Source organism: Paenibacillus sp. JNUCC32, assembly GCF_014863545.1.
Classification (GTDB): Bacteria; Bacillota; Bacilli; order Paenibacillales; family Paenibacillaceae; genus Paenibacillus_AQ; species Paenibacillus_AQ lautus_A.
Genome location: NZ_CP062260.1, coordinates 5,417,230 through 5,474,900, shown reverse-complemented (window position 1 = coordinate 5,474,900; position 57,671 = coordinate 5,417,230). Strand labels below are relative to the sequence as shown.

At 53.4% G+C, this 57,671-nt stretch carries 44 protein-coding genes and 1 tRNA gene (2 of these 45 only partly in view); 32 read left to right on the top strand and 13 right to left on the bottom strand.

Annotation, left to right across the window (positions count from 1 at the left end; translation table 11 throughout):
- Nucleotides 1-415, top strand: the end of a protein-coding gene (locus JNUCC32_RS24090; RefSeq protein WP_192570093.1) for a PdaC/SigV domain-containing protein. It extends 659 nt beyond the left edge of the window; 415 of the gene's 1,074 nt are visible here — the last part of the coding sequence; the start codon falls outside the window, past its left edge; the stop codon is at nucleotides 413-415.
- Nucleotides 416-899: 484 nt separating this feature from the next.
- Here JNUCC32_RS24090 and clpP read toward each other — a convergent pair whose 3' ends face one another.
- Together clpP and JNUCC32_RS24080 are read right to left on the bottom strand one after the other, a co-directional pair.
- Entirely contained in the window at nucleotides 900-1,496 is a 597-nt protein-coding gene (gene clpP / locus JNUCC32_RS24085) for an ATP-dependent Clp endopeptidase proteolytic subunit ClpP (RefSeq protein WP_009593635.1), read from the bottom strand.
- A 162-nt stretch (nucleotides 1,497-1,658) separates the two neighbouring features.
- Nucleotides 1,659-1,733 (bottom strand) — tRNA-Arg (locus JNUCC32_RS24080).
- 257 nt (nucleotides 1,734-1,990) lie between these two features.
- Between JNUCC32_RS24080 and JNUCC32_RS24075 the strand changes: the two genes are divergently transcribed.
- The 13 genes from JNUCC32_RS24075 to JNUCC32_RS24015 all read left to right on the top strand — a co-directional run bounded on the left by JNUCC32_RS24075 (nucleotide 1,991) and on the right by JNUCC32_RS24015 (nucleotide 20,402).
- The gene (locus JNUCC32_RS24075; protein ID WP_009593661.1) at nucleotides 1,991-3,034 is read left to right on the top strand and encodes a sugar-binding transcriptional regulator; all 1,044 of its coding nucleotides are present in this window, start codon (nucleotides 1,991-1,993) and stop codon (nucleotides 3,032-3,034) included.
- A gap of 100 nt (nucleotides 3,035-3,134) precedes the next feature.
- Complete coding sequence (gap, locus tag JNUCC32_RS24070; RefSeq protein ID WP_009593640.1) at nucleotides 3,135-4,139, top strand: type I glyceraldehyde-3-phosphate dehydrogenase; 1,005 nt, start codon at nucleotides 3,135-3,137, stop codon at nucleotides 4,137-4,139.
- A gap of 195 nt (nucleotides 4,140-4,334) precedes the next feature.
- Complete coding sequence (locus JNUCC32_RS24065; protein WP_012818437.1) at nucleotides 4,335-5,516, top strand: phosphoglycerate kinase; 1,182 nt, start codon at nucleotides 4,335-4,337, stop codon at nucleotides 5,514-5,516.
- Between the two features lie 79 nt (nucleotides 5,517-5,595).
- The gene (gene tpiA / locus JNUCC32_RS24060) at nucleotides 5,596-6,348 is read left to right on the top strand and encodes a triose-phosphate isomerase (protein WP_012818438.1); all 753 of its coding nucleotides are present in this window, start codon (nucleotides 5,596-5,598) and stop codon (nucleotides 6,346-6,348) included.
- Nucleotides 6,349-7,893 (top strand): 2,3-bisphosphoglycerate-independent phosphoglycerate mutase, encoded by a 1,545-nt coding sequence (gene gpmI / locus JNUCC32_RS24055; RefSeq protein WP_012818439.1) that lies wholly within the window; start codon nucleotides 6,349-6,351, stop codon nucleotides 7,891-7,893. It begins immediately after the preceding gene.
- Nucleotides 7,894-7,942: 49 nt separating this feature from the next.
- Nucleotides 7,943-9,232, top strand: a complete 1,290-nt coding sequence (eno, locus tag JNUCC32_RS24050; RefSeq protein WP_009593642.1) for a phosphopyruvate hydratase — start codon at nucleotides 7,943-7,945, stop codon at nucleotides 9,230-9,232.
- Nucleotides 9,233-9,793: 561 nt separating this feature from the next.
- The gene (locus JNUCC32_RS24045; protein WP_192570092.1) at nucleotides 9,794-11,644 is read left to right on the top strand and encodes an S-layer homology domain-containing protein; all 1,851 of its coding nucleotides are present in this window, start codon (nucleotides 9,794-9,796) and stop codon (nucleotides 11,642-11,644) included.
- Nucleotides 11,645-11,946: 302 nt separating this feature from the next.
- Nucleotides 11,947-13,731: a sensor histidine kinase gene (locus tag JNUCC32_RS24040; RefSeq protein WP_192570091.1), complete on the top strand. Its 1,785-nt coding sequence runs from the start codon at nucleotides 11,947-11,949 to the stop codon at nucleotides 13,729-13,731.
- Between the two features lie 70 nt (nucleotides 13,732-13,801).
- The gene (locus JNUCC32_RS24035; protein WP_192570090.1) at nucleotides 13,802-14,614 is read left to right on the top strand and encodes a response regulator; all 813 of its coding nucleotides are present in this window, start codon (nucleotides 13,802-13,804) and stop codon (nucleotides 14,612-14,614) included.
- Between the two features lie 152 nt (nucleotides 14,615-14,766).
- Nucleotides 14,767-16,098, top strand: coding sequence for an ABC transporter substrate-binding protein (locus JNUCC32_RS24030; RefSeq protein WP_192570089.1), 1,332 nt, complete (start codon nucleotides 14,767-14,769; stop codon nucleotides 16,096-16,098).
- A gap of 274 nt (nucleotides 16,099-16,372) precedes the next feature.
- On the top strand, nucleotides 16,373-17,254 hold the full coding sequence (locus JNUCC32_RS24025; protein ID WP_009593631.1) for a carbohydrate ABC transporter permease: 882 nt from the start codon (nucleotides 16,373-16,375) through the stop codon (nucleotides 17,252-17,254).
- Nucleotides 17,255-17,266: 12 nt separating this feature from the next.
- Nucleotides 17,267-18,094, top strand: a complete 828-nt coding sequence (locus tag JNUCC32_RS24020; protein WP_012818444.1) for a carbohydrate ABC transporter permease — start codon at nucleotides 17,267-17,269, stop codon at nucleotides 18,092-18,094.
- A gap of 52 nt (nucleotides 18,095-18,146) precedes the next feature.
- The gene (locus tag JNUCC32_RS24015) at nucleotides 18,147-20,402 is read left to right on the top strand and encodes an FAD-dependent oxidoreductase (protein ID WP_192570088.1); all 2,256 of its coding nucleotides are present in this window, start codon (nucleotides 18,147-18,149) and stop codon (nucleotides 20,400-20,402) included.
- 168 nt (nucleotides 20,403-20,570) lie between these two features.
- On the opposite strand, the gene JNUCC32_RS24010 is transcribed toward JNUCC32_RS24015, so the two are convergent.
- Nucleotides 20,571-21,455, bottom strand: a complete 885-nt coding sequence (locus JNUCC32_RS24010) for a LysR family transcriptional regulator (RefSeq protein WP_192570087.1) — start codon at nucleotides 21,453-21,455, stop codon at nucleotides 20,571-20,573.
- A gap of 109 nt (nucleotides 21,456-21,564) precedes the next feature.
- On the opposite strand from JNUCC32_RS24010, the gene aroC reads away from it, so the two are divergent.
- Complete coding sequence (gene aroC, locus JNUCC32_RS24005) at nucleotides 21,565-22,623, top strand: chorismate synthase (protein ID WP_192570086.1); 1,059 nt, start codon at nucleotides 21,565-21,567, stop codon at nucleotides 22,621-22,623.
- Nucleotides 22,624-22,732: 109 nt separating this feature from the next.
- On the opposite strand, the gene JNUCC32_RS24000 is transcribed toward aroC, so the two are convergent.
- From JNUCC32_RS24000 to JNUCC32_RS23990, 3 genes are all read right to left on the bottom strand, one after another.
- Nucleotides 22,733-23,857, bottom strand: coding sequence for an NADH:flavin oxidoreductase (locus JNUCC32_RS24000; RefSeq protein ID WP_192570085.1), 1,125 nt, complete (start codon nucleotides 23,855-23,857; stop codon nucleotides 22,733-22,735).
- 116 nt (nucleotides 23,858-23,973) lie between these two features.
- Nucleotides 23,974-24,285 carry an ArsR/SmtB family transcription factor gene (locus JNUCC32_RS23995; protein ID WP_090910344.1) on the bottom strand — a complete coding sequence of 104 codons (312 nt, stop codon included), beginning with the start codon at nucleotides 24,283-24,285 and terminating at the stop codon, nucleotides 23,974-23,976.
- A gap of 168 nt (nucleotides 24,286-24,453) precedes the next feature.
- On the bottom strand, nucleotides 24,454-24,672 hold the full coding sequence (locus tag JNUCC32_RS23990) for a helix-hairpin-helix domain-containing protein (RefSeq protein ID WP_090910343.1): 219 nt from the start codon (nucleotides 24,670-24,672) through the stop codon (nucleotides 24,454-24,456).
- 317 nt (nucleotides 24,673-24,989) lie between these two features.
- Here JNUCC32_RS23990 and JNUCC32_RS23985 point away from each other — a divergent pair, with 317 nt between their 5' ends.
- Together JNUCC32_RS23985 and fhuB are read left to right on the top strand one after the other, a co-directional pair.
- Entirely contained in the window at nucleotides 24,990-26,024 is a 1,035-nt protein-coding gene (locus JNUCC32_RS23985; protein ID WP_192570084.1) for an ABC transporter substrate-binding protein, read from the top strand.
- Nucleotides 26,021-28,126 carry a Fe(3+)-hydroxamate ABC transporter permease FhuB gene (gene fhuB / locus JNUCC32_RS23980; RefSeq protein WP_192570083.1) on the top strand — a complete coding sequence of 702 codons (2,106 nt, stop codon included), beginning with the start codon at nucleotides 26,021-26,023 and terminating at the stop codon, nucleotides 28,124-28,126. Before JNUCC32_RS23985 ends, fhuB begins: the two co-directional genes overlap by 4 nt.
- A gap of 142 nt (nucleotides 28,127-28,268) precedes the next feature.
- On the opposite strand, the gene JNUCC32_RS23975 is transcribed toward fhuB, so the two are convergent.
- Complete coding sequence (locus tag JNUCC32_RS23975) at nucleotides 28,269-29,201, bottom strand: ArsR/SmtB family transcription factor (RefSeq protein ID WP_096777156.1); 933 nt, start codon at nucleotides 29,199-29,201, stop codon at nucleotides 28,269-28,271.
- Nucleotides 29,202-29,348: 147 nt separating this feature from the next.
- On the opposite strand from JNUCC32_RS23975, the gene JNUCC32_RS23970 reads away from it, so the two are divergent.
- On the top strand, nucleotides 29,349-32,117 hold the full coding sequence (locus JNUCC32_RS23970; RefSeq protein ID WP_192570082.1) for a glycoside hydrolase family 2 protein: 2,769 nt from the start codon (nucleotides 29,349-29,351) through the stop codon (nucleotides 32,115-32,117).
- Nucleotides 32,118-32,273: 156 nt separating this feature from the next.
- On the opposite strand, the gene JNUCC32_RS23965 is transcribed toward JNUCC32_RS23970, so the two are convergent.
- Nucleotides 32,274-34,967 (bottom strand): S-layer homology domain-containing protein, encoded by a 2,694-nt coding sequence (locus JNUCC32_RS23965; protein WP_192570081.1) that lies wholly within the window; start codon nucleotides 34,965-34,967, stop codon nucleotides 32,274-32,276.
- A 211-nt stretch (nucleotides 34,968-35,178) separates the two neighbouring features.
- Nucleotides 35,179-35,841 (bottom strand): M50 family metallopeptidase, encoded by a 663-nt coding sequence (locus JNUCC32_RS23960; protein ID WP_192570080.1) that lies wholly within the window; start codon nucleotides 35,839-35,841, stop codon nucleotides 35,179-35,181.
- A gap of 139 nt (nucleotides 35,842-35,980) precedes the next feature.
- Here JNUCC32_RS23960 and JNUCC32_RS23955 point away from each other — a divergent pair, with 139 nt between their 5' ends.
- From JNUCC32_RS23955 to JNUCC32_RS23915, 9 genes are all read left to right on the top strand, one after another.
- Complete coding sequence (locus tag JNUCC32_RS23955) at nucleotides 35,981-37,882, top strand: TerB N-terminal domain-containing protein (RefSeq protein ID WP_192570079.1); 1,902 nt, start codon at nucleotides 35,981-35,983, stop codon at nucleotides 37,880-37,882.
- A 62-nt stretch (nucleotides 37,883-37,944) separates the two neighbouring features.
- Complete coding sequence (locus tag JNUCC32_RS23950; protein ID WP_192570078.1) at nucleotides 37,945-39,282, top strand: ATP-binding protein; 1,338 nt, start codon at nucleotides 37,945-37,947, stop codon at nucleotides 39,280-39,282.
- The gene (locus JNUCC32_RS23945; protein WP_192570077.1) at nucleotides 39,279-41,498 is read left to right on the top strand and encodes a DEAD/DEAH box helicase; all 2,220 of its coding nucleotides are present in this window, start codon (nucleotides 39,279-39,281) and stop codon (nucleotides 41,496-41,498) included. The genes JNUCC32_RS23950 and JNUCC32_RS23945 overlap by 4 nt, the downstream gene beginning before the upstream one ends.
- A complete protein-coding gene (locus JNUCC32_RS23940; protein ID WP_192570076.1) occupies nucleotides 41,491-42,303 on the top strand; it encodes an aminoglycoside phosphotransferase family protein in 813 nt (270 codons plus the stop codon). The genes JNUCC32_RS23945 and JNUCC32_RS23940 overlap by 8 nt, the downstream gene beginning before the upstream one ends.
- Nucleotides 42,304-42,476: 173 nt before the next feature.
- The gene (locus tag JNUCC32_RS23935) at nucleotides 42,477-43,496 is read left to right on the top strand and encodes a LacI family DNA-binding transcriptional regulator (protein ID WP_119850513.1); all 1,020 of its coding nucleotides are present in this window, start codon (nucleotides 42,477-42,479) and stop codon (nucleotides 43,494-43,496) included.
- Nucleotides 43,497-43,617: 121 nt separating this feature from the next.
- On the top strand, nucleotides 43,618-44,607 hold the full coding sequence (locus JNUCC32_RS23930) for an ABC transporter permease (RefSeq protein WP_012818460.1): 990 nt from the start codon (nucleotides 43,618-43,620) through the stop codon (nucleotides 44,605-44,607).
- A 23-nt stretch (nucleotides 44,608-44,630) separates the two neighbouring features.
- Complete coding sequence (locus JNUCC32_RS23925) at nucleotides 44,631-45,515, top strand: carbohydrate ABC transporter permease (RefSeq protein WP_090910332.1); 885 nt, start codon at nucleotides 44,631-44,633, stop codon at nucleotides 45,513-45,515.
- Between the two features lie 96 nt (nucleotides 45,516-45,611).
- Nucleotides 45,612-47,255 carry a type 2 periplasmic-binding domain-containing protein gene (locus tag JNUCC32_RS23920; RefSeq protein ID WP_012818462.1) on the top strand — a complete coding sequence of 548 codons (1,644 nt, stop codon included), beginning with the start codon at nucleotides 45,612-45,614 and terminating at the stop codon, nucleotides 47,253-47,255.
- Nucleotides 47,256-47,366: 111 nt separating this feature from the next.
- Nucleotides 47,367-48,713 carry a glycoside hydrolase family 30 protein gene (locus JNUCC32_RS23915; RefSeq protein WP_192570075.1) on the top strand — a complete coding sequence of 449 codons (1,347 nt, stop codon included), beginning with the start codon at nucleotides 47,367-47,369 and terminating at the stop codon, nucleotides 48,711-48,713.
- A 357-nt stretch (nucleotides 48,714-49,070) separates the two neighbouring features.
- Here JNUCC32_RS23915 and JNUCC32_RS23910 read toward each other — a convergent pair whose 3' ends face one another.
- On the bottom strand, nucleotides 49,071-49,988 hold the full coding sequence (locus tag JNUCC32_RS23910) for an ArsR/SmtB family transcription factor (RefSeq protein ID WP_096774928.1): 918 nt from the start codon (nucleotides 49,986-49,988) through the stop codon (nucleotides 49,071-49,073).
- A 159-nt stretch (nucleotides 49,989-50,147) separates the two neighbouring features.
- Between JNUCC32_RS23910 and JNUCC32_RS23905 the strand changes: the two genes are divergently transcribed.
- The 4 genes from JNUCC32_RS23905 (at nucleotide 50,148) to metG (ending at nucleotide 52,710) form a co-directional block, all read left to right on the top strand.
- Nucleotides 50,148-50,324 (top strand): hypothetical protein, encoded by a 177-nt coding sequence (locus tag JNUCC32_RS23905; protein ID WP_176502469.1) that lies wholly within the window; start codon nucleotides 50,148-50,150, stop codon nucleotides 50,322-50,324.
- A 56-nt stretch (nucleotides 50,325-50,380) separates the two neighbouring features.
- Nucleotides 50,381-50,701 (top strand): sigma-70 family RNA polymerase sigma factor, encoded by a 321-nt coding sequence (locus JNUCC32_RS23900; RefSeq protein ID WP_096774927.1) that lies wholly within the window; start codon nucleotides 50,381-50,383, stop codon nucleotides 50,699-50,701.
- A gap of 142 nt (nucleotides 50,702-50,843) precedes the next feature.
- The gene (locus tag JNUCC32_RS23895; RefSeq protein WP_192570074.1) at nucleotides 50,844-50,981 is read left to right on the top strand and encodes a hypothetical protein; all 138 of its coding nucleotides are present in this window, start codon (nucleotides 50,844-50,846) and stop codon (nucleotides 50,979-50,981) included.
- A gap of 88 nt (nucleotides 50,982-51,069) precedes the next feature.
- A complete protein-coding gene (metG, locus tag JNUCC32_RS23890) occupies nucleotides 51,070-52,710 on the top strand; it encodes a methionine--tRNA ligase (RefSeq protein WP_192570073.1) in 1,641 nt (546 codons plus the stop codon).
- Nucleotides 52,711-53,979: 1,269 nt separating this feature from the next.
- On the opposite strand, the gene JNUCC32_RS23885 is transcribed toward metG, so the two are convergent.
- Together JNUCC32_RS23885 and JNUCC32_RS23880 are read right to left on the bottom strand one after the other, a co-directional pair.
- Complete coding sequence (locus JNUCC32_RS23885) at nucleotides 53,980-54,834, bottom strand: alpha/beta fold hydrolase (RefSeq protein WP_192570072.1); 855 nt, start codon at nucleotides 54,832-54,834, stop codon at nucleotides 53,980-53,982.
- A gap of 305 nt (nucleotides 54,835-55,139) precedes the next feature.
- Nucleotides 55,140-56,258: an ATP-binding protein gene (locus tag JNUCC32_RS23880; RefSeq protein ID WP_192570071.1), complete on the bottom strand. Its 1,119-nt coding sequence runs from the start codon at nucleotides 56,256-56,258 to the stop codon at nucleotides 55,140-55,142.
- A 229-nt stretch (nucleotides 56,259-56,487) separates the two neighbouring features.
- On the opposite strand from JNUCC32_RS23880, the gene JNUCC32_RS23875 reads away from it, so the two are divergent.
- Complete coding sequence (locus JNUCC32_RS23875; RefSeq protein WP_192572722.1) at nucleotides 56,488-57,372, top strand: GNAT family N-acetyltransferase; 885 nt, start codon at nucleotides 56,488-56,490, stop codon at nucleotides 57,370-57,372.
- A gap of 58 nt (nucleotides 57,373-57,430) precedes the next feature.
- Here JNUCC32_RS23875 and JNUCC32_RS23870 read toward each other — a convergent pair whose 3' ends face one another.
- Nucleotides 57,431-57,671, bottom strand: the final stretch of a protein-coding gene (locus JNUCC32_RS23870; RefSeq protein ID WP_192570070.1) for a hypothetical protein. 818 nt of this gene lie beyond the right edge of the window; 241 of the gene's 1,059 nt are visible here — the last part of the coding sequence; the start codon falls outside the window, past its right edge; the stop codon is at nucleotides 57,431-57,433.

The following is a 57,671-nucleotide window of genomic DNA, read 5'->3' as shown; positions in this document are numbered from 1 at the left end:
CGAGGAATTCCCGCCGTCGGAATCCAGTTTCCCTTACGAATTCAGCGGTGACTTCGTGGTCCATTACAACCAGAACGACATCCTGAGCATTACGGCGTATGATTATTCGTACACCGGCGGTGCCCATGGCATGACCTTCCGTAAAAGCTTCACGTTCTCCTTGAAGGACGGCAAGCAAATGAAGCTGGGCGATTTCATCAACATGCAGGGCAAGAACAAGCAGAAGCTGAACAACCTTGTGCTGAGCAAGATGAAGAAAGAGGGAGGTTACCTCGGCGGTTTTGAGGGAGTGCCTGCCGATGCCGACTTCTATGTGAAGGATAACGCGGCGGTGCTGTACTTCCAGCTTTATGAATACACCGCCTATGCCTATGGATTTCCTGAGTTTGAGCTGAAGCTGAAAGAGTGGAAGTAAGAGTATATCATAGGCGGTTTGTGTAAACTGTAATCACTAAATTTCATACTATAGCTTGTTTAGATACATGATGCTGTCCTGATGTAACACTGTGCTGAAACCCGTTGCGATAAATCCCCTGATCAATTGAGCGTGGAGCATATACTCCTGCGCCCTATGATCAAGGGGATTTTTTGTGTATCTCACCATAGGCGTACCCTTTTTCCCCTCCCCTCAAGTTAAGACAGGCCTTTTAGGAGGGGGATGGCCTTACCGTCTTTATGTTTTATTGAAAAAATCGTACCGAAGTGAGAGTATCCTTGGAGGAGCAACGCGTTCGCCTTTGGAATCGGGAAACCTCCTTATTTAATCATTCATGTTTCCCGATTTCAACAGCGACCGAAGGGGATACTCTCACTATTTAGTATTCGAAGTTTTCGATGAATCCAGAGGATAAGAAAAGGCAGGCACCGGATAACGGCGCCTGCCCTTTACTTCATTTCTTTTATAAACCTTGCGGCGGTGTGTTTTCCAGTACTTGATCGATCAGGCCATACTCTTTGGCTTCGTCAGCCGTCATGAAGTAGTCGCGATCCGTGTCCTTCTCGATGCGCTCCAGCGGTTGGCCGGTGCGTTCGGACAGGATGCGGTTCAGCTTGTCGCGCATTTTGAGAATGCGGCGGGCACGGATTTCAATATCCGTGGCTTGACCCTGTGCGCCGCCGAGCGGCTGGTGAATCATGATCTCGCTGTTAGGGAGACCGTAGCGTTTGCCTTTGGCGCCTGCGTTAAGCAGGAATGCGCCCATGGAAGCAGCCATGCCGACACAGATCGTCGAGACGTCCGGCTTGATGAACTGCATCGTATCGAATATCGCCATACCTGCGGTAATGGAACCGCCAGGGCTGTTGATGTAAAGATGAATATCCTTCTCGGGATCCTCAGCCGACAAGAACAGCATTTGGGCAATGATGGAATTGGCGACCACGTCATTTACGTCGGAGCCGAGGAAGATAATGCGGTCTTTCAGCAATCTGGAATAGATGTCGTACGCCCGCTCACCGCGGTTGCTTTGTTCAACGACCATAGGTATAAAACTCACGTGGAAAACCTCCTCTTAAGTACCTCATATAAATACTGTTACCGTATTACCCACATGATAAACAATTTAAATCAAAAAGTCAAAGAAAGTCAAACTATTGAGTAAAAAAAAGAGCCGTTATGGGCACTTTAGGGTAATCAGTATAGAGAATAAATGTTATAATGGCGCGCCCGCGAGGAATCGAACCTCGATCTCAGGCTCCGGAGGCCTACGTCATATCCATTGGACCACGGGCGCACAAAAATCAGCAACGAAGTTGATTATACCGCATCTATTTCAAAAATACAATAGCGGACAAAACTTTGTTCCTATTATATAGACGAGCCGGTAGTTGGCCATAATGTATAAGAATGCCTGGGGTAGAGAAATATACTTTCGGACACTTGCAACCGGCATGATTATTGGTTAGAATAAGGGTGGGACTTAAAAAGTTTAACTGGGACATTTTACGACCAGGTAGGAGAGCCGAGACGAAGTTTGCAGGAGTGGAATGCATGCGTAACCTATTAGAAATACAAGAGCAACTTCTGCCGGATCTGATGGACACTCTTAAACGAAGGTATACCATCCTTCATCAGATCAAGTTGTCCGGAATTGTTGGCCGAAGAACACTGGCTTCATCGTTATCGATGACCGAGCGTGTTCTCAGAGCAGAGACTGATCTTCTGAAAGCGCAAGGGCTGATCGAGATTGAAACGCTCGGCATGCGGATCAGCGGCTCAGGGATATGCTTGCTGGAGGAGTTGGAACCGGTCATGAATGAGTTGTTCGGACTGGTTGAACTGGAAGAGAAGATTCGTCAGGCTTACGGGCTTCGTAAAGTGGTCATTATTCCCGGTGACAGCGAGTCATCTCCGGAAGTCAAACGTGAGCTTGGCCGGGCCGGAGCAAGAACGCTGCTTAACTTTGTCCAGGATGGAGATACGATTGCCGTAACAGGCGGCTCCACGCTCGCCGAAGTGGCAGAGCAGATGTCCTCTTTGCCTGGCGGCGAACCGTTGACAAGCACTTGGTTTGTGCCGGCGCGTGGCGGCCTCGGGGAGAGCATGGAGATTCAAGCGAACACCATCGCTTCCAAAATGGCTAAGCGCGTTGGGGCTGAGTACCGATTGCTTCATGTTCCGGATCTGCTCAGCGAGGATGCTTATCAATCGTTGGTTCAGGATCAGCACATCCAGGAGATCGTGGATGTGATCAGGCGCAGCCGCGTCATTATTCACGGCATCGGGGATGCCATGGAGATGGCCAGACGGCGGAAGCTGGATGAAGGCTCTATCCGGAACTTACAGGCAGATGGCGCGATCGCGGAATCCTTCGGCTATTATTTCAGTGAAGATGGCGAAGTTGTCCACAAAATGCTTACCCTTGGACTCCGGCTTGAGGATATTATGCGGACGGAGACCATCATCGGCATTGCTGGAGGGCAAGGCAAGGGCAAAGCGATTCACGCGGTGCTGAAATTCGGACACGAGGACATTCTCGTTACGGATGAAGCCGCAGCATTGGAAGTCGAGAAGGAAATTGACGCCGGCATCTGAGTCCGCGGGCGTACAACAGATTTTTCATTTTTTGTTGTCTTGATTGGCTTAACGGCCAATCTTGAATATATAAATTTTACAAATATGGAGGGAACTACTCATGGTTAAAGTAGGTATTAACGGTTTTGGACGTATTGGACGTAACGTATTCCGCGCTGCGCTGAACAACAGCGAAGTTGAAATCGTGGCAATCAACGATTTGACGGACGTAAAAACGCTGGCACACCTTTTGAAATATGACACCACTCACGGCAGACTGAATGCAACTGTTGAAGCTAAAGAAGGCGCACTCGTTGTAAACGGCCGCGAAGTGAAAGTATTCGCTGAGCGTAACCCTGAAGCATTGCCTTGGGCTGAGTACGGCGTTGAAATCGTTGTAGAATCCACTGGTATTTTCACAGCGAAAGACAAAGCTTCCGCTCACTTGAAAGGCGGCGCTAAGAAAGTTATCATCTCCGCTCCAGCTACTGACGAAGATATCACCATCGTTATGGGCGTTAACGAAGACAAATACGATGCAGCTAACCATACTGTAATCTCCAACGCTTCTTGTACAACAAACTGCTTGGCTCCTTTTGCTAAAGTTCTTGACGAGAAGTTCGGTATCGTTAAAGGCATGATGACTACGGTTCACTCCTACACGAATGACCAGCAAGTGCTTGATCTTCCGCACAAAGACCTGCGTCGTGCTCGTGCAGCTGCCGAAAACATCATTCCATCCACAACAGGTGCTGCTAAAGCGGTTAGCCTCGTTCTGCCACAATTGAAAGGCAAATTGAACGGTATGGCAATGCGTGTACCTACGAAGAACGTTTCCGTAACGGACCTCGTAGTTGAGCTGTCCCAAAACGTAACCCTTGAAGATGTAAACGGAGCTCTGAAAGCAGCTGCTGAAGGCCCGCTGAAAGGCATCTTGAACTACTCCGAAGAGCCGCTTGTATCCAGCGACTACAATGGCGATCCAGCTTCTTCCACTATCGATTCGCTCTCCACTATGGTAGTTGGCGACAACATGGTGAAAGTTGTTTCTTGGTATGACAACGAGTGGGGCTACTCCAACCGTGTCGTTGACCTCGCTGCTTACATCGCAAGCAAAGGTCTGTAATTGATCTAGCCATTCAATCGAAGAGGAGTTCCGTTCACGGGTCTCCTCTTTGGTTCATGGTTTTTCCTTGTTTTCATGCCAGAGCACTGGGAAGAATAGATAAGAATCCGGGTGCTGGTTAGACGATAGAGAGAGATACGAGAGCAACTGCATGCTGTCGGTGAGGAGAATAGTTTTCTTAGGAGGAACGTGGAGATGAACAAGAAAAGTGTACGTGATGTAGAAGTAAGCGGCAAACGGGTGTTTGTCCGCGTCGATTTCAATGTACCGCTCGAAGATGGTAAAATTACAGACGACACTCGTATTCGCGAGACTTTGCCGACGATTAAGTATCTGGTGGAGCAAGGAGCGAAAGTCATCCTGGCCAGCCACATGGGTCGTCCCAAAGGAGAGGTCGTAGAATCTTTGCGCCTGACTCCGGCGAGTCAGCGTCTGTCGGAACTGCTCGGCAAACCGGTAGCCAAAGCGGATGAAGCGGTAGGAGAAGCCGTTAAAGCTCAAGTCGAGAAGCTGCAAAACGGCGATGTGCTCGTACTTGAAAATGTTCGTTTTTACCCTGGTGAAGAGAAGAATGATCCGGAACTTGCGAAGCAATTCGCTGAGCTGGCCGATCTGTTCGTGAACGACGCGTTTGGTGCTGCTCACCGCGCGCACGCTTCGACAGAGGGGATTGCTCATCATCTTCCGGCCGTATCGGGATTGTTGATGGAGAAAGAGCTGTCCGTTCTCGGCAAAGCCCTTTCGAATCCGGACCGTCCTTTTACCGCCATCATCGGTGGATCGAAGGTTAAGGACAAAATCGACGTGATCGACAACCTGCTTACGCTTGCTGACAATGTCATCATCGGCGGTGGACTTGCTTACACGTTCTTCAAAGCTCAAGGCCATGAAATCGGTCAATCTCTGCTTGATAAAGAGAAGCTTGATGTGGCACTCGGTTTCATCGAAAAAGCCAAAGAGCTGGGCAAAAACTTCTACCTGCCGGAAGATATCGTCGTTACGGACGAATTCAGCGCAGACGCCAATACCAAGGTCGTTGATATCGACGGCATCCCAGCCGATTGGGAAGGCGTTGACATCGGTCCTAAGACTCGCGCCAAGTATGCAGAAGTTATCAAGAACTCCAAACTTGTCGTGTGGAACGGTCCTATGGGCGTATTCGAAATCGCTCCGTTCAGCAACGGTACTCGTGAAGTGGCACAGGCCTGTGCGGAAACGGAAGCTTACACGATTATCGGCGGCGGCGACTCGGCTGCAGCAGCGGAGAAATTCGGCCTTGCCGACAAGATGGATCACATCTCGACAGGCGGCGGCGCATCTCTTGAGTTCATGGAAGGCAAAGCACTTCCTGGTGTTGTGGCACTGAACGATAAATAGAATGAGGAACTGCATTGGATAGCAAGTGGATGAAGTTTGGACCCTGGAGAATCTTCGGGGGAATAAAGGAGTGAATCGTGTGAGAACACCTATCATAGCTGGTAACTGGAAAATGTTCAAAACTGTTCCGGAAGCAACTTCATTTATTGAAGATGTGAAGGGCAAAGCGGAAGTAGAAGGCGTGGAAAGCGTGATCTGCGCGCCGTTTACCAATCTTCCTGCATTGGTTGAAGCGGCAAAGGGCACGAACATCAAAATCGGTGCACAAAATCTTCATTTCGAAGACAATGGCGCCTTTACGGGTGAAATCAGCGGCTTGATGCTGAAAGACCTGGGCGTGGACTACGTCATTATTGGACATTCCGAGCGCCGCCAGTATTTTGCTGAAACCGATGAGATCGTGAACAAGAAGGTACATGCGGCATTCCGTCATGGTCTTCTTCCGATCGTATGCGTTGGCGAGAAGCTGGAAGAACGCGAAGCCGGCCAAACCAAAGACGTGTGCAAAGTACAAACGGAAGCAGCGTTCGCAGGTGTTCCTGCTGATCAAGCGGTTCATGTCGTTATTGCTTACGAGCCAATCTGGGCAATCGGAACGGGCAAATCCTCCACGGCAGAGGATGCGAACGAAGTCATCGCCTATATTCGCGAACTCGTTAAAGGCCTGTACGGCGAAACCGTTGCAGACCAAGTTCGCATTCAATACGGCGGCAGCGTGAAGCCTGAAAATGTAGCGGAGTATATGGGACAAAGCGACATCGACGGCGCGCTCGTTGGTGGTGCAAGTCTACAACCTGCTTCCTACATCGCACTCGTTGAGGGGGCGAAGTAAATGTCTGCTCCAAAACCCGTAGCTCTGATCATCATGGACGGTTTCGGGCTTCGCAACACCGAGGTGGGCAATGCGGTCGCTCAAGCGAACAAGCCTAACTACGACCGGTATTTGAAGCAATATCCGAACACCACGTTGACCGCTTGCGGCGAAGCCGTAGGCTTGCCGGAAGGTCAAATGGGGAACTCCGAAGTGGGTCACTTGAACATCGGCGCAGGCCGGATCGTGTATCAGGATTTGACCCGCATCACGAAGTCGATTCGCGAAGGAGAATTCTTCGAGAACGAAACGCTGGTGGAAGCCGTTCGCGCTGCCAAGAACAACAACAAGAAGCTGCATCTGTACGGGCTGGTATCCGACGGTGGCGTTCACAGTCACATTGAGCACATGTTTGCGATGCTGGATCTTTGCAAGAAGGAAGATTTCCATGACGTATACATCCATGGTTTCATGGATGGACGCGACGTGGCACCGGACAGCGGCAAGCAGTTCGTTAAGGATCTGATTGCGAAGATTGAGGAAGTGGGCGTTGGCCAAATCGCTACGCTTTCCGGTCGTTACTACGCAATGGACCGCGACAAGCGTTGGGACCGCGTCGAGAAGGCTTACCGTGCGATGGTGTACGGCGAAGGCCCTAAATATACGGATCCGCTGAAAGCCATCACCGAATCCTACGAGAAATCGGTTTATGATGAATTCGTAGAGCCGACCGTCATGGTAAATGGCGCGGGAGAACCGGTAAGTCTGGTGGAGAGCGGAGATTCCGTCATCTTCCTGAACTACCGCCCTGACCGTGCGATCCAGCTGTCCCAAGTGTTCACGAACAAAGATTTCCGTGGTTTCGATCGCGGACCGAAGTTCCCGCAAAGCTTGCATTTTGTCTGTTTGACGCTGTTCAGCGAGACGGTGGAAGGCTTCGTCGCCTACAAGCCGAAGGATCTGGACAACACGCTGGGCGAAGTGCTGGTTCAGCACAACAAGAAGCAGCTTCGCATTGCGGAAACGGAGAAGTACCCGCACGTGACGTTCTTCTTCAGCGGCGGACGCGATGTTGAGCTTCCAGGCGAAACGCGCGTATTGATCAACTCGCCGAAAGTGGCGACGTACGATCTGAAGCCGGAGATGAGCGCCTATGAGGTGGCGGATGCTTGCGTGAGAGAAATCGAAGCGGATAAGCATGACGCGATCATCTTGAACTTCGCGAACCCGGACATGGTAGGTCACTCCGGTATGCTGGAGCCTACCGTTAAAGCGGTAGAAACCACCGACGAGTGCGTTGGCAAAGTAGTGGATGCCGTTCTTGCCAAAGGCGGCGTGGTTATCATTACGGCTGACCACGGAAATGCGGACATGGTATTCGATGAGAATGGCCGTCCATTCACCGCGCATACCACGAACCCGGTTCCGTTCATCGTAACGGATGAGAACGTAACGCTGCGTGAAGGCGGTATTCTGGCCGACATCGCGCCAACGATTCTTGATCTGATGGGGCTGCCGAAGCCTGACGAGATGACGGGAACCTCCATGATTGCAGCACGTAAATAAGTAGTTCATAATGGAACATAAACATAACATTTCAAAGGAGACTATACACATGACTATTATTTCTGATGTATATGCACGCGAAGTCCTTGACTCCCGCGGCAATCCAACCGTAGAGGTTGAAGTATACCTGGAATCCGGTGCAATCGGTCGCGCTATCGTTCCATCCGGTGCTTCCACTGGCGTTCACGAAGCGGTTGAGCTTCGCGACGACGACAAATCCCGTTACCTGGGCAAAGGCGTTCTGAAAGCCGTTGAGAACGTGAACGAAATCATCGCTCCTGAAGTGATCGGCATGGACGCTCTGGACCAGCTCGGCATCGACAAGCTGATGATCGCTTTGGACGGTACGCCAAACAAAGGCAAATTGGGTGCGAACGCCATCTTGGCCGTATCCATGGCTGTAGCTCGCGCTGCTGCTGATGCTTTGGATCTTCCGCTGTATGTATACCTTGGCGGATTCAACGCCAAACAACTTCCAGTACCTATGATGAACATCGTGAACGGTGGCGCTCACGCGGACAACAACGTTGACGTACAAGAATTCATGGTATTGCCTGTTGGCGCACCTAGCTTCAAAGAAGCTCTTCGCATGGGCGCTGAAATCTTCCACAACCTGAAATCCGTTCTGAAGGGCAAAGGCCTGAACACGGCGGTTGGTGACGAAGGCGGCTTCGCTCCTAACTTCACGTCCAACGAAGATGCACTGTCTTCCATCATCGAAGCGATCGAAAAAGCCGGCTACAAGCCAGGCGAAGATGTATTGCTGGGTATGGACGTTGCTTCCACCGAGTTCTTCAAAGATGGCAAGTATGTTCTGGAAGGCGAAGGCAAATCCTTCACGCCGGCAGAATTCGTTGACCTGCTCGCTTCTTGGGTAGACAAATACCCGATCGTAACCATCGAAGACGGATGCTCCGAGGACGATTGGGAAGGTTGGAAATTGCTCACCGAGAAATTGGGTAACAAAATTCAACTCGTGGGTGACGACCTGTTCGTTACGAACACGGAGCGTCTGGAAAAAGGCATCAACGAGGGTATCGGTAACTCCATCCTGATCAAAGTAAACCAAATCGGTACATTGACTGAAACTTTCGATGCGATCGAAATGGCAAAACGCGCAGGATACACGGCTGTCATCTCCCACCGTTCCGGTGAGTCCGAGGACAGCACGATTGCTGATATCGCAGTGGCTACTAACGCAGGCCAAATCAAAACGGGTGCTCCTTCCCGTACCGACCGTGTGGCGAAATACAACCAATTGCTTCGCATCGAAGACCAATTGGGCGAGCTTGCTCAATACAACGGCTTGAAGTCGTTCTACAACCTGAAGCAAAAATAATTGAAATAAGAGAAAGCCCGGCTCCTGCCTTTGAGGGAGCTGGGCTTTTTTGCATTGATTTGAGGAGCTGCAGGGTTGGGGCTGCACACTCTAGTATCGTGCCGTGGGGCGGTTCGTATATCGGCTCCGGTCGCTGTTAAAATCGGGAAGCTGGATGGAGTAGGCTGAGGAAGCTTCCCGATTTTAAAGGCGAACGCGTTGCTCCTCCACCGATATACGCACCTGGGCAGGGGAGGAGGTGTGCAGCCGATTGTGAGTATTTCATGGCAGTGCAATGAAGAAAGCCCAGCTCTGTGATGTCACATGAGCCGGGCTTTTGGGCGTGGGAGAAGAAGAGATCGAGGGCTGCACACTTGATAGGGAGCTGTGGGGCGGTGCGTATATCGTCTCCGGTCGCTGTTAAAATCGGGAAGCTGGAATGGGACAAGCTGTGCGACGAACGGAATACTCTATTAGATCTACAAGCCTATCTTTTTATAGTTCAAGTTTCCTATATTAGCCGTTATAATGATGAAGACGGAAGTTATAGGAAAAATACTAGAAGTAAGGTGGCTTGAATCTATGAAACGATCACTCCAACGATCGAGAAAATGGCTGATTCTGCCTGCGGCTATGCTGATCGCAGCAGTCTTATCGGCCCCCGATGCCCATGCAGCTGACGTTCAGCAGCTGACGGGAGATCGAACGAAGCAGGATATCCTGAATAAATGGCAGCAGTACAAACCCATGGATACCGGCACATCCTACATGGGGCCTGAACGAATTTACATGGAATCGCCAAGCGTCGCCGTACCCTATAAGGCAGGGACGATAAAACCGGAATATATCGAGGACGGCATTCGCGCCGTCAACTTTGTAAGGTACCTATCCGGCCTGCCCGATGACGTGACGGCCAACCCTTCGCTTGCAGGGCAACAGCAGGCGGCAGCGCTTGTAAACGCTCTGCATCAAAAGCTGAGCCATTATCCAACCATGCCGGCCGGCATGGACGATTCGCTGTACGCTTCAGCGAAGGAAGGAGCGAGGACAAGCAACCTTTACGGAGGCAGCCCGACCTTTTATGACAATGTCCTTGGTTATATGGCGGATAGCGGGGCTACGAATATCGATCGCGTCGGACACCGCCGGTGGATCATCAATCCGGAGATGAAACAGACCATGTTCGGTATGGTACATACCGCCAACAACGTTGCCTATGCGTCGATGTACTCGATGGACAAGGGCCGCCCGGCTTCCGAAGTTCAGTATGATTACATCGCCTGGCCGTCTGCAGGATATTTTCCGGAAGAGGTTTTTAAGACAAACGATCCATGGTCGGTGTCGTTGAACCCGCAAAAGTATGACCGGACAAGAACGGATCAGATTCAAGTGAAATTGACCCGTGTCAGGGACGGGAAAGAGTGGAGCTTTGACAAAAGCGACAACGATAAATCGGGCAAATATTTCAATGTGCAGACCAGCTATTACGGCGTGCCGTTTGCCGTCATTTTTAGGCCTGACGGCATAGGCGATTTTGCGTCGGACGATGCCTTCACCGTTCAGATCACGGGTCTATATACCGCTTCCGGAAGCGCGGCACAGGTTGAGTTCACCACGACGTTTTTCAAAATGATGCCTGGTTTGTTGGCCCGCTACGATATTCAGCTTCAAAAGGGGGAAACCCTTCAAATGGGCCTCACCGACGGACTGCAGACCAGCGGCAATACGTTCAAAAGCGGAGATAACCGGATCGTGGAGATTGATGCAAACGGCAAGGTCAAAGCCGTAGGCAAGGGATCGACATGGATCTCTGTCAATGATTATCTGGAGTCAAGAAGCCGGGTCCACGTTAACGTGAATGACGGTCCGGCTGATGGCAAAGTGAGTAACTGGGCTCAAGCGGATTACATGAAGGCAAAAGCGAATGGCATTATCGGCTGGCCGTTTGACCGATCCTACCAGCAGCCGATTACCAGAGTGGAGTTTACGGAGATGGCGGTACATATGATCGAGACCATGCTGGGACAGGATCTTTATATGGACGTCACCGGCGTTAAGACCCCGTTTAAGGACGTCGATGATTGGACCGTGACGTGGGCAAACCAAAACGGTATCATCAACGGCACATCGCCGCAATCCTTCTCGCCGCGAGCGACCATCACCAGAGAACAGGCTGCCGCGCTGATCCTTCAGGTGTATGCCAAGACGAATGAATTGAAAGGCAGAGCGGCATCAACCGGATCCGTTTCGGCTTCTCGGTTCGCGGACGACAGCAGCATCTCGCCATGGGCGAAGGAACAAGTATACCAAGCGATAAACCTCTCTTTAATGAACGGCATGGCCAAGAATCAGTTCAACCCGAAAGGGGAGCTCACCTTTGAGCAGACGTATGTGCTGCTGTTAAATTGCTTTGAAATGCTGATGGAAAAGTAAGTCCTTAAATCCGATATCAAATGCAACACGCATGATCGGGAGTGGCTGACCTCGACGTTAGCGGGCGCGATCGTTAACGCGCTTGAGCACGAAATGCGTTGATGCAATCGATGAGGACCAAGCTCTCTTACGGAGAGTTTGGTCTTTTTTGTCTGATAAAAATAGAACAAATCTACACATCCACTGCGCCTGCCCCCGGCATCGACCGCACATATCCATGCAATTTCAGGCATTGTCATTCTCAAGCGAACCGGTGCTGATATAATTGAAGAACAAGCGAGCGAAAAGGAGAGTGCGGGAGGGTGCTGAACCGAATACGATCCCTGTTTCCACACAAGCTGAAATACCGTCTGTTTGCCGCGTTCGTTCTGGTCATACTGCTGCCTTTCGGCATTTTGAATTTGTACAACTACCAGCGGATTGAGACCTTGGTCCAGGAGAAAATCAGCCAGCAGAGCCACAGCCAGCTGGAGCAGATGTATCGAACGCTGGAGGATCAGTTGAGCGTAGCCTTCAAAACGCTGATATTTCTGGAGCAGGATTCGACGGTGGCCTCCGTGCTGACCCATCCCGGACAGCGGCAGGGGCTCGAGAACAAAAACCTGATGGAGGAAAAGTTCAAAAATTTGAACAACAGCTTTTTCCTATATAATCCGTCAGTCTACTTCACGATTCTCGACTTTCATGGCAACGCTTACACTTCTTATTCTCCCAGGGAGGCCCTCGATTACAGGAAACTGCGGGACAACCCTGGCTTTGATAGGGAACAGATGGATGGCGTGTCGTATCATTGGGTTTCCAGCGATGCGAACTACGTGCTGCGGGATATCTCGACGAGTCCTTACCTGCTGTCGCTGTACGCTTACATGGAAACTCCCCGCAACAAGCCGTACGGCATGGCCCGGATCAGCATCGACTACTCCTTCTGGTTTCAATCGGTATTGAAGCAGTCGACGCTGCGGCAGGAGTATTTCTTGATTACGAGCGCTGGCGAGAACGTATCCCAATCGATCTTGAACAGCAGTCTGACCGGCGAGGTGAAAGCCAGGATTGCGGCCGAGCCCAGGCAGAAGTATTTTATCGATAAAACCTCCAACACCCTGGTGAATTACATTTACGTGGAATCGCTGGATTGGTATATCGTGAACCGGATTCCGCTGACGGTGCTCTTTAACGAGATCGAGGAGCTGAAGGGCCAATATTTCATGACCTTTTTCCTGCTGACCGGCGCTTTCCTCATCATGACCTTCATTATTGCCGCCACGATTACCCGGCCGTTATCCCATTTGCAGAATAAGATGAAGGCGGTTGTCCGCAACAATCTGAAGATCCGTCTGCCGGAGCACAAGTTCCGGGGCGAGATTCTGGAGCTGACGCAGACGTTCAATTCCATGCTCAACGACATGGATATGCTGATTCAGCGATTGAAGGCCGAGGAAAGGCAGAAGGAAGCGGTGCATTTTCATATGCTGCTGGCTCAGATGAACCCGCATTTTCTGCTCAATACGCTAAATACGGTCAAGTGGAGTGCCATTCGCCACGGGAATGAGGATATCACGAATATCACCCTGTCTCTGGGCAAGCTGCTGGAGGCGAGCCTGAATACGGAGAAGGATCTGGTGCACCTGAAGGATGAAATCGAGCTGGTGCAGGCTTACGTCCATATTCAGCAGGTGCGTTATAATCACCGTTTTGACGTGACCTTTGCGTATGATGAGGACATCCTCTATGCGCTTGTGCCCAAGCTCTGCCTGCAGCCGCTCGTGGAGAATGCCATCCTACACGGAATCGGGCCGCTGCCGGAGCAGGAGGGTCTCATTGAAATTACGGTTACCCGGGAGGGACCGAATCGATTGGCGGTGGAGATCAAGGACAACGGCGTCGGCATGGAGCAGTCCCGGCAGGCGGGCGGAATGCGTAAACGTCCGGGCATCGGTCTCAACAATGTCCAAGAGCTGCTGCGGCTGCTATTTAAGGAAGAGGGCAGCATGGAGATTATTTCTTCGGAGCGGGGAACGCGAATTCGATTTTCTATCCCGCTGTTAATCTCAACGCCTTATCAGAACGATCACTTGATTTCATCATAACGGGCAGATTATTCGCCTCTGGCCTATGTAGGCTTGGAACCGGATTGAAAGCTGCGAGGAGGAGAGACCTATGTGGAAGGTGCTGCTGGTGGAGGATGAGGTGTTTGTGCGAGAGTCCGTGCGGGAGATCATCGCGTGGGAGGAGCTTGGATTCAAGGTGGCGGGAGAGGCAGGCAACGGCGCCGAAGCGCTGGAGATGATCCGGAGCAATCCGCCCGATCTCGTGCTGACCGATATCGTGATGCCGGAGATGGACGGCGTGGAGCTCCTCCGCAGAACCCGGGAAGAAGGGTATGCCTCAAAGTTCGTGATGCTGACCTGCATGAGTGAATTCGAGTATGTCCGGCAAGCGATGGAATACGGGGCATCCAACTATATCCTGAAGCTGTCGATGAGCGTGAATACGCTGAGGGAGACGCTGCACAAAATGAATGCCGAGCTGACCAAGAGTAACCCGAGCCCGAACCCAAGCCAACCTGTTTCGATTCCGGTCGCGTCCACGGAGACGGTGCCGCCACAACCGGCGCATCATGCCTCCCCCGAGGAAATCACGTCGCACCCGGAAGTACAGAAAATATTGCAGTACATCCATGAGCACTACGAGCAGGACATTACGGTAAAATCGATGTCGGGCTACGTGATGATGGGCGAGAATTACGTCAGCGCGCTCTTCAAGAAAAAGACCGGACGCACCTTGATTCATTATTTGCACCAGGTCCGGGTGGATAAAGCCATCGCGTATTTGCTTCAAACCGACCTCCCTGTTCACGAGATCGGCCTTCGGGTGGGGTTCGTGAACGACAATTATTTTATAAAGATATTCAAGCGGTTGACCGGCTTCACGCCGAGCAAATACAGACAACACAACAAAGACGCTAAATAGAACGATTCCATGCAGGGCATAGGATTCGCCGAAACAGGAATTCCATCGTTTTGTTCCATTATCTGAATGGATATGTAGCTTAAAAGCGGCTCCCGTTCCCTGCTACGATGAGAGGGCATCACACCAATATGATTCTCGGGGAGGTCTCTAATGTGAGAAATAAAAAAGGATGGGCGATGCTTCTCATCGGCGTATTGCTAATGGGTCTTCTTGCAGGCTGCAGCGGCAAAACAGCGTCATCCGCGAATGAGGGACAAGGAACGGACAATTCGAAAGCGCCTTCATCAGGCGATCCGGTCAAACTAACCATGTGGGGCGGCGTACCGCCGGAGGCCGGACCGCAAGAGGTCATCGACGCGTGGAATGCCGAGCATCCCGATATTCAAGTCGAGTATGTCCGCTACGTCAATGACGATGACGGGAACCTGAAGCTCGATACAGCCATGATTACAGGGCAGGATGTCGACCTGTTCGTGAATTACACGCTTTCTCAAACGTCCAAACGGGTGGAGTCCAATTTGGCCTTGGATCTGAGCCAATTCGACGATTACAATATCGACGAGAAAATGGGGCCCGACGCCGAAGGCTGGAAAATCAACGGGAAGTATTACGGGATGCCGACCACGAAAAGCGCCTTCTTCGTCGCGCTGAACAAGGATGCCCTTGATGCGGCCGGCCTGCCCGTTCCGAAGGACTGGACGTGGGATGAACTGCGCGAATATGCCAAGAAGCTCAAAGTCGGCAATAACTACGGATTTATTCAAAATATGGAGCCGTTCGTCGATCCGATTGATTCGGTGTTATCGCAAGAGGGGTACACCAAGGCGGACGGAACTTCGAATCTGGACCACCCGCTGGTCAAAAAATGGCTGGAAACCCTGAACGTCATGATGAAGGAGGACAAGACCACGCCGCCGCTCGGAGAGCAGCTGACTTCCAAAATGCCGGTGGAGCAAGTGTTCCTGAGCGGGGAAGTGCCTATGCTGAATATCGGGGCTTGGCTGCTGCGAAGCTCGAATAACTTTACGGACTTCCCGCGCGACTTCACCATCGCGTTCGCCCAAGTGCCGAGATTAACGGACAGTGCGGACAGCTACGTGACAAGGGGCGGACTCGGTGATTACATCTCCATTAATGCCAAATCCAAAAAACAAGCGGAAGCTTGGGAATTCCTGAAGTGGTATGCGGACGGAGGCATGGCTCCTATGGCTGCGGGCGGAAGATTGCCGGCTTCGAAGGACGCCGATCAGGATGAGGCGTTAAACAACCTGCTCGGTGATAAGAAAGACACGTATGACCTGGATTCCTTGATGCACGTCTTGTTCGAAGACAAAACGCCTACGTACGTTAGGAGCTTGCCGCAAGAGGTGATGGATATGCGGGCTCAGGAGTATGAGAAGTATTTCCTTAACGCCCAATCGCTCGATCAAACGCTGGAGGCCATGGTGAACCGGCACAATACGTTTTTAAAAGAAGGCAAATAAGGAGCTGTCGGCTCCAATAGAAGGGGACTATCGCTTCGGGCGGCGGTCCCCTTTTTGTTCGGCTTCGACACTGCCTATCTCGGCATGATCCGGGCTGGGGAGTTGATTGCCGCTTTTTTCTCGTCAGCCATAGAACAAATCTACGGAGACGTTGAAATTCACACCCCTGCAATTGCATACTTCTGTAGCATAAATTCAAAGGTTTTGTTCCTTATCCCCGCTTGGTCCCGACTGCTATGCTTGAGATGAAAAAGACCAAGAGGAGTGGGGCTATGTGAAAACATCCTGGATGAAACGGCAACAGTATCTCGGCTATCTGTTTATAGGGCCAAACATGGTCGGCGTGATGCTGTTTTTTATTGTGCCAGCCTTGTATTCGTTCTATCTCATGTTTACGGACTACAAATTTATGAGCTCGGACACGAAGTTCGTGGGCCTGGCCAACATTCAAAAAATGCTGGGCGACGAGGTCTTCTACATTTCGATCAAAAATACGCTGTTCTTTCTGTTATCCGTTCCTATATCGATCGGACTGGCTTTCATCGTTGCCGTGGTTCTGAACCGCTCGGTGTATTTAAAAAAGCTGCTCCGCGCCTTATATTTCATGCCTTACATCACCAGCGGCGTCGCCGTGGCTTTCGTATGGATGCTGCTGTTCCATCCGAATAACGGCCCGATCAACGGAATCCTCAAGTCGTTCGGGATAACCAATCCCCCGGGATGGCTGTCCACCATGGATTCGTCCATGTATGCCATCGACATCATCTGGATCTGGTTCATGCTCGGTTATAACATGATCATCTACCTGGCCGCGCTGCAGGAGGTCTCAACGGAGCTGCTGGAGGCTGCCAAAATCGACGGGGCCCGCGCCTGGCAAACGGTTCGCAGCATCCTGTGGCCGCTCGTCAGCCCCACGACCTTCCTGCTGCTTATTACCGGTCTCATTATGACCATCAAGCAGTTCGGGATCATTCAAGCCATTACGCAAGGGGGCCCGGGCAACAGCACCACCGTGTTATCCCTGTTCATATACCAGAATGCCTTCCGCTACTACGAAATGGGTTATGCATCCGCGATCTCCTGGGCGCTGTTCTTGATCATCATGATCTTCACCGTCATTCAATGGATCGGCCAGAAGCGCTGGGTTCACTATTAAGGAGGAAGGACAATGACCAAAGCCTTATACACCAAAATAATCGTCACGTTCATTATGCTGTTCTTCAGCGTGGTTATGATCGTTCCTTTCCTCTGGATGATCAGCACCTCGTTCAAGATGCCGGCGGAAGTATTCCAGTACCCGATTAAGTGGATTCCCGCCCAATTCATGTGGGATCATCATGTGAAAGTGTGGACCGGAGCGAACAGCTTTGGCCACTACTACCTCAACTCGCTTAAAGTCGCCTTGATCAGCACCGTCGGCGCGGTATTGCTGTCCGCTTTAGCCGCTTACGGTTTTGCCCGGATCGAGTTCAAGGGACGGAATGCCATGTTCATGATCTATTTGTCGATGATGATGGTCCCTCCTCAGGTCCTGTTTGTGCCGAAGTTCATCATGTTCGACTGGGTCGGCATTTACAACACGCATTGGGCTCTGATATTGCCGGGCGTATTCACGATATTCGGGGTGTTCATGATGCGGCAGTTCTTCCTCTCCGTACCGCATGAAATTTCGGAAGCTGCCTTTATCGACGGAGCAGGACATTTCCGCATTTTTTCCCGGATCATTCTGCCGATGGCGAAACCCTCGCTGGCCACGCTGGCCATTATCGATTTCTCCTGGCACTGGAACGATTACGAGAACGCCTTGGTATTCTTGATCGATCAGGATCTGTATACCGTTCCGCTGGGGCTGCAAAATTTCATCCTCGAAAATACGGTGGATTATAACGGCATGATGGCGGCGGCGACCGCAGGTATCATTCCGATGATTCTCGTGTTCCTGATCGGTCAGAAATATATCATTCAGGGCGTGGCGAGCTCGGCTGTAAAAGGATAGCCCATAATCCATGTTCACAGATGAGCTGGACGAAAATGAAAGGAGAAAGAGCATGAGAAACGAAACGGAAGTAAGCGACATAACGGTGATTGGCGGCGGTTTGGCAGGGGTCTGCGCGGCGGTGGCGGCCGCGAGGCTCGGACAAAAGGTAGCGCTCGTGCAGAACCGCCCGGTTCTGGGCGGCAACTCCAGCAGCGAGGTGCGCGTATGGGTATGCGGCGCGACGGCCCACGGGATCAACCGCTATGCCCGGGAAACCGGCATTATGGGCGAGATGTTCGTGGAGAACCAGTACCGGAATCCGGACGGCAACCCGTATCTATGGGATTTGATCGTGCTGGAGACCGTGCGGGCCGAGCCGAACATCACCCTGTTCTTGAATACGGACGTGCATGAGGTAGAAGCGGACGGAGATTCTGACGCGCGGCAGATCCGTTCGGTTACCGGTTGGATGATGGGCTCGGAGCGGCGCATCCGGTTTGAGAGTCCCGTGTTCCTGGATTGCACGGGGGACGGGCTGGTCGGATTCCTGGCGGGAGCGAAATACCGGCTCGGACGGGAAGCGCGCGATGAATACGGGGAAGAGTGGGCGCCGGAGACGGCGGACGATGTGACACTCGGCAGCACGCTGCTGTTCTACACGAAGGATGCCGGACATCCGGTAAAATTCGTGCCGCCCGTCTTTGCCAAGGATATTACGCAGACGCCGATCCCGATCAAACGGGTCATCCGCAGCGGCGACTCGGGCTGCCATTACTGGTGGATCGAATGGGGCGGCGAGCTCGACACCGTGCATGACAATGAGCGCATCCGCGATGAGCTGTGGTCAGTCATATATGGCATATGGGACTATATCAAAAATTCCGGCAAATTCGATGCCGCCAATATGACGCTGGAGTGGGTCGGCGCTCAGCCGGGCAAGCGGGAATACCGCCGGTTTGTCGGCGACTATGTGCTCACGCAGAACGATATTATGGCCCAAGAGCCGTTCGGGGACCGGGTGGCCTTCGGCGGCTGGTCGATCGATCTGCATCCGCCGCAGGGCATGTACGCCGAAGAGAGCGGCTCGAAGCATATGCATGCGGACGGGAATTACCATATACCGTTCCGCAGCCTGTACTCGGCGAACGTGGCCAACCTGTTGTTCGCCGGGCGCAACATCAGCGCCACCCACGTGGCCTTCGGCACCACGCGGGTGATGGCGACCTGCGCCGTCCTGGGCGAAGCGGCCGGCACGGCGGCGGCGCTGTGCGTCCAGCACAGCCTCTCCCCGCGCGAGCTGTCCCGCAGCCGGAGCGGGGAGCTTGGGCAGACGCTGCTGAAGCAGGATGCCTCCGTGCTCGGGGTTGCAAACCGCGATCCGCTGGATCTGGCCCGAAGCGCCAAGGTCAGCGCATCGTCCCACCTGTCCAGGATCGCGATCGAGGAGGCGGAGGCGCCTTACCCGCTGGAGCGGGACATCGCCGTGCTGATGCCGGCCGATCCGGGGCTGGCGGGCGAGGTGGCATGGCTGGTGGATGCGGAGCAGGAGACCGACATGATGGTGGAGGTTTGGAGCACGGGACGTCCGGAGAATTACGTGCCGGCCGCGTTAGAATTTCGCACCTCCGTCCGGATCATCCCGGGGCAGGGACAGTGGGTCCCCGTCCAGCTGGATTGGCAGCCGGCGGAGCCGCAGAACGCCTTTATCATCGTGCGCAAAAATCCGGATCTGACGCTGTATTTGTCGTCCAAGCCGATGAGCGGGCTGCTTGCCTTCGAACGGGGGGCGCCAGCCCGCGTCTCCAAGGAGTTGGAAGACCATGATGACAGCCAGCCGGTGGTGGAGTGGAGCATGAAGGGGCTGGTCCGCAAGCTGTTCTGCCTGCGGTCGGCGATCGGTTCAAGGGCGTATCAACCGGAGCATGTTATTGATGGATACAAGCGTCCTTACGGCGGTCCGCATATGTGGGTATCGGAGCGAATCGCAGACGGGGAGACGCCTTGGTTGAAGCTGGAGTGGAAGGAAGTGCAGTCGGTCCGCGAGATTCACCTGATCTTCAACGATGATGTCAACGAGGATCTGATCAATCTGCATCATCATCGTACGCCGTTCGACATCATCCCTGAGCTGGTCCGTGCCTACAGACTAGAAGCACTGAATTCGGAAGGGAAGTGGATCACCCTTGCCTCGGAGGCGTTGAACCGCCGCCGGAGAACTGTCCACCGTTTGGAGGAGCCCGTTCCATGCGCGGCGCTTCGATTGGTGGTGGAGCGCACGAACGGCTCTGATTATGCCGAGGTTATTGAAGTGAGGGCTTACGGTTAGTTTTTCAAAGCTAACAGCTCTTGTGTGTATTCAACAGGTGCTTAGCCTGCCTGGATAGGACTTGATGAGCAGACAAGCTTATATGCTAAACCGTAGTCAATACAAACGAAGCAAAGGCAGCCGTTCATCCGGCTGCCTTGTTCAGTTGGGAATGTCGGCGGAAGATCGTCAGTTCTGCTGCAGCATCTCCAAAAATGCTCCTGCCGCCAGCGATGGCGACTGGTGCTTCCGAACGGCGACGCCGATATATCGATCCGGTAACCGAGTATCTGTTCGAAGCTCCAGCAAGGAACCCTCCGCGATGCGGGGCGAGACAAAGGCCCGCGGCAAGAAGGCTGTTCCATAACCGCGCTCGGCAAATTCCGCTAACATGTCCAGGCTGTTCAACTCGAAGTCGGCTTCCACTTCCACCCCTTGCGATCGGAACCACCCTTCGATGAAGGATCGGGTCGAGCTGCCAGGGGATAACAACAAGAGGGGAAGCTCCGTCAATTCTTCCGTCCGTAGAGGCCTGCGAGCCCAATCTGCGAAGGCCGTTCCAACCACGGCGCAATAAGGCGAAGTACGGGAGTCGATGATATGGATTTCCTCGTCCGATACGGGAAGGTGAACAAAGCCGAGATCCAACGAGCCTTTCTTTAAGCGCTCCACGATGCTGCTGGTTCGCTCCTGTGACAGCTGGATGCGGATGTCGGGATAGCGGGCATGGAATCGGTCGAGCAAGGAGAGGAGAAAGTCCTTAACGATAGCCCCGTTCGCGCCGATCCTCAGCCTGCCTTCGCCGAACTGCTTCAGCTTCTTCAAGCGGCGCTCGGCTGAATCGAGTTCGTTGAAGGCTTGCCGGACATGCTGATACAGGGCTTGGCCTTCTTGCGTCAGGCGGACACCCTTGGATAATCGGTCGAACAGGCCCACGCCGAGCGCTTCTTCCAGCTGTTTGATGGCATAACTCACAGAAGGCTGCGTCATATGGAGGTTTTGAGCGGCTTTCGTCAAATTGGACGTCTCGGCGGCATGCAGAAACACCCGATACCATTCGGTGTTGGCGATCATTTGTCATCAATCCTCTCTATGGCATCCCTACGATATTACGATTTCATTTATTTCAACTATACCCTTAAACTAAATGAAAAGGAATCGAAAGTATTCGGGAGGTAGGGACATGGCAGGAAGCACGTTTGGAGAACGATTGAAAATGACTACGTTCGGGGAATCGCACGGAGAAGCAGTCGGCGTCATTTTGGAGGGCGTCACGCCTGGCGTTGAGCTGGATGAGGCCTACATCCAGATTCAGATGGATCGCAGAAGGCCGGGGCAATCCTCCGTTACGACTCCCCGCAAGGAATACGATAAGATCCGCATTGTATCCGGGCTATTCGACGGGAAAACCACGGGCACGCCACTGTGCATCATGCTGAACAACACCGACATGCGCCCGTCGGCATACGACACCATCAAATCGGCCTATCGGCCCGGGCACGCGGATTTCACTTATGAGAAAAAATACGGGATACGCGACTATCGAGGAAGCGGAAGAGCTTCGGGAAGGGAGACGGCTGCGCGAGTGGCTGCCGGTGCCGTGGCGCGCAAGCTTCTGGAACGTCGGGGGGTCTCGATCCTGGCCTATACGACTGAGATCGGCGGCATCCGATGCGAGCAATTCGACGTCGATGCCATCGAACGCAATGCTGTACGGGCATGTGATCCTGAAGCGGCCGTTCGCATGATCGAGAGGATAGAACGACTGGCCGAAGAGGGCGACAGCTGCGGGGGAATCGTCGAGTGCCGTATCAGCGGAATCGCTGCGGGATTGGGAGAACCCGTATTCGACAAGCTTGACGCTGAGCTGGCGAAGGCGATGTTGTCCGTGGGAGCGATTAAGGGCATCGAATTCGGGACGGGCTTCCAAGCCGCCTCCATGCGGGGAAGCGAACATAACGACCAGATGGACGCGGAGGGATTTCGGACGAACCATGCCGGCGGGATCATCGGCGGGATCAGCACCGGGGCGGACATCGTGTTCCGAGTCGTCGTCAAGCCGACTTCCTCCATTTCGATTCCCCAACGGACAGTCGATGTGGAGGGTAATGAACGGGAGATAACGACGATCGGCAGGCACGATCCCTGCATCTGTCCCCGTGTCGTACCCGTGATCGAAGCGATGGCTTGCATGGTCATCGAGGATCATTACAAACGTCAAGCCGCTTTGCATGACGAATAGCCATGAACAGCATACGGCAAAAAAACCGGAAGCAGTCTGCTTCCGGTTTTGTATTTGAAGATCTAATGCGGCGCTCAGGTCCCAAGGGGGCTGGGGAGCTGAAATCGCATTAAATCAGGGTTTGCAAGGATTCCGGCGTGAAAGGGGCAAGCTCGTCGAAACGCCCGTCTCGAACCTTGGCAGCCCATTGCGGATCCGCCAGCAGAGCACGGCCGACGGCAACCAGGTCAAATTCATTTTCCTCAAGACGATTCAGCAGCTCTTCGAGGTCTCTTTGGCCGGCACCCTTACCTTGGGTGAAGAGGCTGGTGAATACTTCATCGAGACCGACGGAACCGACGGTGATGACCGTTTTTCCAGTCAGCTTCTTGGCCCATCCGGCAAAGTTCAGGTCAGAGCCTTCAAATTCAGGCTCCCAGAAGCGGCGGGTCGAGCAGTGGAATATGTCGACGCCAGCGTCTGACAGCGCGGTTAACAACTGCCCTAGCTTTTCAGGCGTATCTGCCAGCTTGGCTTCATATTGGGTCGTCTTCCATTGGGATAGACGGATGGCAACAGGGAAGTCAGGACCCACCGCTTGACGGACTGCCTTTACGACTTCGATCGCAAAGCGGGCACGCTTCAGCATGTCGCCTCCGTATTCATCGGTACGCCGGTTCGTTCTTTCCCAAAGGAATTGGTCGATCAGGTAACCGTGGGCACCATGGATTTCTACGCCGTCAAAGCCAAGGCGTTTGGCATTCGCGGCTGCATCGGCATAAGCTTGAATCACCTGCTCGATTTCATCCTTGGTCATGGGTTTCGTGACGACTTTGCCGTCCAGGTCTAGTCCGGATGGCCCGATCGGAAGTGCTTCCGGGTTAGGCTCGGCACCTAGCGGTCTTGTCATGCCGATGTGCCAAATTTGCGGCATGATCTTACCGCCGGCTTCATGGACCTGACGGACCACCTCGGCCCAGCCGTTCAATGCGGCCTCTCCATGGAAATTAGGTATATTAGGGTTATCGGTAGCCGCCGGGTGGTTAATCAGCGTTCCTTCGGTAATGATCAATCCGACGCCGTTCTCCGCACGCCGGCGGTAGTAAGCGGCCACATCCGGGCCCGGAACGCCATTCGGGGAGAAGCCTCGGGTCATGGGAGCCATCACCACGCGGGAAGGCAGGGTAAGGTTACCGATGGTATAGGGCTCGAATAGGGATGCGGTGGATCGGATACTTTGATTTTGGTTGCTCATGTATGGAATCCTCCAATATGTTTAATATGCTTTTCTGTATTTTCATAAAAATAGATATATATAATAAAAAGAAAGAGCTTTTAAGCTTAATCTTCAGGTTGATTTGCTTTTTAAGCCTAAAGCTCTTCCTTGAGTTGTTCGATAAAACGCTTAATGCCCTCCTCATTACGTCTGTAATATGTCCACTGGCCCGCTCGATGGGATTCCAGTAGACCAGCCTTTTGCAATTTTACGAGGTAGCCAGAAACGACCGACTGAGCGAGTCCTGTTTTTTCTGAAATGGAGCCCACGCAGATACCGCCATGAAAATCACATTTGGAAGGCATGTGCTCCTGCGGATCAAAATGTTCTTCCGGGTGCTTCAGCCACTCCAGGATTTTGAACCGGGACTCGTTTGATAGTGCTTTGATGGTTTGTAAGGTATCCATAAGCTCATTATATCTATTTTTATAGAAATGTAAATATGTTTTTTGTGAATGTTCTACCTTCGGTAAGGTTCGACGTATAGGAGCAAACATAAACGTGATGGATCCCTGAACCTTTTTGCGGCTTGGGGATCCATCCTATGCAGGTACCTTATGTATTCACTCTTTTTTTTATTCTTTGAAGGCCAGACCCTTCTCGGCCAAAGCGGCGCGCAATACTCCGATCGCCTTTGGACCAACTCCGTGAAGCGCAAGCAGCTCTTTCTCCGTCGCCCGGGTAAGATCGGCAAGCCGATGATAGCCGGCAACGATCAGGGCTCGCCGTGCCGGATTGCCGGCTTTAACGGGAAAGTCGCTCTCGGCCGCAGCTGCAGGGGGGTTGTCACGCATGGAAATCCCTCACTTTTTCGGTTATTTGTCAAAAGAGCCACGGACTTCCGTGGATGAGTCGATGGCTGAGATTAAGCGTGCATAAAACAATCAGTAAGATTATGTTACAGAATGACTTGGCTGTAAAGAGTTAATCCGATCTTCATGGCGAAAAGTAAACGATTCATGAAGGGTTCAGATAATCTTCATAAATCTATTGACATTATCAATGAGAATGATTATCATTGTGCTGAGTATTGATAATGATAATTGTTCTCAATAATTATTATTAATAAACAATATCTACAATACATAGAGGGTATAGGGGGAGAAATTCAATGCGGAGTATGAAGGGTCTGGTATTTATTGTATTGATATTTGCTGTGGTTTTAGCCGGCTGCGGCGGGGGGGCGGCATCCAATGAAGGAAGCGGCTCCACGGCAGCGCAGAATTCGGATCAAGGGGCCGCCCAAGGCGGGGATAAAACCGAGGCCGCGCCGGAAACCCGAACCATCAAGCACGCGATGGGCGAAACGAAAATTACGGGTGTTCCGAAGCGCGTGGTGGCGCTGGAATGGCTTTATGCAGAAGATGTTCTTGCGCTGGGTGTTCAGCCTGTCGGCATTGCAGACATCGAAGGGATGAAACAGTGGGTGAACATTCCGGTGGAGATCGGTTCGGACGTAACCGATGTCGGCACTCGTCAAGAGCCGAATCTGGAGCTTATCGCTTCGTTGAAGCCGGACCTGATCATCGGTTTGAAATCCAATCTTGAAGCCGGTTTTGAAACGTACAACAGCATTGCGCCAACATTGGTGTTTGATCCTTATCCGGCTGAGGGACAAGGGGATCAGTATGAAGAAATGATCAATACCTTTAATACGATTGCTGACGTGCTTGATAAAAAAGACGAAGCCGCAAAAGTGCTTGGCGATTTGGATCAAACCTATGCCGATGCCAAAGCCAAGCTTGAAGCTGCGGGCATGACGGAAAAACCGTTTGCGCTGGCGATGGGTTACAGCAACCAGAATGCGGCGGTATTCCGAATATCGACTGATAATTCCCTCGCTGTAAAAATTCTTGAGCACATCGGGCTGACCAACGCCCATAAGCCGGGTCAATTTGAGGTCTACGGATTCACCACTGCGGACGTCGAGGCGCTGCCGGCTCTTCAGGACGCGAATTTCCTGCACATTATCCAGGACAGTGATAACGTTATCGAGAATCAATTGAAGGACAATCCGGTTTGGAAAGGCCTGAACTTTGTTAAAGAAGACCGCGTGTATGCACTTGGCGGTGACATGTGGCCTTACGGCGGCCCGTTGTCTGCCCAGACCATGGCTCAAAAGACAGCTGACCTGCTCACGCAATGAGTTTCGGCGAGAAACCGGCTCAAGGCTCCACGCCGGTGAGCATCCATCCGGCCCCGCCTGTTGCCTCAGGTAGGGGCTGGAAGCCGTTATGGATGCTGGCTGGAGGCCTTGCGGCACTGCTATTTCTTACGTTTATCAGCTTAACGCAAGGGCTTGCGGATATATCGGTCAAAACGGTTGTGCAGGCGCTGGTGTCTCCGCAGGATATTGCAGATCACCACCTGATCCGCAGCGTGCGCCTTCCGCGAACGGTCATGGGCCTGCTGGCGGGTGCGGCCTTGGCGGTGTCCGGCGTGCTCATGCAAACCGTAACGCGCAATCCGCTTGCCTCGGAAACGACGCTTGGCGTGAATGCGGGCGCTTATTTGGCTGTCGTGGCCGGGATGATCTTCTGGCCGGGATTGCTGCACCAATATGCCCTTCCACTGGCAGTGGCAGGCGGAACGCTGGCGGCAGTAGCCGTCTATGCGCTGGCTGGCAGGACGCACGGCTCTCCCTTGCGGATTGCATTGTCCGGCATGATCGTAACCCTGGTCCTATCGTCCGTCACGAGCGCGCTGCTGCTGTTGAATCAGCAGACAACACAGGGCATTTTACTATGGGGTTCTGGCTCGCTGATCCAGAACGATTGGGATGGCGTAGCTTTTTCATGGCCGTGGATCATCGGCGGGTTAGTCGTGTTATGCATGGCGGTACGCCAATGGGACATCCTCACGCTTAATGAGGAATCGGCGCGCTCCCTCGGCCAAAAGGTCGGCACCACCCGCTTGCTTGCCATGGGGGCAGCTATCGTGCTGGCCTGCGTGACCGTGAGCATAGTCGGTCCGATCGGCTTTATCGGGTTGATTGCTCCCCATTTGGTCCGCTTGTCCGGCGTAGTCCGGCATGCAGGGTTAATTCCGCTGGCCGCGTTATGGGGCTCTGCTCTGCTTGTCGGGGCCGACACGGTGGCCAGGATGTTCGTGAACGCCTACGGGGAACTCCCGGTCGGAGCCATTACGGCCATGATCGGTGCCCCTTGCCTGATCTGGCTTGCGCTTCGGGTATCCCGCTCGTTGATCGGGGGACGCGGAGCCTCGGGGGGATCGATGATGGCGGGCACAAGCCTGCGCCGGATTCCGTATCCGGTCCTGGTTGCACTGTTCAGCGTGCTGCTGGTGCTCGTCTGGGTGTTCAGTCTGGTGAGCGGCAGCTTGCGCATCCCATTTACGGAAGTGGTGGCCGTGCTTACCGGAGGCGGCGAGGAGATGTATCGCCAAATTCTGCTGGACTTCCGCCTGCCAAGGCTGCTCACGGCCGGCTTGTCCGGCATAGCGCTGGCCGTCAGCGGCAGCCTGCTGCAGAATGCGGTCCGCAACCCGCTGGGAGATCCCCAGGTGATCGGGGTAACCAGCGGGGCCGGAGCCGGGGCGCTGCTCCTGATGGTAGGCTTCCCGCAATTGTCGGCCGGCTGGGTACCGGTCGGCGCGGTGATCGGGGGAATGGCTGCCGCTGCTTTGGTATACGCGGTGTCCTGGAAGAGAGGGCTTCACCCGACAATTCTTACGCTGGTCGGCATTGCCGTCGCCGCGCTGGGTTCGGCCATCATCAATTTGATGATTGTCCATGCGAAGGTCGACGTTGCGCCCGCTTTATCCTGGATGGCGGGGAGTACCTATAACCGGGGCTGGACGGAGGTGCAGCGGATTGTTCCGGCGATCCTCATCCTGCTGCCTTTGGCGGCATGGCTCGGACGGAAGGTGGATCTGCTGACGTTTAACGAAGAAAGCTCCACCGGACTTGGCTTGAATGTGAGGAATACCCGGATGTATGTCGCCATCATTGCGGTACTGCTGGCTTCCATCGCTGCCGCGAACGTCGGCTCTGTCGGCTTTATCGGGCTGCTTGCGCCGCATGCCGCCAGAATGCTGGTCGGTGCCCGTCACCGGCAATCGATGGTGATTGCGGCGCTGCTCGGCGGAATTCTGCTGGCTGGGGCAGACTGGATCGGCAGGGTGGTCATCATTCCGAAGGAGCTGCCTTCGGGTATCGTTACCGCGCTCCTGGGAGCACCGTATCTGTTATATTTAATGGGGAAATCCAATAAACTGAAGAAGAAATAAACCGTTAGGATTGTAATAGCGAAAGAGGCTATTCCATCGTCGCCAAGGGGTGACATGGAATAGCCTTTTTGCGTACCATCGCCCCTGGACTGCCGGGGGTGGCCAAGCTGACGATCGTTCCGTTCGTCGTGGCGTATGAGGATCAGGCTTCCGTGTACCGCACAAACGACAGGATGATATCCTGCGGATGATCACCGAAGCCCGAACCGTATAGATTCAGTCCGTTTGGATATTCCGCGTCTTTTTTTACCTCAAAGCGGACGCGGATCGGCCGGTTAAAAGCAAGGTCCAGCGAATCGATGGTCGTGGCACTGGATGCATGGCCGTCGACCTGGCTGCCTTGTTTCGTCACGCGCCATTCCGTCAGCATGCCGTACTCGCTGCCGCTCCTCCATTTATCCGGGGTGAGCTTCCCTTTGCGGTCGCCAAAATCACCGGGGCTTCTCCAAGTACCTACAGGTAGGTCGTTGATGCTGACGGTGATGTCGGACGGCCATTCCTGCTGGAAGGAAGGCGCCTCGGAGCTTAGTTCCGCGCGGATGCGCAGCTCATCGAGGGCCGCACCAGGGGGCATGGGGTTGGCAAAATAATATTCGATGTATCCCGCCCCCGAGAACCAGAGGAGCGCAGCCTCCGTTCGTTCCGGCATGTAAAAGGCGCGCGGATCGTCAGGCGATCCGATCAGCGAGCCGTCCCGAGCCGCCATGCCGCACGTAGGCTCGATGAAGCAGTGGGAAAACATGCCGATCGGCATGTGGATTTCTTCCGTGCGCTGCAGCCCTTCTCCCGGCTTCGAGGGCAGCTCGAGAAGAATGGAGCGGCAGGTGACGGCGCAGATTTTTTCCCGATTCGCACCTTGCGAAGAAACGATCAGCTCGGCTTGCTCCAGCATTTGGACATTAATGGACACCGTAGGCTGGGCAATCCCCAGCGCCTCCGCCAACTGACCGACGCTCATCGGTTTATCGCCGAGCGCTTCAAGGATGCGGACCCGGACATCGCTGGATAAGGCTTTGGCGACTTCCACGATCCGGGATGCCGGATAACGGTTGGTTTCCAGCTTCGATTCGTTCATAATTCCCTTCCTTTTCTGAAGCGTTATAGTGACTCCAAGTGTACAATAAATTTGTTATATTGTAAAAGTATAATGTACATTGCAATAATTATATATAGGTGCTAGAATAGGGTCAAATTCAGAACAAGGAAAGGTTGTGTTCGCTTCATGAAGATTCCTGTGGCAGCGCCCATCCGTACGGACATTCCACGTCCCGAGTATCCGAGACCGGATTTTGAACGAAAAGACTGGCTGAATTTGAACGGGCCGTGGTCGTTCACGCTCGAGACCGACGGCGCTTTGGAGCAAGGCGGCGCGGGCTCGAAACGGTTGCAAGGGGGAGACGCCGGTCTTTTTGATTCGGAGATCACGGTGCCGTTCTCGTGGGTCAGTCCCTTATCCGGCATTGCACGAGACGAGAAGGGAGTTGGCTGGTATCGCCGGTCCGTGAGATGGGAGCCGGCCGAGAAGCCATCGCGGATCTTCCTGCGATTCGGCGCCGTGGATTATTTGTGCGACGTATGGGTCAACGGCAAGCATGTCGGCTCGTTTCAAGGCGGATACGGAACCTTCGAGTTTGAGGTGACCACCGTTTGGAATACGGAACAAGACAATATTCTCGTGGTTCGTGCCGAGGATTACGACCATAACTACCAAGCCCGCGGGAAACAGGGGTACGGCGAGATCAGAGGGATTTGGCAGCCGGTTTGGCTGGAGGCCCGGCCGCAAACCTACTTGGAGCAAGCAACCTTTACGACTTCCATGGACGGCCGCATCGAATTGAAGTCCAAAATCCAGGCGCAGGAAGCAGGCACCGTGACACTTGGGCTCTCGTTCGCTGGGGGCTCGATCACCCATCAGACGGAGTGGGAGCTGCAAGAAGGCGCGAATGAACGGATAACGGTGTTCCAGGTCGACGATCCGCAGCTTTGGAGTCCCGAAACCCCGCATTTATACGAGGGGGAGCTGCGCCTGGCGGGTTCCGCCGGCGAGGATGTCGTTCATACTTATTTTGGGATACGCGAGATCGGGACGGCGAAGTTCGACGGCCGGGATTACCGCTGGATTACGTTGAACGGGAAGCCGGTTTATTTAAACGGAACGCTGGACCAGTCTTACCATCAGACGGGATTCTTCACTTACCCGACGGATACTGAGATGCGGGACGAGATTTACCTGATGAAACGGCTCGGGCTGAACTTCGTGCGGATTCATATTAAGCCGGAGGAGCCCCGCAAGCTGTATTGGGCGGATAAACTCGGGATTCTGGTGATGGAGGATATGCCGTGCTTCTGGGGCAACCCGGACGAGACGGCGCGTTCCGCCTATGAGCGCGAGGCGCTGGAAGTGATTGAACGGGACCGGAATCATCCGTCGATTTTTTCGTGGGTTATGTTTAACGAAACTTGGGGGCTTCGCACGGATAGCGAGGCTGCCGGCCTGACAGGCGGCGAAGGACAGCAACATTATTATCTCCCGGAGACGCAGGAGTGGGTGCGGGAGAAGTACCGCTGGGCCAAGAGTGTTGACCCTACCCGGATCGTGGAGGACAATTCGCCATGCAATTATGATCATGTGGAGACAGATATCAACACTTGGCATTTTTATATCAACGGTTATGAACCGCTGCGTAATCATATCGAGGAAATTGTACAGAAGACGTATCCTGGATCGGAGCATAACTACATCGGCGGCAACCAGCAAGGCGATGCTCCGCTCATGAACAGCGAATGCGGAAATGTGTGGGGAATCGACGGGGGAGCCGGGGACAGCGATCTCGCATGGCACTATCGTTACATGCTCAACGAATTCCGCCGCCATGATAAGCTGTGCGGCTTCGTGTTCACGGAATTCCGCGACGTCACGAACGAGTTCAACGGCTATTATCGGCTGGATGGGACGGACAAAAAATTCGGGTACGAGGATTTTGTGCCAGGCATGACAATCGCCGATCTGCACACGCCGGACTTTATCGTGATCGACGCACCGCCGTGCCAGACGCTGGACCAAGGGGCTGAGAAGACCATACCGCTGCTGCGTTCCAGTTATTCGGATCAATATCACGGGCAGAAGCTGACCGTTGCCTGGGAATTATCCTATGACCGGCTTGGCACGAAGGTCGTGGCGGATCAAGGAACCCTGGAAGTGGCATGGGACGGCTACGGCGTGGCGCCGCTGACCGAACTGCAGCTTCGCATGCCGGAGACCGATGCGGTCGCGATCCTCGGTGTTCGTCTCCTGAATGCAGGAGGCGTCGTCGTAACGCGTAACTTTACCACGTTTGATGTGCGTGGTGCAGAGGAACAAGGGAACGATGGAGCGGATGTCACTACCTTAAGCATTCCCGTCAACTCGTTCCGTGAGCAAAGCTTTGCCTACATGTGGGAGGCGCTTCTAGGCTCCAAAGTAAACGGCGGCGGTGAAGGGCGGTTCGTCTATGACGTGCAGCTGCCGGACCGTGAGGAACAGCCGCTGATCCGCGATATCGACATTGTTTTCGAGGCAGGCGCGAAGCGCTTATTGGCAAGAAATATCGAGGGCGCGCGGCATCGCGCTCACGGAATCGACTTTATGCACGGGGCGTCGGCGGACGTGGAATATAATCCAAGCACCTATTATATGACGGATGAAGAGCTGCATGAATCCCGTGTATCGGTGTGGGTGGACGATGTCAAAATCGGCGAGGCCGTGCTCGCGGATGACCCTGCCGACAGCCGGGGCGTGCTGTCGTGGCACTATCAGCCGGTTCATAACCTTCTGGAAGAGGCCGGTTCGTACGGCTATCTGTGCCAGGCGCAGGTGCCGGGCAGACTCGCGGCAGAGCTGGACCGCAAGCGGAGCTTCCGTCTGGAGCTGCGCACCGAGGAGGGCGGCATCAGTTTGTATGGTCGGAATGCAGGCCGTTATCCGATCGATTTGCTGGTACGGTGCCGGTGATATAAGAAAGGTTGATGAATGGCAGCCTTGAGTTTAGTGGTGAGGAATATGGGAGGCGATCAAATGCGACCGGCCCATGGACCGACCCAGGGAACAGCAAAGGAGCATCGTTGTAGCGTACGCTACAACGATGCTCCTCTTTTAGTTAACTCCTACTTACGGAGTCGGCTGCCAGGTTTCAGACGGCGTAAACCCGTCAGCAACATGGTCCTGGTCGAACTCCAGGATGGTGACGTATTGACCGATGATGTTGCGATTTTCATCGTATAGACTTAGGTACACGACTTTATCGTTGACTATTTTTTCATTATCATAGTCGGATTGGTGGTAGTATCCCCCTGTGAGCTGTACCTCTCCCGAACCGGATGGAATTGGGCGCAAGCTGCTCATTTGGTAAGCTTGGTACCCGTACGGCTGCAAATTGCCCTTCAATTCGTCTACGCTCAATCCCGAAGGGAGCGAGGAGGTCGGCATGTACATCTCATACGACCCTTCCACGAAGAATTTGGCTGTCGGAAACTCGGCGCGAAGCTTGGACATGTCCGCGTAGACGAGATAACCGTACTTAAACGGCGTGGTGAAGTTTCCTCCGCTCAAGAAGAAATCGATCAATTCCTGCTTGGTAACGGCAGAAGCCCGCAATCCGATGTCGTTGGTCAGCATCGGCGCCGTCATGAAATCGTATTGATAATCGCCGGAGTCTACAACCGCACCGTCGCGAAGAATCTCTACCCTCCAGGTACCTGCGGTATCCTTAGCAAATTTGCCGTCCGGCAGGTTACAGCTGGTATATTGGCAGGTCAGGAACGGCGTGGAAGCGTTCGGCTCATATAAGAGAACCGTGTACAGTTCCCCCAGCTTGATTCCGCCTACATTGCCTTTAATGAGGTTGTAGTACATCTTTTCCCCTACCAGCACTCCGTTGTTGCTGTGCGTCCCCTTGTGGGAACCAATCTTTAGACCCTCTTGGATCGTTCTTGGGTATTGAATGAAAATTTCGTAGACCTTCTTGCCGATTCCGTCTCCGCTCGTGACGGTCAAGCGAACCCGTACATCCTTCATGCCTTTGATCTCCAGGTTGAATGCAGGATTCTCGTCGGTGATCGTCCCGGAAGCCAAGGTATTGGCTCCATCCTCCCAGACGGTATAGTCTACCTTGTGGTAAGTCGCTTTCGTGACAGATACCGTAGCCGGTACGGGCTGAGTCATACTGCGGTCCGTCACGATGCTGTATTCGAACGTGTCCGGACTAAAGCCGGTGACTCCCGTAGTGTACTCGTTCGCATCCAATTGGTTCATGGTGAAGCCGGATACGGTGAGATCCACCAGGCGGGCGTCTCTGCACTGGTCTGCCGTTCCTGTGCAAGGAACGGGTTCTCCGCCGTTTCCGCCACCGTTGCCTGGTCCCGGGTTGCTCCCATTATTGCCGCCGCCGGAGCCGCCATCCACCACACCGCCGCCATTGTTGCTGCTGTTGTTGCCGCTGTTATTGCCGCTGCCCGTGGTGCTGCCGCTTGCGGGCGGTGCTGTTATTGTGTTTGCCGCATCGCCGGCAACCGCGCCAGGGCGCTTCTGGAATGTAGAGCCGGCGGCATCCGCGTTAACCGTTGCATTGGCGATGGTGCCTTGACCAAGCAGTTTGGCAACGGCGTTCAGAACGAGATCCATGACCGAAGCATTGGCATTGACGTTGATCTCCGTATTTTTTGCTCCTTCTTCCACGTTCAACTGCTTAACGGACCCGCTAGGGATGCTGACTTTGATGTCCGATGAAAGCACGCGAACATCCTCGAATTGGCCGACAAGCTGAACTTCGGAGCCTTGAGGCATGTTCTTCGCGATTTCCACATTGGCGAATCCGCTGTCGGTCACGCTGGATTCCTCAAGCTTGACCGGAGAATGGACAACCACATGCTGAATCGCGGATTCTCCGACGACAACGACACGCACGGTGCCGGTTTGCTTGTCAACGGATACGCGTACCAATACAGAGTCCTCGAAGTGGACCGAGTTGGCTCCCCCGCCTTGAATGGTCGTGGTACCTTTGACGTTTACTTTTTTGAAGAAGGCATCACCCTCTCCGACGGCCTCGGTCAGCGTAAGGTTCCCTTCGATCACCACATTTTGAAGGGTAACGCCCGGCGCGGCTACGATGACATTCCCTTTGATCGTTTCGACGCCGGCAGTCGGTCCGTAAGTTCCAGCCTTATCGTATGTAATATCCGTCGGAACCTTGTACTCCAGTGATTTATCGAGCAGGGTAACGGCCTCCGCGCGAGTAAGTTTGCCCTGCGGATTAAAGTTCCCTTTGGCGCTGCCGGTGATAACGGCTTTCTCAGCCAAGGCGGAAACCGCCGGTTTACTCCACTTGGAAATGGAGGAGTCGTCCTTAAAATCGGTTGCAGGCACGGTTTCGGCGGAGACAAGCTCCGTCAATTTGGCTACCATGACAGCGGCCTCTTCGCGGGTAACCGTATGGTCTGGGCGAACCGTATTGTCGTTATATCCATCGATGTAGCCTGCTTTCACGGCTCTGGCGATTTGGTCATAAGCCCAATGAGAAGTTTCCAAGTCCTTAAACGAGATGCTGCTTGGTTCGGATACTTCAAAAGAACGGTTGATCAGCGTTACCAATTCGGCCCGCGTTACAGGACGATCGGGGTTAAATTTCCCGTTGTAGCCCTGAAGCAGACCCTGATCGGACCAGCTGCGCAGCCGGGTTTCCGCCCAATGTCCTTGAAGATCGTCCGCATTCGGTTGTGCGGCCCATGCCGTCGTCATGATGGACAGCGAGAAGATGAGCATGATCATGACAAAGACGGGTTTCTTTAGTGCTTTCGTGATGTGCATTCTAGTAGCCTCCTGGTAAGATTTTATATGAATATAGTTCTTAAAACCCTCTTCAATCATTGCTAAATACCTAATATGAGATTAAAATACTAGGACTATGTTATTATATTTTGGAATATTGATAGAGTCAAAGAAAATATTGGAACGAAAAAAAGACCATTTCCATCATGGAATGGTCTTTTATATTAAATATAAAGCAATCTACGATTCGTCACCGCTTCTTCCAGAACAGCTGCAGCGCCACCTTGGCGCACCATAGGGAGAACAGCAGGAACAGCAGCGCCCAGGCGAACGCCGGGAGCACGGTCATGTTGGCCAGGTTGGACGCGTCGCCCGCTTGCTTGGGCTGGGTCAGCGCCATGGTCAAGAGGGTCAGCGGACCGACCACGGATTCTTCCAGCACGAGAAAGGCGAGCAGCAGATAATAGAAATTGCGGACCTTATCGCCGAGGAAATAGAAGATCAGATTCACGATCATAAATATGATAAGCCACCATAATCCGTAACCGGCGCGAACGAAGAAGATGATCATGATGAGGGCTAGCACGGTAATGGTGATCAGGCCGATAGCCTGTTTTTTCTTGGCATAGCCGTAGAACATCAGAATGGCGAACAGGGATGCCGACGTATAGCCTGCAAGCGAGACTACGATCGGACTCCACCCGCCGGAAGCCAGCATGGAATAGGTGACGCCGCTGTGATCGGGATTCAGCTCGATGCTGAGCACCCGGCCCGACATGAGAAGGGTCATGGCGGCATGCCCCAGCTCATGGATCATCGTATCCAGAATACGGAACCAGGAAGAGAAGGGGATCAGCCTCGTCAGAAAAGCCGCGCCGGCCAGAAATAACAATGCTTTCAGCCATTTATTCATTCGAAGGTCCTTTCAGCATAAAGTCATTCGCTAGACTATCATTCCGTCCATTATAATACAGATGAGAAACATGTGAAAACTCAGGTGGCGCCCATAAGTTAAATGGTATAATTGAAGTTGTGACGGAGGTTCATGTTCGATGAAAAACGATAAGCCTAACAACGACAATCACATAGATTCGATAAGACATACTACGCACGTGACCGACCAAGGGATTCGCTTTGCCGAATTCGAGCTGGCCGGTGATGAGCAGGATATTCCACTGCCGGACAAGCGGCCGGATCTTCAGGAAGAGGAGATCGTTAATCCTAACGAGCAAGCGAAGAATTCCCTGATTGTGAAGCCGCAGCAGCCGCTGGACATGAATTGGGGCGAGGACTTCCGCTATGTGACCAAGGAACAGCAATTCGTGCAGAAGGCGAGGGAACTCGCATGGCATGTGGAGGATGAGGCCCCTTTCGTAGCCTTCAAAAGCTATTGGCCGACCTACGACCAGATGGCCAGCGACCAGTTCAAATGGTATTTTTACTGGCGGGAGGAAGTAAGGTCCGGGCGATATCCGGATACGGACCTTTCCTATCTTTTTGTCTATTTTTACGAGCTGATCCATGGCGTGGGCTGGAGCGATCCCCTGCAGGGCTATGCATTGATGGAGCAAGCGTGGACGGCCTACCGCAAGCGTTATGCCAAGCTGGATACGTATCTACGGGAGTGGTTATATGATTTTATGATCGTGCATGGCCTGGATATGCCGATCCGGGAGACGTACCAGCGTTTTCCGCGCGTCTTATCCGCTGAGCTGAAGGAGAAGGAATGGAAGCGCCGGTTCTCCCTCCAGCCGGTGGAGCTGACGTGGGAGCTGCTGCTCGATTTGCTGGATTATGACGTGGAGAAGAGCCGTTTTTACCAGGAGAAGGGACGCAAGGACCTGGAAGGGTACGCTCCGAAGGTGATTGCGCTCGTGGACAGCTATTGGGCCAAAATGAAGGGGCAGCGTCTTATCGACCGCTTTCAGCCGCGGCCCCGGCAGGTGAAACGGCATTTATTCCGCAGCGCGGTGTACGATCACGGGTTATACGGCCGAACCGTCGTGCTGACGGTAGTGTCCTTAAGCGAGCACGCTCCTTTACGCTCCTATATAACCGGGCTGGTCCGCTTGACCGAGAATAAGCTGCGGGAATTGAGGGGCTTCAAGGGAAGGCTGCGCGGAGCGGATGCGGTAGAACCCGAAGTGGAAGAGATCATCACCCGTTATCTGAAAAAAGAGATCCAGGAGCAGATGGAGGCCGAGCGCAAGCAGAGCCTGCCTGAGGTTCAGATCGATACGGGGAAGCTGCGCCGCTTGCAGCGGGAATCGGACCAGGTCCGCGACATGCTGCTTACGGAGGAAGCCGGGCAGCTGGAGGTTGAAGCGGAGAACAGCCGACCTGCAGCGGAAATTGTAACGGATGCGGGGACCTCTTCGGGCTATGGGGGACATGCAGCAACTATCAGGAGAACGGGTGCGTCTTCAAAGGGGCATTCCTCTCCAAAATCCGCGGCGAAGAACCCGGAAGTGTTCCAGGCAGTGATGGATTTTGATGCGGTTATTTATGAAGAGACGCCAGTTCCAGAGGAAGCCCGGAATGAAGCTAAGGAGCAAGAAGCGCTTATTGTGACCGAGAAGGAAGAAAAGGCAATCGCTGCTTCGGAGGATGAAGGAACAGCGCTCGCTGCACCCGAGAGTAAGGAACCATCCGTCCCGGCGGCTGGTAAATCATCTGAGGGTGCGGTGGTTTGGAATACGGACGGACTGGATGAGGATTGGCAGGAGCTCGGAGAGCGTCTTAACCTTATACACTTGGAGGTTCTGCACGCCCTCAAGTCCGGATCGAACCGAACACAGCTGCAGCGGATTGCGGAGCAGGCCGGCTCCATGCCGGCGCTGCTGCTTGATGAGATCAACGAGGCCGCGATGGATACCGTCGGCGATCTGCTGATCGATGGGGAGTCCATTGCGGATGACTATATAGATATGCTGGAAACATTGAAGTCCGTATAACCGGACGGATTGACATCGATTGGAATCGTTAAGACTGTAAGATGCTTGAAAGAGGTGGAACCATGACGGAACTGAAAATACCGAAGCGGCTCACGACCGCCCTCGTGAACTCTTTGACGGCCGGGGTCGTGCCGCGGGTGGGGCTGGAGTTCATCGCCGTCGGCCGCAAGCCGGAGGTGGAGTCGATCCTGCGCGACATGGATAATATCGCCGAGGGCGGCGCCGCCTTCCGGCTGATTACCGGCCGCTACGGAAGCGGCAAAAGCTTCCTGCTGCAGATCATCCGCAACTACGCGATGGATCGCGATTTTGTGGTGGCGGATGCGGATCTGTCGCCGGAGCGGCGGCTTGTGGGCACGAAAGGGCAGGGCCTTGCCACATACCGCGAGCTGATGACCCATCTGTCCACGAGAACGCGTCCGGACGGAGGCGCGCTGGAGGCCATTTTGCAAAAATGGATCGCCGCGATCCAGCAGGACATCATGCAAGAGACGGGCCTGCGCCCGGATGACCCTGCGCTGAACGATAAGGTGGAAACGCAGATTTATGCCGTGACGAACGGTATGCAGAATCTGGTGCACGGTTTTGATTTTGCTAAGGTTCTCGCTGCTTACTGGAACGGCTATAAGCTTGGCGACGATGACCGCAAGGGTGCGGCGCTGCGCTGGCTCCGCGGGGAAGTCCCGACGAAGACGGAGGCCCGCAAGGACCTTGGCGTCGGGGTCATTATCGATGACGACAATTGGTACGATTACATGAAGCTGTGGTCCGAATTTACGGCGGCCATCGGGTATAAGGGATTGCTGCTGTTCATTGACGAAGGGGTTAACCTCTACAAAATCACCAACAGCGTGTCCCGCCAGAGCAACTACGAGAAGCTGCTGACCATGTTCAACGACACGATGCAGGGCAAAGCGGAGCATCTGGGCATCTATATGGGCGGAACGCCGCAGTTTGTCGAGGATGAGCGCCGGGGACTGTTCAGTTATGATGCGCTGCGCTCCCGCCTGATCGACGGACGCTACGGCAGCAGTTCGCTGAGAACCTACACGTCGCCTATCCTGAAGCTGGACATGCTGTCGTATGAGGAGATTCTCATCCTCCTGCAAAAGCTGCGCGACATCCATGCCCTGCATTTCAAGTACGAAGCGCAGTTGACGGATGAGCAGCTGATCGCGTTCATGCAGACGGCCGTGAACAGGCTGGGAGCTGAGGAGCTGCTAACCACCCGCGAGGTGGTGCGGGATTTCATGGATCTGCTGCATACGCTGCATCAGCATCCGGAGGCCGCGTTTGAAGAGCTGCTAGGCGAGCGGGCAGCAGCGCAGCCGCAGGGCAAAGGGCAAAGCGATGCTCCTTCGGACGATCTGGACGATCTGCTGGCGGAGTTTGAGCTATGAGCGCGAACCCGTTTTCCAGACTGGCCCCGTTCATTCAGGAGTTTATCTATAAAAAAAGATGGGACGCCCTTCGCGAGGCGCAGGTGGAAGCCTGCCGCGTCCTGTTCGATACGCCCAATCATCTGCTGATCGCTTCCGGCACGGCATCGGGCAAGACCGAAGCCGCATTCTTCCCGGCGCTGACGGAGCTGTACAACGTGCCTTCCAGCTCGGTCGGGATCCTGTATATCGGGCCGCTTAAGGCGCTGATCAACGACCAATTCGAACGCATCACCGATCTGCTGAAGGAAGGTCAGGTGCCGGTATGGCATTGGCACGGCGACGTGTCCCAAGCCGAGAAAACGAAGCTGATGCAGAAGCCGTCGGGCGTGCTGCAGATTACGCCGGAATCGCTTGAAGGGCTGCTCATGAATCGTCCGAACGCCATCCCGGCGCTGTTCCAGGATTTGCGGTATGTCATCATTGACGAGGTGCATGCTTTCATGGGAGCCGACCGGGGCATTCAGGTGCTGAGCCAGCTGACTCGGATCGAGCGGATGGCTGCCTGCTCCCCTCGCCGCATCGGGCTGTCGGCGACGCTCAGCGATTACGAAACCGCAGCCGGCTGGCTGGGCGCAGGCACGAAGCACGCAGTCGAGGTCGTTTCGCCGCAAGGGGGGCGGAAGCTGCGGCTGTCGGTGGAGCATTTCTCCTTCCCGGATGCCCGGGACGAGAAGCAGGCGGAGCAGCTGGAGCTTGCGCGCAAGGCCTACTACGATTTCGTATACGACAACACCCACCTGAAAAAAGCGCTGGTCTTCACCAACAGCCGTTCGGATGCCGAGCTGACCACGCTCGAGCTGCGGCGGATTGCGGCCAAGCGCGAGCAGCGGGATGTCTTCCATGTGCATCATGGAAGCATCTCCGCCATGCTGCGCGAGGAAGCCGAGGCCGCGCTCCGCGAAGGTCCGGGGCCGGCGGTTGCGGCGGCCACCCTGACGCTGGAGCTCGGCATCGATCTCGGCGAGCTGGAGCGGGTCATCCAGCTGGGCGCGCCGTACAGCTGCTCCAGCTTCGTTCAGCGGCTGGGGCGCTCCGGCCGGCGGGGGGATCAGGCCTCCGAGATGATGTTCCTCTGTCCGGAGGACGAGGACGAGGAGGCCATGCTGCCTGCGCGCATGCCGTGGATGCTGCTTCGGGCCATTGCCGTCATTGAGCTGTATATTCGCGAGAAATGGGTCGAACCGCTGGCCCTGCGGAAGAAACCGGTTGGCGTGCTTTACCATCAGACGATGAGCACGCTCAAGAGCATGGGCGAGGCCGAGCCGCCGGATCTGGCGCGAGCGGTGCTGACGCTCCCGGCCTTCCGCGGCATCGAGCCGGAGGAATACAAGGAGTTCCTGCAGTATTTGCTCCAGACGGATCACATCCAGCGTACGGAGGAAGGCAGCCTGATCATCGGCCTTGGCGGGGAGAAAATCGTGAACAACTACCGCTTCTATGCGGTGTTTAAGGACGATGAAGAGCATGTCGTCTATAACGGGTCGGAAGAAATCGGATCGATTACGACCGTGCCGCCGCCGGGCTACTGCTTCTCGCTGGCAGGCAAGCTGTGGAAGGTAGAGGAAGTCGACACGAAGCACAAGGCCCTGTACGTGAAGTCGGCCAAGGGCAAGGTCGATACGTTATGGCTTGGCGCAGGCGGCGATGTGCATACCCGCGTGGTGCAGAAGATGCGGGAGGTGCTCGCTGACAGCGCCATCTATCCGTACCTGGCACCGGGTGCGGTGAACCGCCTGGAGCGGGCCCGCCGACTTGCTCGGGAGAGCGGACTGCTGAAACAGGTGGTCATACCGGCGGGCGGCGATTCCCTGTTCATTCTGCCTTGGACAGGCAGCAAGCAATTTCGCACGTTGGAGCGGTTGCTGAAGCATAATCTGTCGGAGCGGCTTGCTCTCCGTTCTATCGTGCCGATGGAGCCGTATTACATGGTGGTCGCGGGCAAGGTCGATAACGAGACGCTGATGGAGGAAATTAAGCAGGAGTTGGCGAACTGCGAGGACGCCGGCGCGCTTCTCGATCCCGAAGAAGCGCCGTATCTCGGCAAATATGACGAGTTCGTCCCGCCGAAGCTCGTTCGCACCGCTTTTGCCGCCGACGGACTGGATCCGGAGGGGCTGGCAGAGGCGCTGGGGCTGGCACGTGGAGCAGCGGGAAGGGGAGCTGCGGATGGGTGACAAGGAAGAAATACTTCCCGGTGGGAATGTTAACGAAGTCGTACGTATCGGAAATAACGTTCACCGAACTACGAAATGGAGTTCTTTCGTGCATGACTTGCTCCGATACTTGGATAAGCAGGGTTTTGAAGGCGCCCCCAAGTTCATAGGCATTGATCATGTCGGTCGCGAGATCTTGTCCTTCATTCCTGGAGAGGTGCCGGGAAACCAATATCCTGATTTTAAACCCTATATATGGTCGAACCATGCCCTTATCCAGAGTGCAGCGTTGTTACGGCGTTATCATGACGCCGTACAGGGCTTTGCTGTAACTTCAATCCAACCAGAGGTTGCACATACCTCTCAGGCTTCGGGGGAATGGGACGATGAAGTGATCTGTCATAATGATGCCGCGCCATACAATATCGTTTTTCAAGATGAAGTGCCGGTTGCACTAATCGATTTTGATTTGGCAGCGCCAGGTCCGCGTATCTGGGACATGGTTTATATGCTATACACCTCAGTCCCGCTGGCAAGCTTTGCAATAGATTACACGACAGGGACATCGATACCTTATCGATCCGAATTGCATGCTGCGGATCGCACGCACAGAATATCGCTGTTCTTTAAATCCTATGGCATATCACCGCCTCCCAACCTGAAAGAATGGACTATAAGACGCCTCAAGGCATTATGCGATACACTTACAACCGGTGCGGCACAAGGCAACAAGGCTTACCAGAACATGATCGATGAGGGACATGTGGCCCATTACGAAAAAGAGATTCAATTTCTGCAGGCACACTTTGAAGAGTGGTACCGATGAAGGGTACGATTTGAAGAGTGCCTGCCTTTTTTCATATTATCCCTCCAAGGGTTGTTGAGCATAACTGAAAAAATATTTGTAACCCCTTCCAAAAAAGCATTGTGTTCACCTCACATATGTGGTAACTTATGAACATAAAAACGTTTTTATCGCAAAGGAAATGGAATGGTTATATGGGTAAAGTAACGATCAAGGATGTGGCAAGAGAAGCCGGAGTCTCCATTTCTACGGTTTCGAATGCATTGAATGACGTAGATGTATTGAACCCGGAGACCAAATCCCATGTGCTGAAGGTGGCGGAGCGGCTCAATTACGTACCTAACCTGAACGGAAAGCTGTTGAAGTCGGGCAAGACCAAGATGCTGGGCTTTTTTACAACAAGCGTGTCAGGGCCTTACTTCTACACATTGGTGGAGTCGATGTCACGGGAATGTGACCGTCTGGGTTATGGTTTGAACGTGTTTGTGACGAAGGATAAGCAGGTGATCATGAGCAATATTATGGGCGGCCGGGTGGACGGCGTCATTATCTTCGAAGAGCTGAAGATCGACGACAAAGACATCGCTGCCATGGAGAAGGATAAGATCAAGGCCGTTTTCCTGGATCGCGAGGTTCAGAACGAGACGATGGGCAGCATCATATTCGACTCTTACGTAGCCGGTTATGAAGCAACCAAGTACCTGATCAGCCTGGGGCATAAGAAGATTGCCTACATCTCCGGCGTGGATACGATGTTTGACAGCGTGCAGCGGAAGGAAGGGTATCTGGCTGCGCTCCGGGAGTGCCAGTTCCCGATCGACGGAGACTACATACTGCAAGGCTATTTCGAGGAAGAGGGTTCCTATAACGCCGTCAAATCGTTTCTTCACTTACACCCAGGCAAAGTGCCGGATGCTTTTCTCGCCGGTAACGACGTGAGCGCCATCGGCTGCATCCGGGCCCTGAAGTCCCAAGGATACGAGGTTCCGCAAGACGTCAGCGTCGTGGGCTTCGATGATATCGATATCGCACAGTATTTTACGCCGCCTCTATCGACCGTTCGCAACCAGATTGCCAGACAGGGAATTCTGGTCGTGGATCATCTGGTGCGCATGATTCAGAAGAAAGAGAAGGGCAAGATTCAGAAGCTGCCGGGAGAACTGGTCGTTCGCGGCTCCAGTCATGTGAAGATGAATAGGAATGAACCGGTTTAGCTGAAGGGAACGATTGCGTCAAACTGTTTTTTTTAAATGATTTTAAAAATTAGGGGTTTTTTTCGCAAAAAATAAAAACGTTTTTATTGCGAAGCGTTTTTGATCAAAGGGGGTTAAGCAGGTGAGCAAAACAGCTGCAGTTCAGTCAACCGGCACGGGAGCGGTTCAACCCACCGGGAAGAAGCCCATGGGGCAGAGGATCAAGGAATTCTTTATGGATTACAAGCGGCAATGGGAGCTTCAATCGATGATCATTCCCGGCGTCATCTTCATGTTCATCTTCTGCTACATACCGATTTACGGTTTGACGATTGCGTTTAAAAATTACACCGTTATCGATACGCTGGATTCCGCGCCGTGGGTTGGCCTGGACAATTTCAAGATCATTATGTCGGACAAGTATTTCTGGGACTCCGTCGTCAACACGCTGGGCATCAGCTTCTTGAAATTGGCGATCGGCTTTGTCATTCCGATTATTCTGGCCATTATGATTTACGAGGTTGGCATGGGGCGCTTCAAAAAATTCGTCCAAACCGTCTCGTACCTGCCTCACTTCTTGTCCTGGATCGTATTGGGCGGCATGCTCATTACTTGGTTCTCGACATCCGGCCTGTTCAACGAAATATTGCTTGCTCTGGGACTGATCTCGCAGCCGCAAAACATTTTGCTCGATCCAAGCAAGTATTGGTGGATTGCAACGCTGTCGGATATTTGGAAAGAGGCCGGCTGGGGAACGATTCTGTACCTGGCGATCATGGCCAAGATCGATCCTACCTACTACGAGGCCGCAAGAATCGACGGGGCCAGCCGCTTGAGACAAATCTGGAACATCACCCTGCCGAACATGAAGATGATTATCAGCTTGAATTTGATCCTGACTGTAAGCGGTTTATTGGGATCGAATCTGGATCAAACCTTGGTGCTCATGAATTCGCAGAACCGTGAAAAGGCCGAAGTCATTAACTCGTACGTGTACCGGATGGGTATGACGCAGGGAGATTTCTCCTATGCCACAGCGGTTGGTTTGGGCGTATCCATCATCTCCGTCATTCTGCTCGTTACGGCGAATAAGGTGACCAGTAAATTAAACGATAATCAATCCGTTCTATAGGTCATGCAGAAGGGGGTATAACGGTGAATTTCAAAGCAGCAAAAGGAGATCTCGACAGCCGGATCTTTGATACGATCAACATCATTTTACTGGTTACGTTTACGATCATCATCGTCGTTCCGTTATGGAACGTCGTCGTCTCATCCTTCAGCTCGGGCAGGTCCCTTGCCGAGGGCGGGTTCATCTTCTGGCCTACCGAGTTCTCCCTTGAGAATTATCAGGCCGTGTTCAGGGATGCCAACATATGGAATGCTTTCTTCATCTCGGTGGCCAAAACCGTGATCGGGGTCATCACGCACGTGTTCTTCTGTGCCATGGTGGGTTACGGCTTGAGTAAAAAATACGTCCGCGGCCGCAAGTTTTACGTGGCGATGGGCGTTGTCACCATGTTTTTCTCGGGCGGCATGATTCCGACGTACTTGTTGATCAAAGACTTGGGGCTGCTAAACAGCTTCTGGGTTTATATCATCCCGGCTCTGTTAAGCTTTTACGACGTTATCATTCTGATGAACTTCTTCCGCAACGTGCCGGATTCGCTGGAAGAGTCGGCAAAGATCGACGGCGGGGGCGACTGGAGGATATTCCTGAGCATCTTCATTCCGCTTTCCATGCCGGCCATGGCCACAATTGCCCTCTTTAACGGAGTCGGGCAGTGGAACGATTTTATGACCACCAAATTGTATATCACGGATCAGTCGCTGTATCCGTTACAGATGATGCTGTATGAGATTATTGTGCAGTCCCAGACCCAATCGATGCAAAATATCGGTTCGGTCGCGATTCAGACGACGACCAAAGGGGTCCAACTAGCAACAATTGTCGTGACGACGCTGCCGATTGTTGTGATGTATCCAATATTACAGAGATATTTTATCTCCGGCATGATGCTCGGAGCTGTTAAAGAGTAGCGAAGCCGCAGCTCTTTAAGGGAGTGGAACAGAAGCACGCCTGTAAAGACAAGGGTTTATTGAGAAAGCGCTTTTATTTAAAGGGAGGGTTACAGGATGTTGATGAACAAGGCTATGGGTAAGAGAGGACTTACGCTGCTTACGGCTTTGATGGCCGTTGTGCTGGTTGTGAGCGGCTGCGGCGGATCGGGGGGCTCCGGCTCCAAGAAGGAGAATTGGGTTTCGATCGAGGACCGGTATACGCCGGATCCGGAAAAGCCGGCTTGGCAGCTGGACAAAAAAGAAGAGACCACCGAGCTGACTTGGTACGTGAATGCGGACTGGTGGAACACGGATTTCGGCAAGGACGTTGTCACCAAGAAGATCAAGGAAGACCTGAATATCAATATCAAATTCATTACGGGTGACGATACCAAATTGAATACGTTTTTTGCCGGCGGGGATATGCCTGATTTGATCACGACGTTTGACTCGAACTCCCCGGTCGTGCAAAAAGCGGCTACATGGGCGCTGCCGCTGAACGATCTGGCCGAGAAATATGACCCTTATTTCAATAAGGTAGCGGCGCAGGATACCCTCAACTGGTTCCAATTGAAGGACGGCAAAACGTACGGATACCCGAACTATTCCAATACGCAGGAAGACTATGACAGCGGCAACATTCCTGCCAAAACGGCATTTATCATCCGCAAGGACGTGTACGAGGCTATCGGCAAGCCAGCGATGGGAACGCCTGAGGAATTCCAGGCTGCTCTCGCGGATATCAAGAAGCAATTCCCTGCCCTGATTCCACTGGGCTTCAACTCCATCGGCGAAGGCACGGGCTCGCTCGGCGACGTGCTGCAGGATTTCATCGGCGTGCCGCTGGAAGACGAGAACGGCGGCTTCTATAACCGGAACCTGGATGAAGATTATCTGACTTGGGTGAAGGCGTTCAATACCGTATACCGTGACGGCGCGATCAGCGATGACAGCTTTGCCGATGACGGAACGGCTTTTGAAGAGAAGGTGAAGGCGGGCAAATACGCAACGATCATGCTGGACGGCACGCCGCAGCAGGGCGGAAACCTGCAGAGCTTCTACAGCAACAACAAGGGCAAAGAGTACATCGCAATTGACGGACCGCAAAGCACGGTCGGACATGCGCCGACTTTGAACCAATCCGGTATCACGGGCTGGATGATCAGCTTTATCACGAAAGAGAACGCAGACCCTGCCAAATCCATTCAGCTCTTCACGTACCTGTTAAGCGAAGAAGGACAAATGCTGATGAACTATGGCATCGAAGGCGAGACTTACCAAGTGAACGCGGACGGAACGGTGGAATTCCTGCCAGACGTGAAGGAGCTTCAGATGAACAATCCGGATACGTTCAAGAAGGACTACCGCATGGGCGAATTCATGTTCTTCGGACATGACCGCCACAAGGCGCTGAGCGGGGATGCTTTCCCGGATGCGATCAAGCAAATGCAGGAATGGGGCAAAGGCAAGCTGACGCCGCACTTTATTTTGGAGAATATCAACCCGGATCAGGGCACGCCGGAAGCGCGCTCCCTGACGGCCATTAATACGAAATGGAACTCCACGCTCGTCAGCATGATTCGCTCGAAGGACGACGCAACCTTCGATAGCCTCTTGAACGATTATAAAAAGTTCCTGGACGATAACAACTGGGATAAAATCGTCGAAGTCCGCAACGAGAAGATGAAGGCGAACAAAGAGAAGCTGGGGCTGAAATAAGTTTGCGTTAATGGATGGAGGGGCCCCTTTCTTGACAGGAGAGGGGCTCTTTCCAAGTTATCTTCGGTAGGCCATGGGTAGGAAGACACAAGAAACCTGGAGGGAAACAACATGCTGAACATCACCATCTACCAATCAAACGGTGAAGAAGAATTATTCGTGAAGAAAGACAAGGCGCAGCTGATGCCCGTAACTACGGGTGCAGCGAAGCATAAGGTTGTCATCGATGAGGAGCAGACGTTTCAGGAGATGGACGGCTTCGGCGCGTCCTTCACGGACTCCGCTGCTTATTTGATCCATCAGGTGCTGGAGACGAAGCAGCGTTCCGAGCTCATGACGCAGCTGTTCGATCCAAACGAAGGGATCGGGTTATCCGTACTCCGCCAGCCGATGGGAGCATCGGATTACGCGCGTGACTTCTACAGCTACAATGATATGCCTGAGGGCCAGACGGATGTAGAGCTGGAGCAGTTCTCCATTGCGCATGACGAGAAAGATATCATTCCTCTCCTGAAGGAAGCGCTCAGCTTGAACCCGGATGTCAAGCTGATGGGTTCCCCGTGGAGCCCGCCCGGCTGGATGAAGACGAGCGGGTCGATGATCGGCGGAGAGCTGAAGCCGGAATACTATTCGGTATATGCTGATTACTTTGTGCGTTACATCCAGGGGTATGAAGCCAACGGGCTGCCGATTTATGCCGTCACGCCGCAGAACGAGGCATTATACTCGCCGGGACATTACCCCGGCATGATCATGCTGCCCGAGGCACAGAGCGATTTCATCAAGAACCATCTGAAGCCGCAATTCGTAAAGAACGGCATCGGTACGAAGATTCTCTGTTATGACCATAACTGGGACAAGCCGGACTACCCGCTGACCGTATTTGAGCAAGCGGCCGACGCGGTGGATGGGGTTGCCTGGCACTGGTACGGCGGCAAGCCGTCGGCCCAATCGGAAGTCTTCGAGGCATTCCCGGGGAAAGAGGTTCATTTTACGGAAGGATCGGGCGGGGAGTGGATTCCGCCGTTTGAGCAAGCCTTCTCCAATGTGATGCGGACCGGAATCGAGATTCTCCGCAATCACAGTAAATCTTACGTGCTGTGGAATATGGCACTGGACGAGAAGAACGGACCTACCGTGCCGGGCTTTGGCAAAAGCACCTGCCGCGGCATCGTGACGGTGAATCAGCAGACGAAGGAGCTTACCTATACGCTGGACTACTACGCGCTGGCGCACTTTAGCAAGGTGATCCGTCCCAAAGCGCGGCGTGTGGCATCTACCAGCCATGAGTTCATCCGTTCGGTAGCCTTCAAGAACACGGACGGCTCGATTGCCGTCGTGTTGTTCAACGACAGCGAGGCTTCGGAGAGCGTGGCGATCCAGCTGCGCGGGGAAGAGGCGTTGCAGCTGGAAATGCCGGCCAAGAGCGCGCTGACAGTCAAGATGGAGAGCAACTGATTGGAGGCTGCGGTGGCCTCTATAACAGCAACTGATTGAAAGCTGCGACCTCTATAACTGAATGATAAAAAGCCTGGAACGATGGTTCCAGGCCTTTTTCTTTTTTTCGTTAGAGAACGGAACGTATAAACCTCTAGAGCTTATGGTCCTGATCTCGCAAGACAACGCTCCGTTCCGGTATACGGACTGCCTTCCGGGGATATCGATCGATGTTTTTATTAATGCGGCAGGCTATTTGATACTCGCCATTTCGCCTTACATCCTGTACCGGCTTCCTAAAGAGGGAAGCCTCTTTGCGTGTAGTTCTTGCATGACTGTCGCTGTGTTCCCGAAATCGTGCGGGAAAGTACGTTACGCTTATTCTTTTGTCAGACCGAACACGTAAGACTCCAGGAAAGACTTGAGCTGAGTGAAGGATTCCGGTCTTGCGCTGTATTTATATCGTTCATTCGGCATTTTGAAGTGCATGCGCAAAAGACCCGCGGTTTTAAGCAAGGAAAGGTGGTAGTGCAGGTTACTCTTCGAAAGTCCGGTCTTCTGCTGCAGCTCCGTAAACGTGACGGGGCCGTCAGCGAGAATGTGCAGCAGCACGAGCCTCTTCTCGTCAGCCAATCCCTTGGTCATGCGCAGCAGCTGGTTGGTCGGCGTATCCTCGTCCTGCTGCTCATCGTCTACGGCATAACTGATAATGAGCTGTTGATTGCCCACTTCGTCCATCCGGTTTAACGGCTTGATGTGATAAGTAGGGATGAGAAGAATGGCGCTATATTCGTCTTCAAGATCGAGCACGATCCCGTTCGTTGCCTCATCGATCAGATCAATACAGGAAAGCTCCCGGCTCCGCTGCTCCATGCGGGCGGCGGAACGCCCCAGCAGGTCGTGAATCTCAGGCAAGATCGTATAGGCCCGGTGCCACTCCGTCATGATCTCAAGGCTCTGATCGCGGAATGTTTTCAGCCCCATCGGAAATCCGCCTTCTAGATAAGGCGCTAGGATTTCGTACAATTGCCCTTCTCCTAAATCGGCAAACCAGGCAAGAAAACGCTCGATGTTGTCTTTTTTCGGGCTGTCTACGATAACCAGGTGCAGATAAGCAACGATCTCGCACAGGTCCAGCTCTTCCAGCTTATCCGTAAAAGACGCGGGCAGATTCTTCTGAATTTCCTTCCTCCATTTATTCCCTAGATCATGCATTTGGTTTTTATTATCTGCATATGTGAACAAGCTGGTTACCAGCTCGTGAACAGGCGAATAGTCAACTCTGATATGAGTCATGATCATCCTCTCCTCCAAGCACTCATTATTCCATTTTTATGATACCACATCCCAAGGAAAATAAATATTGAACTTTTTATTAGTTCATATATAATTGAACTTAAATATTTAGTTCAAAAAAATATGAACTAACGAGCGAGGGAAGAGGAGTGACTGGATATGACCAATTGGTTCGTTGTGGAATCTCTGATCAAGCAGCAGCAGGCGGAGTTGGATCGAGAGGCCGGAGAGGCCTGGAAATATACGCATGATCGGGTACGTTTGTTGGCACGCTTCTTCCCAACGAAGAGAAGGCAATTTCAGCCGGTCAAGAAAAGAGCCCGTAATTTGAACTAACGGGCACAAGGAAGAACCGATCCATATCCATCTACGGGAAAAAGGAGTTGAAATGAATGGATCTTTTGGCTGAGAATCGTTTAAGCGAGTGCGCCGTACAGGTGCCTGAATCGATAATGTACAGCGAAGAAAACCATGACGAGCTGTTGTCTGCCGTGCTTAGGCTGCCCGAAACCTTAAGACAACCGATGTATTTGTACTATTACGAGGATTTCAACACCTTAGAAATTGCGGAGGTGCTGCAGATTGAGCCCGAAAATGTCCGGAACCGCATGAGCAGAGCCCGCAAGAAGCTTAAAATGATGCTGGGCAAGAAGCTGGGAGCGATACGGGACGGCCGGGAAAGAGCAAGAAAAGCTGCGCATTCGTCCCCTTGACTTCTTCCGTGAAATTCGAGTATGATTTCCAGTAACTTGAATAACGCGAGACAAAAGCAATGAAGAGAAAGAGTACCTTGGCAGCGTCTTTGAACAGAGAGCCCCGGCAGGTGAAAAGGGGTAAAGAAGGAGCCTCGGGAATATGGCCTCTGAGCTGTGCACCGAAACCCTGCTTGGGGTTGTAGGCTGTGCCGGAACCCGCACCCGTTACCGTGCTAGGGTATACACGCGATATATTGGCGTCGTACCCGAAGAGGTGAATGCCGCAAGGCATGAATGAAATTGGGTGGTACCACGTGAGCCGTAAGCTCTCGTCCCTTTGGGATGAGGGCTTTTTTTGTTGTCCATAAAAAAGGAGGATGAACGACATGACGAACATTTTTATCGGCGGTGCCTGGCCTTATGCCAACGGATCTTTACATTTGGGGCGGCTTGCCAGTCTCCTGCCCGGCGACGTGTTGGCGCGTTATTTCCGCGCGAAGGGCGATCGTGTCCTGTACGTATCCGGCAGCGATTGCCACGGCACGCCGGTGGCGGTGCAAGCGATTCAAGAGGGCGTGACGCCGGGGGATATTGCCGATCGGTACCATGCGGAGTTTGCGGAGTGCTTTGCACAGCTGGGTTTCTCTTACGATTTATACACGCGAACCGATCAGGCGTTTCACCATGGCGTGGTACAGGAGCTGTTCCTGAAGCTGCTGGACAACGGCCATCTGTACCGTAAAACCGTGCTGCAAACGTATTGCGAAACCGATCGGCGGTTTCTGCCGGATCGTTATGTGGAAGGAGATTGCCCCGTATGCGGGAGCAGGGCCCGCGGGGATCAATGCGATGCCTGTTCCACGATGCTTGATCCGTCCGATCTGACGAACAGGACCTGCAAAATTTGCGGGAACCCGCCGGTGGAGCGGCCCACCGAGCATTTTTATGTATCGTTGTCGCATTTCCAAGCTGAGCTGGCGGATGATTTGAGCAACGCCCAAGGCTGGCGGGATAATGCCGTGCACATGACCCGAAGATACTTGGAGGAAGGACTTCAGGATCGGGCGGCTACGCGGGATCTGACCTGGGGCGTGGACGTCCCGGTTCCGGGCTTCGAGGATAAGAAAATCTATGTTTGGATTGAAGCGGTCAGCGGCTACTTGTCCGCCAGCAAGCAGTGGGCCGCGGAGACGGGCGGCGATTGGGAGCCCTTTTGGCGCAAGGGGCCGGGCGAGGTGACCGCCTACTATGTTCATGGAAAGGACAATATCCCGTTTCATACGTTGATCTGGCCTGCGCTTCTTAAGGGAGCCGGGGATTTGCATCAACCGGATCGGATCATTTCTTGCGAATACATGACACTGGAAGGGAAGAAATTCTCGACCAGTCGCAATTGGGCCATATGGGTGCCGGATTTGTTAAGCCGGTATCAGCCGGACTCGGTTCGTTATTTCCTCCTTGCGAACGGTCCCGAGAAGCGGGATGCGGATTTCTCCTGGAGGGAGTTCATTCACAGCCATAACGGCGAGCTGCTTGGCGCGTTCGGGAATTTGGTCAACCGGACCCTGGTGTTTGCGAACAAATCGTTTGACGGGAAAGTGCCTGAGGGCAGCATATCCGATGAGTGGCAGGGCCGGGTGGAGGAACTGTACCGACAGGCCGGGGCGCTTATTGAGGAGGGTCGACTGAAAGAATCGTTGGAGTTGATTTTCAGCGTGGTGCGCCAGGCTAACAAATATTTCGATGAACGGAAGCCGTGGATTCAGGTCAAGGAGGATCGAGCCGCCTGCGGGACCACGCTGTACACCTGCATTCTGATTATGGCCAATCTGGCAAACCTGCTGCAGCCGTTCATTCCGTTCTCTTGCGATAGGATCCGGGACTTTCTCTCGCTGGAGCCGCCTGCGTGGAAGTGGTGCCACGTTCCGGCCGACAGGCCGATTCATGGGGTGGAGCTGTTGTTTGAGCGCATCGATCCAAGCCGGATTGAGGAGGAGAGCCATCGGCTGAGGGAGCTGTCCCTTTAATGGGGGAACTCTCCGCTGCCCATCCAGCGGGTCAGATCCAGCAGGAGGGTGGGAGCTATCGTGGTCATGATGAAATTCGTATTCGTGCCAGGACCCTGCGAGGTGTGTAGAGATCAAGGGGTCTAGGGATCGAGAGTCGCGGAGTCAGGAAGGAAAGTATCAAGAGTCGAGGAATGAGGAAGCAGAGTATCGGGAGTCGAGGATAGACGGAACAAAGTAAAGAATTGAGAGTCGAGGATCGAGAAGTAAAGTAACAAGAGTCGAGGATCGAGGAAACAAAGTATCGAGAGTCGGGGATCGAGGGAGCAAAGGAACAAAGTATCAAGAGGCGAGGATCGATGAAGCAGAGTATCACGTCGGGAATCGATGGAGCAAAGTATCAAGGTCGGGAATCGATGGAGCAAAGTATCGAGAGTCGGGGATCGAGGGAGCAAAGGAACAAGAGTCCAGGATTGAGGAAGCAAAGGAACAAAGTATCAAGAGGCGAGGATCGATGAAGCAGAGTATCAAGAGTCGGGGATCAAGGAAGCTAAGTAACAAGAGTCCAGGAGCGGTGCGGTGAAGCAAAGTAACAAGAGTTTGGGATCGGGGGTGCAAAGTATCAAGAGTCGAGAAACAATGGAGCAGAGTAGTAGGGGGATTTTGGCAATGGGCGAAAACTGATGAAGCAACGTCGCGTGAGTGATGGAGGTTTGCGGTTTGGATGGGTCTGGATTTGTGACGTTTGGAGGACAATGGTTCCGTTATTTCTATGTTTTTGGCCATATTGCAGCGATTTGAGGACAGGAGATCCGCTATATTCAAAATTTACTGGGATTCAACCGTGTAAAAGCTGCATTAACGGATCCTATGTCCGCATTGGCCCCAAAGAGGCCCGAATATCAGCAATTAGCGGAACCAGTGTCCGCATGGACTCAAAAAGGAACGAAGATCAGCGAATGGCGGAACCATATCCGCTTATTGGCCTAAAGAGGCCCGAATATCAGTAAATAGCGGAACCAGTGTCCGTATGGACTCAAAAAGGAACGAAAATCAGCGAATGGCGGGTCCATACCCGCTTATTGGCACCAAAGAGACCCGAATATCAGCAAATAGCGGAACCAGTGTCCGCATCCGTCTCAAAAAAGAGCGACTTTGAGCGAGTAGAGCATCGGACGATGCTCCTTTGAAGCCTTATGAAGCGAGAGTACGCCGCTTGAAGCACCAGTAAATACAAAGCGAGCCCAGCGGAAATGCCGCGGGCTCCTCTTCATTCAAGCTTTTACAAGATCAGCGATCCGTTTCGTGAATCCAATCCGTCAAGACGGCGTTAAAAAGCTCAGGCTCCTCGAACATCGGATTATGGCCGCTTTGCTCAAAAACGACCTTTCTCACGTTTGCTTGCGAGCCGTCTACGGCATCCCATAGCGACACGGGGCCGACCAAATAGTCGTACCGTCCAAGACCGATGAAGACGGGGATATCGACCTCTTCCAGGCAATCGATCAGATTCAGCCGCGCGAAGGCTTCTCCCCATAAATGATCCAAGACGGGCATGCTGGTGAAGACCCCATCCCACATCCAAGCCGCATCAAAGGCATAATCATAAAAGCTGTGGGCTCCCATCCGAATGCACATATGAGCAAACCGCCGTTCAGGCTCCATTCGGATATCCTCCTCCAGCAGAGCGATATCCGCTTCGAACTGCCGTTTCCGCTCAGGGCTTGCCGCCTCATTGAAAAAAGCGATGCTCTGCTGCCGCCGCTCCGGACTATTGGAGGGGCCCGTATTCAGCAGGATCACCTTGCTGACGCGTTCCGGAAAGGTTTGGGCATACGCCAGCGCCATAAAGGCGTGTCCTGAATGCCCCAATATGATAAAATCCTCCAGTCCCAGCGCTTGTCTTGCCCTTTCGATATCATCCAGAACCTTATTCAGCGTATAGTCTTCCGGTTCCAGTGTCCGAGGAGGCTCCACAAAGCCTCGATGGTCCAGAAAAATCAATTGAAATGACGTATAAAGCTGCTCCGAAAACAAGCGGGGGTAGTAAACGCTGCTTCCCACCACCAATATGGGCTTGCCGTTTCCGCGAATGGAAACATTCAATGCAAAACCTTCGCTCATTACCGTATCTCGCGTATTCATGTGTACGTCCTCGTTTCGTTTTATATTTTAATCGCACCAGCCCCTTTCCTGTTCGGATTCCATTACATTCTCCATAGAACGTTCCAGCATTCTATATCACCTCGATTAGCGTTCGTTCAAGCTCAGTATAGCATAGGAGCGCAGGCACTCGGTGTACCGGATATCAGGCATTCATACATCGTGCGAAACTACTCCCTGTGCGCACGGCACGTGGCCGGGATATGCTTGGAATGCCTGTCGACCCAATATGCTGCTGCTGCAAAAAAAGCAAAGTATACAAATTAGGACCGCTTCGAAAATCCACTTTATTCAGCGGTGTTCCGAATGGTCAGGGCAAGTGCAGGATAATCCGCGGCAATCGCGTCCTTGCGCTCGAGGATGCGGTCAAATTCAAAGGCAGAGCTGAACAATTCCGGCTCGGGCTTGAACGTCACGCTGGTTCCCGTCTCTTGAGTCAAACCAACCGTCAAAAGACCCGTCTGCGGTATGCCGTGCCGGTATTCCTGCCGGTATATGTTCCCGTCACGCCGAATTTCCACGGACAGCTGCTTGGAAAGGGCGTTGACCACGGCAATGCTGATGCCTTTTTCCGCGCCGGGAACCAGAAAGTGCGCGCTGTTGTTGAAGCGGTGGACATCGGTCAGAATCGACTGCACAACGGGGACATCGGAATTCGGGAGGGCCTGCACCGGAATGCCTCTTCCGTTGTCGGTCACCGTCACGCTGCCATCCTCATGCAGGAAAATGCCGATCTGATCGCCATACCCGCTCGTATGCTCCAAAATCGAATTTTCCACCACGGCCCAAAGCAGCTGATGAATATCAAAGCCATGCGAGGGCCCGAAGTACATCCCTGCATTGTTGCGGGTTTCCGACATCTCCAGGTAATCGCTGGCATCGAGCAGATCGCCGGCAGCGGACAACAGCAGCAGGAACGGCAGGCTTCGATGCTGGGGAAGAGCGTAGCGGCCCCCTTGCTCCTGGACGAGCAGGTCTGCGCCGAGCAGCGCCTTGAGATGATGATACAGCTGACCCGTCGTCCCCATGTTCAACCGTTCCACCAACTCGGATCCCGATAGCGGCTCCGCCATGACGGCCTTCAAAATATCCAGGCGCTGCTTGTTGCCCAGGGCAGCGAGGATTTTGGCCGCCTTCTCCGTATTCATGTCCAGCAATTGATTCAATCGGCGTTGCTGTGGCTCCCAGCGGATGTTTTGTCCGTTCAGGTGCACCTGCCCGGAGTAGAAGACAGAGCCGTCTTCGGGATTGGGTTCATTTATGGTGGGCGCTGTTGCGATTTCTTGGCGGTATGGATTTGATGCGGATGCAGGTTTTCGTTCCATAAAAGCTTGATAAACAAGCTGCTGCAGCTCCGCCATTTGATTCTTTAAGACATCCATCTCTTGGAATAGATCACGTGTCATGTGGAATCATCAACCTCACTTTTGAGTATTATGATATTACGTAATTATTATATTACGTAATATCATTATTGTACACCCATTATATGGAGATCGTTGTTTGAAAAAGCGGCTTGTTTGTCTATAGTTGTTTTTTCTCTGTTGTTGGCACTCCGATCGGCTTACAATGAACGCAAAGGCTGGTGACATTCATTTGAGCGAAAGAATCATTCGTAGTTTTGGGCAGGGCGACATGCCTCTGCTAGGCGAGTTATATCAGGCGGTATCCGCCGAGAATGCGCTGTTCTGGTGGGTGGGTGACCGGGAGAATTGGGAAAACGTGTTTTGCGCTATCGAAGACGGGAAGATGGTAGCTAAGGGTCAGGTCGGGATCATAAACGTGATTCCGCCGGGATGTGCCCCGAACTGCAAGCATCATATTTACGTGAATCTCAAGGCGGTTCCGCATCGTGAGCGGGATTTCGACCTTTTGGACGAATTGTATCAGGTCCTGTATGAACGGGCGGTTGTCTTAATGAGGACTTTGCCGAAGACGTACGAGACGTATTTGTGCGTGGGCAATTATGTCCATGAGAGCGCCAATAACGCTTTTTTTACGGTGAAGAAGGGGTTTCAGCCGCTGGAGAACCTCTATGCCATGAAACGATCGTTGGAGGAGCCTATTCCTGCCTTGCCGTTAGATGATCGCTATCAAAATCGATTGTGGAGGATCGAGTCTGCGGAAGAGGAAGTGGAGTATCTAAAGCTCGAAGCTGAAATTTGGCCGGAAGCGCCGCTGGGTCTCGAACGATTACGGGAATATAAGGCGCATTCCAACTGGATCGCCATGAATGTTCTGGAAGGGGATACGATCGTCGGCAGTACCATGGCATGGCAGGAGGAGGGGGATGGCGTGATTGAAGATGTGTTTGTGCGGGAACCGTGGAGACGGCGGGGGATCGCCAAATATCTGCTTTGCCGTGCCATGTCTTATCTTCAGGCGCATGGGTCCGCCACGGTCAAGCTGCAAGTAAAGGCAGCCAATGATACGGCGTTGTCACTTTATCAGTCGGTCGGCTTTGCCAAAGACCAAGAGGAGCACCGGTTTTACCTGCCGCTGGAGCAGGAAGTCCGCTAATACAAAGCCCACGCCAGGAACGAATCCTGGCGTGGGCTTTTCTATATGAAAATAGGAGTTATGAGGTTGATTCTTCGCCGCCGGATACATTCGGATTGGCATCCAGAATGCCTACCGTGACATCCCACAGCTTCGGCAGGAAACGGAGGGTCTCTTCGGCCCGCTGGAGCAGGTCATCGGTGGACGTTATGCCAAGATCGGCCAGAATCGCATCGAAAGCGGGTACATACTCCTCCTGAAATTCAGGAGTCCCGTCAACCTCCAAGATGTTGTGGCAGCGGGCGAAGGTGGCCACCATC

Coding starts and splice junctions, on each gene's coding strand:
- JNUCC32_RS23945 (WP_192570077.1), top strand. CDS start 39,279: ATGAGCGCGAACCCGTTTTCCAGACTGGCCCCGTTCATTCAGGAGTTT.
- JNUCC32_RS24035 (WP_192570090.1), top strand. CDS start 13,802: ATGTGGAAGGTGCTGCTGGTGGAGGATGAGGTGTTTGTGCGAGAGTCC.
- JNUCC32_RS23910 (WP_096774928.1), bottom strand. CDS start 49,988: ATGACTCATATCAGAGTTGACTATTCGCCTGTTCACGAGCTGGTAACC.
- gap (WP_009593640.1), top strand. CDS start 3,135: ATGGTTAAAGTAGGTATTAACGGTTTTGGACGTATTGGACGTAACGTA.
- eno (WP_009593642.1), top strand. CDS start 7,943: ATGACTATTATTTCTGATGTATATGCACGCGAAGTCCTTGACTCCCGC.
- JNUCC32_RS23920 (WP_012818462.1), top strand. CDS start 45,612: ATGTTGATGAACAAGGCTATGGGTAAGAGAGGACTTACGCTGCTTACG.
- fhuB (WP_192570083.1), top strand. CDS start 26,021: ATGAGTTTCGGCGAGAAACCGGCTCAAGGCTCCACGCCGGTGAGCATC.
- JNUCC32_RS24020 (WP_012818444.1), top strand. CDS start 17,267: ATGACCAAAGCCTTATACACCAAAATAATCGTCACGTTCATTATGCTG.
- JNUCC32_RS23940 (WP_192570076.1), top strand. CDS start 41,491: ATGGGTGACAAGGAAGAAATACTTCCCGGTGGGAATGTTAACGAAGTC.
- JNUCC32_RS23895 (WP_192570074.1), top strand. CDS start 50,844: ATGGCCTCTGAGCTGTGCACCGAAACCCTGCTTGGGGTTGTAGGCTGT.
- JNUCC32_RS23950 (WP_192570078.1), top strand. CDS start 37,945: ATGACGGAACTGAAAATACCGAAGCGGCTCACGACCGCCCTCGTGAAC.
- JNUCC32_RS23990 (WP_090910343.1), bottom strand. CDS start 24,672: ATGCGTGACAACCCCCCTGCAGCTGCGGCCGAGAGCGACTTTCCCGTT.
- JNUCC32_RS23880 (WP_192570071.1), bottom strand. CDS start 56,258: ATGACACGTGATCTATTCCAAGAGATGGATGTCTTAAAGAATCAAATG.
- JNUCC32_RS23935 (WP_119850513.1), top strand. CDS start 42,477: ATGGGTAAAGTAACGATCAAGGATGTGGCAAGAGAAGCCGGAGTCTCC.
- JNUCC32_RS23960 (WP_192570080.1), bottom strand. CDS start 35,841: ATGAATAAATGGCTGAAAGCATTGTTATTTCTGGCCGGCGCGGCTTTT.
- JNUCC32_RS23965 (WP_192570081.1), bottom strand. CDS start 34,967: ATGCACATCACGAAAGCACTAAAGAAACCCGTCTTTGTCATGATCATG.
- JNUCC32_RS23885 (WP_192570072.1), bottom strand. CDS start 54,834: ATGAATACGCGAGATACGGTAATGAGCGAAGGTTTTGCATTGAATGTT.
- aroC (WP_192570086.1), top strand. CDS start 21,565: ATGGCAGGAAGCACGTTTGGAGAACGATTGAAAATGACTACGTTCGGG.
- JNUCC32_RS23955 (WP_192570079.1), top strand. CDS start 35,981: ATGAAAAACGATAAGCCTAACAACGACAATCACATAGATTCGATAAGA.
- JNUCC32_RS23995 (WP_090910344.1), bottom strand. CDS start 24,285: ATGGATACCTTACAAACCATCAAAGCACTATCAAACGAGTCCCGGTTC.
- JNUCC32_RS24065 (WP_012818437.1), top strand. CDS start 4,335: ATGAACAAGAAAAGTGTACGTGATGTAGAAGTAAGCGGCAAACGGGTG.
- JNUCC32_RS24000 (WP_192570085.1), bottom strand. CDS start 23,857: ATGAGCAACCAAAATCAAAGTATCCGATCCACCGCATCCCTATTCGAG.
- JNUCC32_RS23985 (WP_192570084.1), top strand. CDS start 24,990: ATGCGGAGTATGAAGGGTCTGGTATTTATTGTATTGATATTTGCTGTG.
- metG (WP_192570073.1), top strand. CDS start 51,070: ATGACGAACATTTTTATCGGCGGTGCCTGGCCTTATGCCAACGGATCT.
- JNUCC32_RS23900 (WP_096774927.1), top strand. CDS start 50,381: ATGGATCTTTTGGCTGAGAATCGTTTAAGCGAGTGCGCCGTACAGGTG.
- JNUCC32_RS23875 (WP_192572722.1), top strand. CDS start 56,488: ATGCCTCTGCTAGGCGAGTTATATCAGGCGGTATCCGCCGAGAATGCG.
- JNUCC32_RS23905 (WP_176502469.1), top strand. CDS start 50,148: ATGACCAATTGGTTCGTTGTGGAATCTCTGATCAAGCAGCAGCAGGCG.
- JNUCC32_RS23975 (WP_096777156.1), bottom strand. CDS start 29,201: ATGAACGAATCGAAGCTGGAAACCAACCGTTATCCGGCATCCCGGATC.
- JNUCC32_RS23970 (WP_192570082.1), top strand. CDS start 29,349: ATGAAGATTCCTGTGGCAGCGCCCATCCGTACGGACATTCCACGTCCC.
- gpmI (WP_012818439.1), top strand. CDS start 6,349: ATGTCTGCTCCAAAACCCGTAGCTCTGATCATCATGGACGGTTTCGGG.
- JNUCC32_RS24015 (WP_192570088.1), top strand. CDS start 18,147: ATGAGAAACGAAACGGAAGTAAGCGACATAACGGTGATTGGCGGCGGT.
- JNUCC32_RS23915 (WP_192570075.1), top strand. CDS start 47,367: ATGCTGAACATCACCATCTACCAATCAAACGGTGAAGAAGAATTATTC.
- JNUCC32_RS24075 (WP_009593661.1), top strand. CDS start 1,991: ATGCGTAACCTATTAGAAATACAAGAGCAACTTCTGCCGGATCTGATG.
- JNUCC32_RS24010 (WP_192570087.1), bottom strand. CDS start 21,455: ATGATCGCCAACACCGAATGGTATCGGGTGTTTCTGCATGCCGCCGAG.
- JNUCC32_RS24045 (WP_192570092.1), top strand. CDS start 9,794: ATGAAACGATCACTCCAACGATCGAGAAAATGGCTGATTCTGCCTGCG.